The following is a 46,897-nucleotide window of genomic DNA, read 5'->3' as shown; positions in this document are numbered from 1 at the left end:
AAAAGGGTCAACAGGTTGGTGCTGTTAAGGCGGGTGAACACCTCTTCCATTTCGCACAGAGTCGTTAAGCCCCGTACTGCCGATGGTACTGCTGTCACAAGCGGGAGAGTAGGTAGGTGCCACCTGAAGAAACGAAAGCCGAGCCGGTCAGCGCAAGTTGACCGGCTCGCTGCGTTTTATAGATAATAGCATCCGCTGAAACTAGTTTTCTTGTAGATTTGAGTAATTACTGCTGACTAAAAAAGTATTGTTAGTCGAGTTGGTAACATGAAATACTCACTAGATATTGCAGATTATACTTGTGAACATCTTTATCATTAATAGTATAATTTTAAGTTAAGCAGTAATTTGTAGGTACATTGGTCGCAAATCGAGCGCCCAATAAAAATGGGTATTAAAAGAAGATTAGAATTCTAAAATAATTTAATAAAGACGAATATATTTGCTTTAAATTTAATGATAGCGGAATAATATAAGGGCAAAGTACATGAATGCATATGGTAAGCCGCTGTCCCTCAACGAAAGAAAGAATAGTAAATTGAGGAATTAACCCAACCACTTTACACCAATGAAGCAGCGTACCCGGGGTCTGCTATAAAATGCTGTATGCAAAATCGTAAGTAACGCTATGATCTAGTAAACGATACAGCAGGAAAAGAAGACAATCGGCTCTTTCAGTAAGTTCAGATGAATTTGCACAAAACCAATTATCAAATGTCTATGAAAGTAACAGTACAAAGAACCTTTTCGAGGGCTTTGCTCATGTTAGGAGCACTCCTCCTCCTGACGGTGTCGTCATTTGCAGCTGACCAGGTTATCACTGGTAAAGTGCGCGACGAAAAAGGAAATGAATTAGCTGGAGCAACCGTAACCATCAAGGGTACGAGCAAGGGTACTAACACGGATGCGGAAGGCAATTACCGGATTAACGTAACGAGTGCTGAAGACGTACTGGTGTTCTCGTACATCGGTTATGGCAAAGAGGAAATCATCGTTGGTAGTAAAACGGTCATCAACGTTAAACTAAATCCTGGTGACGCGACGCTGAACGAGGTTGTTGTAACGGCTCTCGGCGTGTCGAAAGATGCCCGTAAAGTTGGCTACGCGGTAACGACTGTGGATGCATCTCAGTTTACGAAAGCTCGTGAGAACAACATCGGTAACTCACTTGTTGGCCGCGTTGCAGGTTTGAGTGTAAAAGGAACGAGCAGTGGTCCCGGTGGTACAGCGAAACTGCTGTTGCGTGGTATGCCAAGCATGAACTCGGCTGGCTCTCCGCTGTTTGTTATCAACGGGGTACCAATGGACAATACCCAGCGGGGGAGTGCCGGTCAATGGGGTGGATCAGATGGTGGCGATGGTATCGGTAACATCAATCCGGATGATATTGAAACGATGACCGTTTTGAAGGGGCAATCGGCTTCGGCTCTATACGGTGCACGGGCATCGAACGGCGTTATCCTGATTACGACGAAGAAAGGTCGTAAGGGTGATTTTGCCGTTGACTACAACATGAACGTGAGTACGGATCAGCCACTCAATCTGACGGATTTTCAGTATGTGTACGGGCAGGGTCAGAATGGCGCAAAACCAGCTACGGTCGCGGAAGCACAGCTAACAGGCCGGATGAGTTGGGGTGCTAAACTGGATGGTACAAACGTTATTCAGTTCGACGGTAATCAATACCCCTATGTAGCCCAGCGTAACAACATCAAGAACTTCTATCGGATGGGTTCGAACTTCACGAACACGGTGTCGGTGACAAAGGGTGGTGATAATGGCTCGTTCCGGTTGTCGCTGTCTAATCTTGACAACAAGTCGATCATCCCGAACGCTGGACTATCGCGGAAAACGGCAAACCTGACCGTTGATCAGAACATTACGCCGAAGCTGAGTATCAGCGCGCTGGCTAACTACATCGATGAGCGGGTAGATAACAAGCCGCAATTGAGTGATGGTCCGCTGAACGCGACGAATGGCTATCTGCTGGCGACGAACATCGACGAACGTATTCTGGCTCCCGGTTACAATACGACAACGGGCCAGGAGGTTGTATTCAGCGACGATAACTATGTAACGAACCCGTACTTCGTCGTCAACCAGTACGTAGCAAACAATGCTCGTAAGCGGATTATTTCGATGCTGTCGACCAAGTACCAGTTTGCTGAGTGGATCTATGCACAAGCACGGGTTGGGTATGACAATGCAAACGACCGCGTGAAAACCGTTACACCCTGGGGTACGTCGTACTCGATCAGTGCAAACCCTAAAGGTCAGGGTCAGCTTAACGAATTGTCGAATGCACAGCGTACCGAATTAAACATTGACGCCTTGCTGGGCATCAACAAAACGCTGTCGCCCGATTTCTCGGTTAACGCCTTGCTGGGTGGCAACATCCGCAAAAACAACTATGAGAAGATTGGTGTAAGCGGTAGCCCATTCGTACTGCCTTATCTCTACAGCTTCAACAACGTAGTAAACTATGGACGGAGCTATGAAGTGTCCAATACACAGGTTAACTCGGCTTACTACAACGTTGACCTTGCGTACAAAACATTCCTGACGCTGAGCACCACCGGTCGTTACGATACGTACTCGACGTTGCCAAGTGCAAACCGGGCCATCTTTACACCTTCTGTAACGGGTGCATTTGTATTCTCGGATCTGGTTAACGTTCCTAAACTGAGCTTCGGTAAACTGCGGGCTGGTTATGCTGTAACGAGTGGCGAACCTACAACGGCCTATGGCACGAGCGTGTACTATAGCGTTAACAACCCGATTAATACGATCCCAACAGGTAGCTTCAGCTCAAGTCTGCCAAACCTGTTCCTGAAGCCGTTTACAAAAACGGAACTTGAATTTGGTCTGGAACTGCGCTTCTTTGGTAACCGGCTGGGCTTCGACGCTTCTTACTACACACAGACGACGAATAACGAAATCATGCCAGCCAACTACAGCTGGTCGACGGGTTACTCAAGTGGTGTCGTCGGTACGGGTTCTGTGCAGAACAAAGGTCTTGAACTGCAAATCAACGGTACGCCAATTCGTTCGTCGAAACTTACCTGGAACGCGTCGTTTAACCTGACGTCGGTACACAACAAGATTCTGCAAACCGATGCGAACAACAACCCCATTAGCCTTGGCCAGAACCGGGCTACGCTGGGTAACGCTACCACTGCTTTCGTAGTAGGTCAGGCCGGCCCGCAGATCATGGCGTATGACTACAAATACCTGAACGGTCAAATCGTCGTTGACGCATCAGGCCTGCCAGTGCGGGGTGACCTGATCAACATGGGTACTGTATTGCCTACGCTCTACGGTGGTCTGAACAACGAATTCATCGTTGGCGGTTTCAACCTCTCGTTCCTTGTCGACTACAACTACGGCAACAAAGTACTGTCGGCTACGGAAAACTACACGCTGCGTCGTGGTCTGAACCAGGCTACGCTGGAAGGACGTGAAAGCGGTATCACAACGGGCGTAACGTCGGATGGCGCAGTTAATACCAAGACAGCTACCGCACAGGCTTACTACACAGCGCTGGCCAACAACGTAACCAAGACGAGTGTTGTCGATGGTGCGTTCATCAAAATGCGTCAGGTAACGTTCGGTTATAATCTGCCTGCCCGCCTGTTCGAAAAACTGCCGCTGATTCGTGCTGCCAGCATCTCACTGGTTGGCCGGAACCTGTTCTTCTTCATGCGTAACGCGAAGAACATCGATCCTGAAGCTTCGTTTGGCTCTAACCTGGCTTATACCGGTATCGAAGGTGGCAACCTGCCATCGACCCGTAACTACGGTTTCAACCTGAACATCAAGTTTAAATAAACCGACAATGACGAAAAAACTTATCGCGACAAGTCTGCTCGTTGCAGCGCTACAGGTGTCGTGTACAGATAATTTCGACGCGCTCAATACCGACCCTACTCGTGCGTCGAGCAGTGCGTTTGATCCTAACCTTCTGTTGCCAAGTGCCGAATACAGCTACGTAAACGGTGCTGCAGGTTATAATGGTCCGATTCTGTTTCAGGCAGGCTGGGTACAGATTCTGGCGTCGACCAGCTCGGGTGGGGCCAACTACTACACCAACGCCGACAAGTACGTAATCTCGGGTAACACCGCCGATTATCAGCAGCGTTCGTGGAACATCGAGTACCAGGCGGCCAGCTACATGTACGAGATGCAGCAGCTGACAGCTGGTAACGCGGCCCGGTCGAACCTGAACAACATCGGCGCGATCATGCAGATTCAGGCGCTAGCCTACATTACCGACGTATATGGCGATATCCCGTATACGCAGGCGTTACAGGCTAAAACGAATGCTGTTACGACCCCGGCTTACGACACACAACAGAGCGTTTACACGTCGATGCTGTCGCAACTGGATAAAGCAACGGCGGCTTTGAACACGTCGGGAGACACGCCTACCAACGATGCAATGTCGTACAAAGGTGATATCACGAAGTGGAAGAAGTACGGCTACTCACTGATGCTGAAGCTGGCGATGCGTCTGGTAAAAGCGGATGCTACGACGGCTAAAACATACGCCGAAAAAGCAGCCGCAGGTGGCGTATTCACCAGCAGTGACGACGATGCGTACGTAGTAGCTGACAATGCAAACGGGTACGGAAACAGCAACGGTCAGGCATTGACTACGCTGGACGATATCTACCAGGTACGTTGGAGCAAGCCACTGATCGATTATCTGAAAAACAATAGCGATCCGCGTTTGAGTATCGTAGCCGAAGTACCCCCAGCCGGTCTGACAGCAAACCAGAGCGGAACCAGTGGCGGTAGCACGGATGCCAGTGCGCAAATGGGTCTGCCCAGTGGCTACGACCTGAATGGTGGCGCTACCGACATCTCGAAAGCGCCTAACTATCCTGGTGCAACGGGATCGGGTACGAACGTTACCCCAATCGGCAACTACTCGCGCCCCACGGTGATGTACCGGAACCGGAACGCTCCGCTGTTTATCCTTACCTACGCCGAAACGGAACTGTTGCTGGCTGAGGCCGCTACCCGTGGTTTCAACATAAGTGGTTCGGCAGCTCAGCACTACAGCAATGCGCTGGTAGCTGGTATGCAATCGCTGGCTCGCTACGGTGGTAACACGATCAGTTCGGCTACGGCTACGGCCTATGCTGCGGCTCACCCACTGGTAGCGTCGACAGCGCTTCAGCAAATCAACACGGAATACTGGGCAACTACAGGTCTGATGATGAATTTCACGGCTGCCTGGAACAACTGGAAACGGTCGGGCTACCCTGCCCTGACACCCGTAAATTACACGGGTAACTTCTCGAACGGTCAGATTCCGCGTCGTCAGCCATACCCAACATCGGAAGCTACGCTCAATAGTAACAGCTACCGTACTGCAATCGGCAATCTGTCGGGTGGCGATACCTGGAGCTCACGCGTTTGGTGGGATAAATAAGTAATAAGTTTGAAAAGGGTGAGGTGGCAACCATGTCACCTCACCCTTTCTTTTTAGTGAATTATCGGGATACCTATTTCGTTTACTGTAGATAACAACGTAAACCCTGTGTACAAGATGATTACAGCGATTCAGCCTTCCTTCAGCCGACTGCTGTCAATCGTGTTGCTGCAATGGGTGACCTTGTCTGTCAATGGGCAGTCGACGCTGTTTCAGACGCTGTCAGCCGACCAGACAGGTATTTCGTTCAGCAATGAAATCGATGAAAACGAGCAGCTGAACGTTCTTTCCTACGAATATTTTTACAATGGTGGCGGAGTAGCGGCTGCCGACTTCAACAACGACGGCCTGACAGACTTGTTCTTCACGGCCAATTTAAAAGCCAATAAGCTGTACCTGAATCGGGGTGGGCTGGCTTTCAAAGACATTACGAAAGCGGCTGGTTCTGGCCTTGGTGGCCGGAACAGTGGCTGGAAAACGGGCGTTAGCGTAGCCGACGTCAACAACGACGGGCGCCCCGACATTTACGTTTGTTACTCGGGTAAAGTGGCTGAGCCGCTTCGCCGAAATCAACTCTTCATCAATCAGGGAAATCAGCCCGACGGGACACCGCAGTTTGCCGAGAAAGCGGCTGAGTACGGTCTCGATGACCCAGGCTATAGCACGCAGGCAGCCTTCTTCGATTACGACCGCGACGGTGATCTCGACATGCTGCTGCTAAACCATAATGTCAAGAAGTACGACAATATGGAGCTGGCCCGGCTGCATAACGAAACAGACCCGCTGGCGGGCAATAAGCTGTTCGAGAACCAGAAGAACAAGTTTGTCGATGTAACGGCCAAAGCCGGTATTCACCAATATCCGCTGACGTTTGGGCTGGGTATGGCAATTGCCGATATCAATCTGGACGGTTGGCCGGACGTCTACGTGACAAACGATTACAACGAACCTGACTACATCTACATAAACCAGAAGAACGGTATCTTCCTCGACGCGACGCAGCAGCAATTGCGGCACATGGCGCAGTTCTCGATGGGCGTTGATATTGCCGATATCAACAATGATGGGCTGCCGGACATTATGTCGCTGGACATGCTGCCGGAAGACAACCGGCGGCAGAAGTTGCTTCAGTTGCAGGAGAACTACGAGTCGTTTGAGTTGATGCAGCAGCAGAAACTGCAACGGCAGTACATGCGCAACATGCTTCAGCTGAACAACGGACTAATGACCACTAGCAACGGCCTGTCACTGCCTACATTCAGCGAAATTGCGCAGGTGGCGGGTGTGTCGAACACTGACTGGAGCTGGGCACCCTTGCTGGCCGATTTTGATAACGATGGCTACAAAGACCTGTTCATCTCGAACGGCTATCTACGCGATTACACCAATAAAGACTTCCTGCGGTATTGGGGCGACTACAAGATTCGCAAGGCAATCGACCGGGAGCCAATTCAACTAATGGATCTGGTGAAGGCGATGCCCGCGACGAAACTGCCCAACTATATCTTTCGCAATAACCACGATCTGACCTTTTCGAATCAACAGCAGGCGTGGGGTATTACAAAACCGACGATCTCGAACGGGGCCGTTTACGCCGATCTGGACAATGACGGTGACCTCGAACTGGTTGTCAACAACATCAACGAGCCGGCATCGGTATATCGCAACATGGCGCGCGAACAGGGGAAAAACGCCTATGTACAACTGAAACTGGAAGCTGAAGAAGGTGCGTCGAAAGCCATCGGCGCGAAGGTGACGGTCTATGCCGCAGGCAATCGACAGTACCAGGAGCTGAACCCAATGCGGGGTTACCTGTCGACACAACCGACTACCCTGCACTTCGGACTCGGTTCTGCCACGACAATCGATTCAGTCGTGGTCGTCTGGCCCGATCAGTCGCGGCAGGTGCTGACGGGGCAGGGCGTCAATCAACTGGTAACGATCAAACAGGTGGGGGCGAAGAAAACGAAGACAAGTCCGGTTGCCATTCCTGCACCCGTATTTACGACCGTCGATCCGCTGTTACCCCACGCACACGAAGGCTACGTCGAAAACGACTTCAAGCGGCAGCCGCTCATGTTGTGGATGTATTCGCACACGGGACCGGTGATTGCCAAAGGGGATGTGAACCGGGACGGACTCGACGACCTGTTCATTAGTGGCGATCAGAAGAAACCGGGGGCTGTCTGGATACAGCAAAAGGGTAGTAAAAAGAATGAGCCCGCGTTTACCAAACTGGCTGGCCTGACCATTGGCGACGAAACCGTGTCGGCTATCTCGGCGGCTACGTTCTTCGATGCGAATGGCGATGGGTATGATGATCTGTATGTCGCAAAGGGTGGTTATTCCTTATTTGAAGCGAATACAGAGTCGTTACAGGACGAACTGTACCTAAACGATGGTCACGGTAAGCTGAGCAAAGCGACCCTGCCAGTACTGACGATGAGTAGTAAATCGTGCGTCCGGCCGGTCGACTACGATGGTGATGGCGACCTCGATCTATTCGTCGGTGGGCGGGTTGTGCCAGGTCGATACCCGGAGACACCGCGTTCGTACCTGCTCGAAAATAAAGGTAATGGGCAATTCAGTCTGATCGATGGACCGTTCTCGTCCGTCGGTATGGTCACCGACGCGCAGTGGAGTGATCTGGATGGCGATGGTCGCCCCGATCTGATCGTGTGTGGGGAGTTCATGCCGGTCAAAATATACCAGAACACCAAGGCAGGTTTTGTGGATCAAACCCAAACGTATATGCCTCAGGGTGATACGGGGTTCTGGTCGTCATTGACTGTTACGGATCTGAACGGCGACGGAAAGAAAGATATCATAGCCGGTAATCTGGGGCTGAACTCGCAGATCAAGGCATCGGTAAAAGAACCTGCTGAATTGCTCTTCGCCGATTTCGATGGAAACGGTTCGATCGACCCCTTTTTCTGCTACTACATTCAGGGAAAGACGTATCCGTTTGTCAGCCGCGACGAGTTGAACGATCAGATTTACGCCATGCGCCGGAAGTTTGCGTACTACAAAGACTACGCGAACGCGTCGGCAACAGACCTGTTCTCCGCCGAGGAACTGGCTAAAGCGCACAAACTGACGGTAACGAATACGCGCTCGATCTGTTACCTACGACAGGGTGATGCTTTCGTACCTGTCGAACTGCCCATTCAGGCACAGTTTGCGCCTGTTACCAGTACGCTGTCGGGCGATTTTGACCGAAACGGTACAGTCGACCTGCTGTTGCTGGGTAATCGCTCCGACAATCGGTTGAAACTGGGTAGTATGGATGCCAATTATGGTTGCCTGCTGTCGGGCGACGGCAAAGGTGGCTTTACCTACGTTGAGCAACCGGCGTCGGGCCTGGCGGTACAGGGCGACGTTAAATCAGCCATGCCCATAACAGTAGATGGAAAAGCCTACGTGCTGATTGGCGCGTTCAATCAGCCGTTGCAACTGTATAAACCCACGAAGCCATGAAGAAACTGCTTGGTTTATGGCTGCTGTGGCAGGTGAGCGTCGCAAAGCCTACACCTAAAGCGTCCGAGCTGACGAATCGGCTACAACCGACCATTTTCGCGACGACGATGGTTATGATTCACGATGTCGTAAATCCGCCCGCAGCCAGTCGATTCTACACGTATTGTCTGCTGGGGGCCCATGAGATCGTGGCGCAGCAGCATCCGGAACAGGTCGTTTCCGCGCAACGATTCGTACAGCAGTGGAAACCGATAACCATCAGTACGTCAGGCCAGTATAACTATCAGATTGCTGCGCTGTATTGTATTCTGGAAACGGGTCGACTGATTCTGCCGTCGGGTTATATGCTGGAAGAGGAGCAGCAGAAACTGATTGCGAGCCTGCAAAAAGCGGGGTATGGTCAGGCGCAGATCGATCTGTCGGTAGGCGTGGCGCAGCAGGTCGCGCAGCAGGTGATGCAGCGGGCCGCCAGCGATAACTACAGCAAGCTGAGCACACGGCTACGCTACCGACCGGTCAAGGACGACGCGCACTGGTACCCGACCCCGCCGGCTTATATCGAAGCCATCGAACCCAACTGGCGGACGATCAAACCCATGCTGATCGATTCGTGCAGTCAGTTCAAACCCGTGCTGCCGGTTACATTTAGTAAAGATTCGACCAGCCGGTTCTACAAGCTGGCCCGGGAGGTATACACCATTGGGAATACTCTGACGCCCGATCAACGGTTTATCGCGTCGTACTGGGACTGCAATCCGTTTGCCATCAACACATCGGGACACATGTCGATTGGCTTTAAGAAAATTAGTCCCGGCGGGCACTGGATGAACATCACGAATCTGGTTACGGATCAGCTCAAGCTATCGTTCGACCAGGCTATCGAGGTGGAGTCGCTGGTGGCGATGACGCTTATGGACGCGTTTATCAGCTGCTGGGACGAGAAATACCGCAGCAACCGTATCCGTCCCGAAACATACATCAACCGATACATCAGTCCGCGCTGGCAACCGCTGCTGCAAACGCCACCCTTCCCGGAATATACGAGCGGGCACAGCGTGATTTCGACCGCCGTGGCCGAGGTATTGACCTTTCTGCTGGGTGATAACATCGGATTTACCGACAATACCGAAGTGATTTTCGATTTACCCGAGCGCAAATTTTCGTCTTTCCGGCAGGCTGCTTCGGAAGCCGCCATCTCGCGACTGTACGGTGGTATTCACTTTCGGGATGCTATCGAAGACGGGCAGAAACAGGGTAAAGCGCTGGGTAATTTCGTGATCGACCGGATACGAAAAGCAGGCGTTCGCCCGCTACTGACGGCGGGGCGTTGATTGGTGACGTATCAATTATGCCTAAGCTAGTGACATCATTAAATAAGACCATATTAGTTGGTAAGTAGGGTTGTCAGGCCGCTGACTTACTAAGAAGGCGTGGGCAGGCATGCTTACCGCGATCAATCATCTACTCTGTTAAACACACGCCATCCCCGATTGTCGACCGGCAACGGCTAAGCCGAATTTGTTCATTACTATGCAGGATAATGTAGTTCTTTCAGTCATCGACACGAAAAAGAGTAAGCTCAAGCGACGATTAATTGCTGAATTATACCGCGCCGAATCACGGACGATTTCACAACTGGCGGGCCTGCTCCACACCAGCGTACCGTCGACGACTAATCTGATTGACGAACTGAGTAGTGAACACTGGGTACGCGGGGTAGGCACGGGTAATGCGCAGTTTGGCCGTAAGCCATCGTTGTTTGCCCTCGATCCCAGCCGATACATCAACATCGTAGCCGACATTACCGTACACGATATTCAACTGCGGGCCATGAACCTGGCCAACGAGATTGTTGAGGAACTCGACGTCAAGCTGGGACTCGACCTGTCCGACAATTTTTTGACGGTGCTGCGGGAGCCATTGGAACAACTGGCGCAGTTACTGGGAACTCGGGATGTACAAATCATTGGTGTAGGCGTATCGATGCCGGGGCTGGTCGATCCGAAGCGGAGTGTAAACCACACCTACCCGAACCTGAACGGGCCGGGTGTATCGCTGAGTCAGCTGTTTCACTCCATTTTCCGCGCGCCTGTCTATCTGATTAATGATTCGCAGGCCATGATTGTCGGCGAACACCGGTTCGGGCTGGCGCAGGGCAAGAACCACGTCATGTCCGTTAACATCGACTGGGGTGTCGGGCTGGGCGTTATTGTCGACGGAACGATTTTTCAGGGCGGTGGCGGTTTCGCTGGCGAGCTAGGACATATTCAGATGAAGTCGGAGGGGGGCGAACTATGTCACTGTGGCAAAGTCGGTTGTCTCGATACACTGGCGTCGGCGTCGGCGCTTATTCAGCGGGCGCGAACTGGTTTGCAGACCGGCGCTGTTTCCCTGTTGGCCGAGGAGAACCTTGATAACCTGACCATCGAAACGATCATTGCCAAAGCGAGTCTGGGCGACGTGTTCTCAATCGACCTGCTCAGCGATATCGGTAGCGAGTTGGGGCGCGGACTGGCCACCGCCGTTCACCTGTTCAATCCGGAGCTGATTATCGTCAATGGCGTGCTGGCCAAAGCCGAGAAAGCCATTATCCGGCCAATCGAACAGGCCATCGCCAAATACTGCCTGCCCAACTACCGCGACAACCTGACCATCGAACAGTCAAACCTCGACGGCATGGCCAAGCTGTACGGTACGCAGGCTTATGTGCTGCAAAACCTGCTGGAGCAGGAGCTGATTCCATGAATAAACCAATGCTTTTAGTACCTAATCCTCAACACATGAAGTATTTTCTTGGTGCTGCGCTAACGCTGACGATGTCGGTGGCTACGCTGGCACAAACGGTCGACAAAGTAGATGACCCGGTTGAATGGGTAAACCCACTGATGGGTACCGATTCAAAGCCGAGTTTGTCGACAGGCAACACCTATCCCTCTATCTCGCTGCCCTGGGGTATGAACTGCTGGATGCCGCAGACGGGCAAAATGGGCAACGGCTGGGCCTACGTATACACGGCCGATAAGCTGCGGGGTTTCAAGCAGACGCACCAGCCGAGTCCCTGGATCAACGACTACGGGCAGTTTGCCATCATGCCGATTACTGGTAAGCGCCGGTACAAAGAAGACGACCGGGCCAGCTGGTTTTCGCACAAGTCTGAAATTGCCAAGCCGTACTACTACAGCGTTTATCTCGCCGACCATAACGTAACGACGGAGATCAGCCCGACCGAACGGGCCGCTGCTCTGCGTTTTACCTTTCCCGAAACCGATTCGTCGTTTGTCGTGATCGATGCACTCGACAAAGGATCGTCGATTCAGATTATTCCGGGCAAAAACCGTATCGTCGGCTACACGACCAAGAACAGCGGGGGCGTTCCGGCCAATTTCAAAAACTACTTCGTCATCCAGTTCGACCGGCCGTTTGCCAACACCGCCGTCTGGAGTGGCGATACGTTATCAGCGACGCAACTGGCCAAGCAGGCGAATCACGTCGGGGCCGTCGTTGGGTTCAAAACGCGCAAGGGCGAACAGGTCTATGCGCGGGTTGCTTCATCGTTCATCAGTCCTGAGCAGGCTGAACGCAACCTACAGGAGATCGGTAACGATTCGTTCGATACGGTGAAAAACAAGGCGAAAGCGATCTGGAACACCGAGATGAAGCGGATGCTCGTTTCGGGCGGTACCGCCGATCAGACCCGGACGTTCTATTCCTGCCTGTACCGGACAATGCTGTTTCCGCGTAAGTTCTACGAGATCGACGACAAGAAGCAGATCGTGCACTACAGCCCGTACAACGGACAGGTACTGCCAGGCTATATGTTTACCGATAATGGCTTCTGGGATACGTTCCGGGCCGTGTTTCCGCTGTTCAACCTGACTCAGCCGACGCTGAATAGCCATATTATGGCGGGGCTTGAGAACGCCTATAAGGAAAGCGGCTTCCTGCCCGAGTGGGCGAGTCCCGGCCACCGCGATTGTATGGTCGGTTCCAACTCGGCGTCGATCATTGCGGATGCGTATCTCAAAGGAAACCGGCAGGGCTACGACATCAACAAGTTGTACGAAGCGATCCTGAAAAATACGCAGACCGAAGGACCCTTGTCGTCGGTTGGTCGTAAAGGGGCGGCTTACTACAACAAGCTGGGCTATGTCCCGTACGATGTCAAGATCAACGAGAATGCCGCCCGTACGCTTGAATACGCCTATGACGACTTCACCATCTGGCAACTGGCGAAGGAATTAAAGCGTCCGCAGGCCGAGATTGATCTGTTTGCCAAACGCAGCCAGAACTACCGCAACCTGTTTGACCCCAGCACCAAACTGATGCGCGGGAAAAACGAGAACGGTACGTTTCAGTCGCTGTTCAATCCGTTTAAGTGGGGTGATGCGTTCACGGAGGGTAACAGCTGGCACTACACCTGGTCGGTTTTCCACGACGTACAGGGCCTGAGCGATCTGATGGGCGGTCGGGCCGGTTTCGCCAAAATGCTCGATTCGGTGTTTGTCGTGCCGCCCGTATTCGATGACTCGTACTATGGCTCGGTCATTCACGAAATTCGGGAGATGCAGATCATGAACATGGGTAACTATGCCCACGGCAACCAGCCGATTCAGCACATGATCTACCTGTATAACTATGCCGGTCAGCCGTGGAAAGCGCAGTATTGGCTTCGCGAGGTGATGAATCGCCTGTACCAGCCAACACCCGACGGCTACTGTGGCGACGAAGACAACGGGCAAACCTCGGCCTGGTACGTGTTCTCCTCGATGGGTTTTTACCCGGTCTGTCCCGGTACCGATCAGTACGTGCTGGGGGCTCCGCTGTTCAAGAAGGTAACGCTACAACTGGAAAACGGCAAAACACTGACGGTCAACGCGGCCAACAACGGCGCGCAAAACCGCTACGTGCAGGACGTTAAGCTGAACGGAAAGACCTATAGCCCGAACTGGCTAAGCCACAGTGAACTGATGAAAGGCGCTACGCTTGACGTGCAAATGACCGATAAGCCCAATACGAAGCGTGGTACGAATCCTGCCGATGCACCGTATTCGTTCTCCGCGTCGAAGAAGTAGTCAGTAACTCACAAAAGTAGAAGGGGGTATGATGCTGAATCATATCCCCTTTTTGTTGATTATTCCAGTGATGTCATTTCTGATTCGCTAGTCCAGATTGCACGTTACAAACAACTATTTATATAAATGTCTGTATATTAGACGTTTATGAATCTTTTGTCATCCCGAGCCTGCGAGGGATCTTCGCTAGAAGACAATCATTTGCTTACTAGCGAAGCTCCCTTGCAGGCTCGGGATGACAAAAATTAGTTACTCATAAATAGCGTAACGCAACCAACACAAACTACGAATGGAAAGTCCTTTTTATCAATTAGCCGCCAAGACGACCAAAGGCGAAGACCTGCCAATGGCTGATTTTCGGGGTAACGTGGTCCTGATCGTCAATACCGCGACTAAATGCGGCTTGGCTCCTCAGTTCGATGGCCTGGAAAAACTGCATCAGCAATACCGCGACAAAGGACTGGTGGTACTGGGTTTCCCCTGCGATCAGTTTCAGGGACAGGAGCCAGAAACCAACGACACCATGGAGCAGGTCTGTAGGATCAATCATGGTGTTACGTTCACGCTGACCGCGAAAGGTGACGTCAACGGACCGAACACACAGCCCGTCTTCAAGTATCTGAAAAACGAATTAGGCGGCTTTCTGGGTAGCCGGATCAAATGGAACTTCACCAAGTTCCTGGTTGACCGAACCGGTAAGCCCTACAAGCGGTACGCGCCGACGACCAAACCCGAAACGATCGAGAGCGATATTCAAAAGCTGCTTTAGCGTCGGGATGACAGAAAGGATCAATACAATAAGGCCGCGCTTTCGTCAGAAAACGCGGCCTTATTGTATTGACTAAGTTTGCCATTAAATCTGCTCCCAGAACTGCTGAATCAACGCCAGCGCTTCATCGACGGTGTCGGCGACGAGCAGAAGTTCGCGGTTTTCCGGCTTGATGAAACCATCCTGTACCCCCCGGTCGAGCTGTTGCAGCATCAGGTCGTAATAGCCGTTGATGTTGAGCAGTACGATCGGACCGTCGTAGAGCTTGAGTTGCCGCCAGGCCAGAATCTCGAACAGTTCGTCGTAGGTACCGTAGCCACCGGGTAGCGCAATGACACCCTTCGACAACTGTACCATCTTGAACTTACGCTCGTGCATGGTTTCGACGAAGTGAATCTCGGTCAGGGTCTGGTGTGCAACTTCCAGATCCGCCAGAAAATTGGGAATGACCCCGGTTACCTGACCGTCGTTACGCAGTACGGCGTCGGCGACGGTACCCATTAGCCCAAAACCGCCACCGCCGTAGATCAGCCGGACGTTGGAACGGGCCATTTTTTCGCCTAACTCAATGGCTGCGTCTTTGTAAACCGGATTGGTGCCGGGGCTGGACGCACAATAAACGACAATACTTTGCATGGGATATGTTGACTACGTAAAGCCGACGCGCCCTACAGCAGTGCGTCGACCAGTTCGGTAAAATTTAAATCGCCGAATGAGCCGGAACTCATCAGCAGAAAAATAGTGGCTTTGTCGCGTTTGTCGAGTAAATACTGCCGCAGCGCTTCCGCATCCGTCAGCACCGTCAGATCCGGACGGCCAAAAGTAGTACGTACGGCGTCGATGTTGACCAGCGCCCGCTCGTCCGCCGAAAAGCCCGCTACGTTGATGAATACGGCTGCCTGATTGGCTTTGTCCATCGTTTGCCGGTACTCTTCCAGAAAGGCGGGTATCAGGTTTACCGCGTGAAGTTCGGCCACGGCTACGACCGAATTACCGGGAAACTGTGCCCGAACGGCTGCTGTAGTAGCCTCTACCTTGGCGGGAGCGTAAGCGAAATCGCGAAAGAGTCGCTTTCCGTTGCGTTCGATCACCTGCTCCAGCCGGTGCGGAACCGCCTTGAACGTCGGAATGGCCGCGTAAAACTGCTCTTCGGTAATACCGATCCGGTCGCAGACGGTCATGGCTGCCGCGATGTTCTTCATGTTGTGCTCACCAAATACGGGCACCGGTATCTTATCACCTCTGCGGGGCAGCAGATACGTTTGTCCGTCGATGATTTTGCTGGGGTGCGGCTGGTACGGCAGTTTCGTGATATCCGTACGCTCCTTCTGCCCGATGATGTCGAGCATGTTGTCGTCTTCGTCGAAGATCAGAATACCCGCTTTCGGCATGGCTTCGGCCAGTTCTTCGAATTGATCGACGTAGCGGTCCCAGGTAGGGTAGATGCTGACGTGATCCCAGGCGATACCGCTGATGAGCGCGATATGGGGCTGGTAGTTCAGAAACTTAGGCGTCGGATCGAGCGGTGAGGATGCGTAGGCATCGCCTTCGATAACGATCAACGGAGCCTGAGCAGACAGCCGAACCGTCGACTCGTAGCCGTCGAGCGTCGTACCGACCAGGTAGTCGAACGCACGATTGTGGAAGGTCAGTACGTGCATCAGCATGGCCGTAATCGTGGTTTTGCCGTGGCTTCCCGCGATAACGATGCGCTGCTTTTGCTGACTGTGCTGGTAGATGTAGGCCGGCAGCGAAAAGATCGGCAGCTTCAGCTCCTGCGCCCGCAGCAGCTCCGGGTTGTCGGGCCGGGCGTGCATACCCACGATAACCGCGTCCAGCCCCGCCTGAATTCTGTCGGGAAACCAGCCCAGTTCCGTTGGCAGGAGCTGATGCTGACTCAACCGCGTGTGCGACGGCTCATAGATCACATCGTCGGAGCCGGTAACGGTATGACCGGCTTGCTGAAGCGAAATCGCCAGATTGTGCATGACACTTCCGCCGATGGCAATGAAATGGATAGACTGGGGCATTAGACGGTACGTAAAACTGAACTGATCGCAAAAGTAGGGCATTCGGCCGGAACCGGGAAGCCGCACACTAACCGCAAAATCTTAACATCGTTTTTGAATCAAAAACTTTCCTGCTACTGTTCTATACAAAGCGCGCGTTCAGGCCCTTGTAAAGCCCAACTTTTACGGCCATTTTCGCGCCTGTTTTTTTTAGAACCATAACTTCTTTTTAGGTGCCAATCGTAGGGATGAAAACTTACTATGACCTGATTGACCAGACGTTCGAATTTCCCACGCGGGAGTTCAATGTCGAGAACAACGAACTGTTGTTCAACAATGTACCCCTGATGGACATTGTAAAGCAGTATGGTACGCCCCTCAAACTGACGTTTCTGCCGAAGATTACCGAGCATATTCAGCATGCCAAGCAGCTGTTTAAAAATGCAATGAAGCGGTACAACTACAAAGGCAACTACACGTACTGTTACTGCACGAAGTCATCCCACTTCAAATTTGTGCTCGATGAGGTACTGAAAAATAACGTTCATCTTGAGACGTCGTCGGCTTATGATATTCAGATTGTACGCGAACTGTACAAGATGAATAAGATCAGCAAGCAGACGTACATCATCGCCAACGGCTACAAGCGCCCCCTGTACACGCAGTACCTGAGCGAGATGATCAACGAAGGCTTCAACGTTGTGCCGGTACTCGACAACCTGAAGGAAATCGAAGCCTACGAGAACGCAGTAACGGCGGAATCGGTCAATTTTGGTATCCGGATTGCAACCGACGAAGAACCAAACTTCGCTTTCTACACCTCCCGCTTGGGTATCCGCTACAGCGACGTTAACGAACTGTACCGGACCAAGATCGCACCCAACGAGCGGTTCAAGCTCAAGATGCTGCACTTCTTCATCAATACGGGCATCAAAGACAGCGCGTACTACTGGAGCGAGCTGAGCCGGTTTATGTACAAATACTGCGAACTGGCGAAGGTGTGCCCCGAACTCGATTCGATCGACATCGGCGGTGGTATGCCGATTCAGACGTCGTTCCAGTTCACCTACGATTACCAGGCCATGATCGATCAGATCGTGGAGTCGATCCAGTGGATCTGTAACAAGAACAACGTACCGGTACCGCACATCTTCACCGAGTTTGGTTCCTATACGGTGGGGGAAAGCGGTGCCGTGATCTACAACGTGATCGATCAGAAGCTACAGAACGATAAAGAGCTGTGGTACATGATCGACGGATCGTTTATTACGCAGCTACCCGACTCATGGGGACTGGGCCAGAAATACATCATGCTGGCCGTCAACAACTGGGATAGTCCGTACCAGAAAGTCAATCTCGGCGGTCTGACCTGCGACTCCCACGATTTCTACAACACGGAAACGCACAGCGCTGACCTATACCTGCCGATCTTCAATCAGGACCAGGAAGAGCAGTACGTCGGTCTGTTCCATACCGGTGCTTATCAGGAGTCGCTGGGCGGCTACGGCGGTATTCAGCACTGCCTGATTCCGGCCCCGCAGCATGTGATTGTGGACATGGACGAGGAGGGCAACATGCGGTCGCGTTTGTTTGCGCCGGAGCAGAACAGCGAGGTAATGCTAAAAATTCTGGGTTATGGCGGTGCTGAGCCCGGCATGACCGAGCTGGAAGCGACCGAAGCGGCTGAGGAACGGGAAGAAGCGGCCGAATTGGCCAAGGTAGAGGAATAGCAGGAGGGGTGTCGTGTCGGGTTAGCACCGATTGTTAAACCGACACGATACCAGCATACGCTTCTGGCACAGAATTCGTTATCTGTCTGACACTGAACGCAACGCATTATTCATGAAAAAACTACTTGTTGTGGCAACCGCGTTGGTTGCCCTGTCAATGGGAGCCTGCTCCCGGCGCTCGAACTGCCCGGCCTACGGCAGTGTGCAAAAATCCGCTTCGGTGCATCAGGTACGCGCCTGACCGGTACGATACTACAAAAAATGGCCCCGTGATGACTGGTTCACGGGGCCATTTTTTGTGTATAGAGTTGGACTATCCCTGGCTGAGCACGTAGTGCGAGGCTTCAAGCAGATCGGTAGCGCAGCGTTCGCTTTCCTGCAAATCCGTTGCGGTTGGGTGCGCGATGCGTACCGTTCGGACGCCCGCCCGCCGGCCTGCCTGCATGTCCCGCAGCGCGTCGCCGATCATCCACGACGTGTCTGGCTGGATGTTGTACTTCGCCATCGCCTTCTCGATCATCAGCGAACCAGGCTTCCGCATCAGCGACTCGGAATCGAACTTGGGGTGATGCGGGCAGTAATAAATAGCATCGATCAGATTACCACACTGCTGCTGTAGATAATCGTAGCACTTCATGACATCGTCGCGGGTATACAGGCCACGGGCGATACCAGCCTGATTGGTGATGATAATCAGCAGATACCCCGCGTCTTTGAGCAATTGTAACGCCTGGGGAACGCCGTCGGGAATGATAAAGTCGTCGATCCGATACACGTAGTCGGGCCGATCTACATTCAAAACACCGTCGCGATCGAGAAAAATGCACTTGTTCATAACGGCAGTAATTGGTGACGTAGACGTGGTAATTCGGGTAAAAATAGAACGATTCGCACTATTTTATGACTGAAAATTAGAAAAAGGAAGAATGTCAATGCAGTGGTGCTATGATGACTGGCTGTAAAATGCTGTGGTTCGGCAACCGAAATCACCGAACCACAGTACACTTAGTCAACAAACGTAAATGCTTAGCTATTGGCTGTCAGGCTTTGCAGTCGTTCGTTCAGCGCCTGAATCTTGGCGTCGGCGTCGGCTAGTTTCTGTCGTTCGCGCTCAACCAGTTCGGGCTTGGCATTGGCGACAAACTTTTCGTTCGACAGCTTTTTTAGCGTCGACTCGCGGAAGCCGGTCAGGTAGTCAAGCTCTTTCTGCGCGTTGGCAATTTCCTGCTCTGCGTCCACTTCACCGGCCAGGTTAACGAAGAACTCGTCGGCCTTGATCAGGAACGCAGTTCCCTCGGCTTTCTCGCTCGTGTACGTAATCGCGGACACATTCGCCATTTTCTGAATCAGTGGCTCCAGCGTGCTGAACCGCTGCTTATCGGCCGTGCGAATGGCCAGGGGCAGCTCGGTTTTGGGCGAAAGCTGCTTGGTGTTTCGGATATTCCGAATGTTCGATACGATCCCGAACAGCGTATCGAAGTCGACCAGAATCTGCTGATCGACGGTGCCGGCCTTTGGGAACGGGGCTACGCAGATGCTGTCGCCTTCCTTCCGGTCGCGGATGTCCTGCCAGATTTCTTCGGTGATAAACGGCATGAACGGATGCGCCAGGCACATCAACCGCTCGAAGAAGTTAATCGTCGCGTCGAACGTTGCCTGGTCGATGGGTTGTGCCGCCCCGGCTTCGGTGTCGTAAGCCGGTTTGATCAGTTCGAGATATTGCGCACAGAAGTCGTCCCAGATCAGTTTGTAGATGGCCTGTAGTGCATCGGAAATGCGGAACTTGCTGAACAGGTCTTCGATTTCAGCCAGCGTCGCGTTTAGCTTTGCGTCGAACCACTGAACCGATAGCGCGTTGGCACCAGCATCGGCTGTTTCCGATACCGTCCAGCTTTTGACCAGCCGGAAGGCGTTCCAGATCTTGTTGCTGAAATTACGGCCCTGCTCAACCAACTTCTCGTCGAACGGCAAATCATTACCGGCGGGAGAACTGAACAGCATGCCCGTCCGAACGCCGTCGGCCCCGTACTGATCGATCAGGTCGAGCGGATCGGGTGAGTTACCCAGCGACTTCGACATTTTCCGGCCCAGCTTGTCGCGGACGATACCGGTCAGGTAGACGTTTTTAAACGGCGCTTCGCCTTTGTACTCGTAGCCGGCAATGATCATCCGGGCCACCCAGAAGAACAGAATCTCCGGTGCCGTAACAAGGTCGTTGGTCGGATAGTAATAGTTGATGTCGGGGTTGTTGGGTTCTTCGATACCGTTGAATACCGAGATCGGCCACAGCCACGATGAGAACCACGTATCGAGTACGTCGTCGTCCTGCGTCAGATCGGCTTCGGTCATGGCGAACAGCAGCTTCTCGTGCTGCACCTTCTCCAGCGCTTCGTGCTTACTGCGGGCTACGATTACGGTACCGTCCTGTAGATAGTAAGCCGGAATGCGCTGTCCCCACCACAATTGTCGGCTGATACACCAGTCGTGAACGTTCTCCATCCAGGCCCGGTACATGTTCTTGAACTTCGGCGGAACCAGCTGAATCGTATCGTCCATGACACCGTCGAGGGCGGGTTTAGCCAGTTGCTCCATCTTCAGGAACCACTGCAACGATAGCTTCGGCTCGATAACCGCGCCCGTCCGCTCCGATGTGCCGACGTTCGACTTGTTATCTTCGGTCTTGACCAGATGCCCCGCTTCATCCAGCAGTTTGATGATCGCTTTCCGGGCAGCAAACCGATCCTGCCCGACCAGAATCTGCGCTTTCTCGTTTAGCGTGCCGTCGTCGTTCAGAATGTCGAGAACCGGTAGGTTGTGCTTGATTCCTAAGCTATAGTCATTGGGGTCGTGGGCAGGCGTCACTTTCAGACCGCCCGTGCCGAAATCCATCGCAACGTACTCGTCGGTGATGATCGGTACTTCCCGGTTGATCAGCGGAATGATCGCCGTTTTACCGTGCAAATGCGTGTATCGTTCGTCGTTCGGATTGACGGCGATGGCTGCATCGGCCATAATCGTTTCCGGCCGAACGGTCGCGATCGTGATGTACTCGGGTTCGCCGGTATCGGTCGTGCTGCCTTTAATGGCGTAGCGGATGTAGACCAGCTTCTGTTGTACTTCTTTGGTGATGACCTCTTCATCCGACACCGCCGTGCGCCCCTGCGGGTCCCAGTTAACCATGCGAATGCCGCGATAGATCAGGCCTTTTTCGTACAGGTCAACGAACACGTCGATCACTGACTGATACAGGTCCGGCTCCATCGTAAAGCGGGTTCGATCCCAGTCGCAGGACGCACCGAGTTTAGCCAGCTGACTCAGGATGATGCCGCCGTATTTTTCTTTCCATTCCCAGGCGTACGCCAGAAACTCGTCGCGGGTGAGGTCCTGCTTTTTGATGCCCCGCTCCGCCAGCATCGCCACGACTTTCGCTTCAGTCGCGATACTCGCATGGTCGGTACCCGGCACCCAGCAGGCATTTTTGCCTTCCATCCGCGCCTTACGAATCAGCACGTCCTGAATGGTGTTGTTGAGCATGTGACCCATGTGCAGCACACCCGTGACGTTGGGTGGCGGAATCACGATGGTGTAGGGCTCCCGCTCGTCGGGCGTCGATTTGAACAGCTTATTGTCGAGCCAGTACTGATACCATTTGGCTTCAATGTCCTGGGGTGAATATGTCTTGGCGATCATTCGTTGTGGCGGGGCTGTGCCCGATTAGACGACAAAAATAAGCCCGTCGCGGGAAATACCGGACGGGCTGACGATTTGCGTGTAGCTGCTGGCTGTATAATGAGCTATCGGGTACCGCGAGTGGAATCATTCCTAATGTGTAACATTCGTTTGGGAGACAGTACGTAAACCTGCACCTAAAGACTGGATAGCGTGCCGTCAGCGATGGGTTTTCAAACAAACGAGCCGTATTTTTACTTGCTAGGTTACTTCATCTCAACGGCTATGGAATTTGGAAAAGCCCCTAATCTTGACACAGTTAACTTCGCGCTGCCGCCCGGAAATGCGTTTAATGCGCGCGTCTGGACGGACGTTGAACCTACCGCTCGGCCGCAGGTACACATCGGTGGGCCGATCTGGGCCAACAAAGATTACGTCGGCAAAGTCTATCCGACAAACGCAAAAGAGAAAGACTTTCTGCACCACTACACCCGGCAATTCAACACCATCGAGCTGAACCTGACGCACTACCAGATTCCGACGCCGGGGATGATCGAGAAGTGGAAAACTGAAGCGACGCCCGGCTTTACCTACTGCCCCAAATTCCCACAACTGATTAGCCACGACCGGCAACTGATTGCGACCGAATTACAAACCGAAGAGTTTGTCAACGCGGTGCTGCAACTGGAAGAATTTCTGGGTATGAGTTTCCTGCAACTGCCGCCCCATTTTGGCCCCGATAAGTGGCCGTTACTGGAAAGTTACCTGAAACACTTGCCCGACGAGCTGAACGTAGCCGTTGAATTCCGACATCCCGACTGGTTTAGTAAAGCCGCGCTTTGGTCGCAAACGCTCGAACGATTACATGCGCTACGTCGGCACGTCGTCATTACCGACGTAGCGGGCCGGCGCGACGTACTACATATGGGACTAAGCAGCCCAGTCCTGACCCTGCGCTTCATCGCCAACGAAGGCCACCCGACCGATTACAGCCGCACGGACGCCTGGATACAGCGGCTGAAAACGTGGTTTGAAAAAGGGCTACAGACGGCTTACCTGTTTATCCACGGCGGGGCCGACAACGACACTGCGCCCGAGTTGATTCTGTATTGGGTTCGTGAACTGAACAAACATTGCGGGCTTAACCTGCGTGAACCTGTTCTGCAACCGAAAGTCATACAAGGAAGCCTCTTCTGATGGATACGGGCACGTTTTGTAAAGCGACTGTGTTAGTAATTAAAATGATGTATCTACATCTAATACTTCTGGAAATATATGGAACTCGGTATTAGTAGTTTCGGAGAGGTAAATCCCGATAATAAAGCAGGGCAGGCCGTCAATGCGCATCAGCGGATGCAGGACCTGCTGGAAGAAATAAAACTGGCCGACGAGGTTGGGCTCGACGTGTTTGCGCTGGGCGAGCACCACCGCCCCGACTTTATTATCTCGGCTCCCGAAGTGATACTGGCTGCGGCTGCGGCTCAAACCAAAACCATCCGACTATCGAGCGCGGTAACGGTGCTGAGTTCCGCCGATCCGGTACGCACGTTTCAGAATTTCGCTACGCTGGATCTGATCTCGAACGGTCGGGCGGAGATTCTGGCTGGGCGAGGCTCCTTTACCGAGTCGTTTCCGCTGTTTGGCTACGACCTGAGCGACTACAATGAGTTGTTTACGGAGAAGCTAAACCTGCTATTGGCTATCAACGAAAGTGAAAAAGTTACGTGGTCTGGTAAGCTCCGGGCACCGCTGAAACAGGCTGGCATCTACCCGCGTCCCTTGCAGGAAAAACTACCGATCTGGATTGCCGTGGGTGGTACGCCCGCATCGGCGGTTCGGGCGGGTCGGCTTAATCTACCGATGACAGTAGCCATGTTAGGCGGTACACCCGAACGGTTCGTACCATTCATAAATCTGTACCGGGAATCGGCTGCGCAGGCGGGCCACGATGTGACTAAGCTACAACTGGCAGCCAACTCGCAGTTCTACATCGCCGACGATTCGCAGCAGGCATCGAACGAGTTCTGGCCACCCTATGAGCTGTTGATGAACCGGGTTGGGCGGGAGCGGGGCTGGCCCCCCATCAGCCGTGAGCAGTACGAGCAGACGCGGAAATACGGACCGCTCATGGTTGGTAGTCCGCAGCAGGTAATCGACAAGATTCTGCATTTCCACGAGCTGTTTCAGAACACGCGTTATCTGGGCCAGATGATTGGTGGTCATCTGATTTCGCATAAGCAAAACCTACGGTCTATCGAACTGTTCGGGACGAAAGTCGCCCCGGCGGTTCGCAAAGCCCTGCAGTCGACATCAGTCGAAACGGTTACTGTATAAGGTGGCTCGAACAGCGGGATGCTATTTGTTTAAACGACCCTACAAATAGCATCCCGCTTTTTGAGACAGTTCGATTACTGATTACATTGCATAGCTATGAATTATACCGATCGCATTCACGCCGATTACCGGGTTATGCTGGGTAAACCAGTTATACGAGGTACTCGCATTACGGTTGAGTTGCTGCTACGCAAACTTTCGGAAGGGGCTACTACTACCGATTTGCTGGCAATGTATCCGACGCTTACACTCGATGATCTATTAGCCGTGTTCCAATATGCGTCGAATGTGCTAGCGAGTGAAGAAGTTATTATGCTCAACGCAGCATGATTATCGCCGACGAGAATATTGATCATGCCTTGATTCGAGCGATTCGTGAACGAGGTATCGATGTTTATTCAATTAACGAATCAAATAGTGGTATACGGGATGAAGAGGTAATTTTTCTCTCGCGCGTACCAGCTCGGATTATCCTGACTGAAGATAAAGACTTCGGCGAGTGGGTCTTCGCACATAACGTTCGGGGAATCAGTGTTGTGTTTCTTCGTTACCAGTTTAAGGAAACGGAGACGATGAAGCAGCTCCTGATCAAACTACTGACGGAGCGTGTCGATGATCTGACCGGTAACTTTACAACGGTTACCCCTCAGAAGATACGAATCCGACCTATAGAACCGTAGCCAGTTTCGGGCTAGCGGTTGATTTTGCGCCCTGCGTCCGGTACTTTTGCTACATGAGTTACTACCAGACAGTTGCCTATGTTCATCACCGCCGTTAGCGACGGGCGGTACGATTGTTTCTGGATTTTTCCTCACAGCCATACCCAAGCCCGGTTTATCAGCCGGGCTTTTGCTTTATGAAAACGGTTATTATCAAATACAACGCGGGGAATGTACAGTCGGTCATGTACGCCCTCGACCGACTGGGTGCCAATTACCTGCTTACGGACGACGAAGCCGAAATCCGCTCGGCCGACAAGGTGATCTTCCCCGGCGTGGGCGAAGCCAGTACGGCCATGGCGTACCTGCGGCAACGCGGCCTCGACAAGCTAATTCCGTCGCTTAAACAGCCGGTGTTGGGTACCTGCGTGGGTATGCAGCTGATGTGCCGTCACTCGGAAGAAAACGACGCTACCTGCATGGGCATCTTCGACATCGACGTTCGTCGGCTACCGGGCGACGTTGGCCTGAAAGTGCCGCATACGGGCTGGAACAGCATCCATTCGCTGAAAAGCCCACTGACGGCTGGTCTGACGGAAAACGACTACGTTTACTTCGTCCATAGCTATGCCGCCGACGTTTGCGAACACACTACGGCTGTCTGCGAATACGGCCGGCCCTTCAGCGCGATGCTGCACCGCGACAACTTCTACGCGGCCCAGTTCCACGCCGAAATCAGCGGCAACGTCGGCCAGCGAATACTTGAGAACTTCTTACGGTTATAAATTTAACACAGAGGTCACGGAGGTTTTCACAGAGGAAGTAAGAGACTCTGTTTTCTCCGTGAAAACCTCTGTTTCTCTGTGTTTAGAAAGCCATGCATATCATCCCCGCTATTGATCTCATCGACGGTAAAGCTGTCCGGCTGACGCAGGGCGATTACAGTCAGAAAAAAGAATACAACGCCCGACCGCTGGAAGTCGCCCAGCAGTTCGAAGACGCTGGTCTGACACGGCTGCACCTGGTCGATCTCGATGGGGCCAAGGCGAAGCGCGTTATCAACTGGAAAGTGCTGGAACTGATTGCCGGAAAAACCAGCCTGCACGTCGACTTTGGCGGTGGCGTTCAGTCCGACGAAGATTTGCAGATCGCCTTCGAATGCGGAGCCAGACAAATAACCGGTGGCAGTATCGCCGTGAAACAGCCCGACGTGATGGAGCGGTGGCTGTCGCAGCACGGTTCCGACAAGATTATTCTGGGGGCCGATGCGAAAAACGAAAAAATCGCCGTCAGTGGCTGGGAAGAAGGTACCGATGTCTGGGTCTACGATTTCGTACAGAACTGGGTCGACAAAGGCATTCAGTATGTCATCAGTACCGACGTGGCAAAAGACGGATTGCTGCAAGGCCCGTCGTTTGACCTGTACCGTACCATGCAGGATCAATTGCCCAAATTAAACATCATTGCCAGTGGGGGAGTCAGCAATATGGCGGATATCGAAACGCTGGCCGATATGAACCTGTTTGGCGTCATCGTCGGTAAGGCGATTTACGAAGGCCGTGTTACGCTGAAAGAACTGAGCCGGTTTGCCACTACATAGCGATGGATAACGACTACATAATCAGCACCGACAAATCGCGGCTTGATCTGACGGTTATTCATCAGTTCCTAAGTCAGGAGTCGTACTGGGCGAAAAATATGCCGTTGGAACTGGTACAAAAAGCCATCGATAACTCGCTCTGCTTTGGTATTTACAACAATGATCGGCAGGTTGGCTTTGCCCGCGTCATTACCGACTATACCACCTTTGCGTACCTGTCAGACGTATTCGTGGCGAAAGAACAGCGCGGGCAAGGGTTGTCGAAACGGCTGGTGCAATACATCATCGACTACCCCGATTTGCAGGGACTTCGGCGCTGGACGCTGGTCACGAAAGATGCACACACCCTCTATGAGCAGTTTGGCTTCGTTTTGCCTGACGATCCAAACCTGTATATGCAACGAAAACTAATCGACAGCTACTGATGCTGACAAAACGAATCATACCCTGCCTTGATATAAAAGATGGTCGCACCGTAAAAGGGACCAACTTTGTGAATCTGCGCGATGCTGGCGACCCCGTGGCGTTGGCTGCTATGTACGCCGAACAGGGCGCTGACGAACTGGTGTTTCTGGACATCACGGCCACCGTCGACGAGCGCAAAACGTTGATCGAACTGGTTAGGAATGTCGCACATACGATCAATATTCCGTTCACCGTCGGGGGCGGTATTTCGTCGGTGGCCGATGTGTCGGCGCTGCTGAACGCGGGAGCCGATAAAATTTCGATCAATTCATCGGCAGTGCGGAATCCCGACCTGGTCAATGAACTGGCGCTGGAATTTGGCAGTCAGTGTGTGGTCGTCGCCATCGACACACGCTACGTCGACGGGGAGCATATCGTTCATACGCACGGCGGTCGTAAACCAACCGAACTACGTACGATCGCTTGGGCGAAGGAGGTTGAGGAGCGTGGGGCGGGCGAGCTGCTGCTGACGTCGATGGATGCCGACGGTACGAAAGCCGGTTTTGCCATCGAGTTGACGGCGCAAATTTCCGGTGCGGCCAACATTCCCGTCATCGCGTCAGGCGGGGCCGGTACAATGGACCATTTCGTTGATGTCTTCACAACGGGTAAAGCCGACGCGGGACTAGCTGCCAGTATCTTCCACTTCCGCGAAATCGATATTCCAGATCTGAAAGGCTATCTGAGCGGTAAAGGTGTCGAGATGCGGATCTGATGATTTAAACACAGAGAACACGGAGGTTTCACGGAGATAACAGAGAATAAATAGAAGCACCGGATTTCAACCCGACATTTCTGTTCCTCCGTGTACTCTGTGAAACCTCTAAAACCTCCGTGTTTAAAACCATCAAAACTGGAATCCTAAGTCAATCGATACCACCCGGTTCTTGGATACTAATTCCCGCCCACGGGCAACGTTCAGCAGACCGCGTTGATAGCTGATACCCAGGTTGAGCGCGTTGTTGCGGTTGAGCTTGTACTGCACACCCGTACCGAGCAGCAACTCAATATCGCCGAACCCGTATTGTCGCCGGTCGCCACCGCTTTCGGCCAGGTAAAGACCGTTCCGGGCTTTGTCCTGCGCTTTCTCGGCTAGCTTCAAACTCAGCAGCCCCCCTGTTTGTACGTAGAGTCGTACGCCCGGCGCAATGTCATTGGCAAACAGTTTCACCGTAACCGGCAATTGGAGATACTGAAGATTATAAGTCGATTCCTGCTCGGGTAAATTTGGATTGAACCGCGACTGCCCGAACGTCCCCGGCATCTGAAAACCTGATCGTTTCACCGTATACCACAAGCCGGTGCTGAAGGCGTAGCGATCCTTGAAAAAATAGTAGTCGAGCGTTGGGCCGACGCTGAACCGCATGCCCGCGCCATTGTTCCGAAAACCTAAGTACGACCCCGAGCCATCGGCCGTGTTTAGGTCGAGGTGCGGGGCGAAGCGAAGTCCCATTTCGATGAGGTGAGTCGGGCGGGCGTAGTCTGGGCCTGTTTCGTCGTTCAGGCCGGTAGTTTGCCGCCGACGGCGCCGTTTGCGGTCATCCTCGTAGTCGCGCCGGTTCTGATCCTGCCCGTCATAATTATCGCCGAGAATTTTTCGAAATCGTCGCTCAGTAACGCTGGATTCTTTCGTTTTCAACCGGTAGAGGGCCGGTGACTTAGTCTGCGCCTGACTGAGCGCACTCAGCAGAAGCAATGAAATGAGCCCGAACCCTGCAACTTTTTTCATAATTTTGTACGTTTTCAATATAGAAAACCGGTGATTTTCATGCAAATACGCGTTGCCCTGCTCGGGCTATTTTGCGGGTTATGGCTGTGTTCATGCTCAAAACCCGATGACGTGTCGGTTGTTCGGCTCGATCAGCAACTGTTTGCCGCCAAATCGGCCGACGACGTCCGCGCCTTCCTGAATCAGCATCCCGCCGTCGCTCAATTGTATTTTAACGCGAACCAGGCCGGTAATGATACGGCCCTCGTCCGGGAATTGACTGACCGGGTCAACAATCCGGCTTTGCAGGATTTCAACAAGCAACTACAGGATGAGTACGGTGACTTTAGTGAATTGCGCACCCAGCTCGCCGACGCCTTCGCCAATATCAAAAAAGACTTCCCGGACTTCAAGGCCCCCCACGTCGAAACGATTGCGACAGGCTTTATGGGGCCTGACCTGATTGTCAACGACAGCCTGGTTATTATCGGAATCGACTATTTCGCCGGTCCCAAATCGAAGTATCGTCCGGTAGGTCCAACGTTTCCTCAATACATTCTACGCCGGTATCAGCCGGAATACATAGTGCCAGCTGTTATCTTCGCTATATCGGACCGGTATAATGCGACTAACCGTACCGATCAGACGCTGCTGGCCGACATGATCTACTACGGTAAAGGCTATGTCTTCACGCGGACCATGTTGCCCAGCAAAGAAGCCGTTCCTGATAGTCTGATCATCGGCTATACAGACAAGCAACTGACCGAAACGTTTAACGCGCAGGACATTGTCTGGGGTCATTTCATTGACGAGCGGCTGCTGTATCAGACGAGCCCGGCAATCAAGCAGCGGTACATGAACGAACGGCCCTTCACGGCCGAGATCGGACGGTCTGCACCGGGGGCTATTGGTCGTTGGGTAGGCTGGCGTATCGTCAGTGCCTATTACGACAAACGAAGCGTAGGCATCCGGGAACTGATGCAGAACGCCGATGCCCGGCAAATTTTTGAGCAGTCAGGCTATAAAGGACAACTAGATTAATTAACGCATACCGGTTAGCTGCCGGTTGACGAGCAAAGCAATGGCTAAACGAAGAGGTACCGATAGCGAATCGGACGAGGCCGACAAAAAACGCGTAACAAAAGAAGGGTTCCGCAAGGCACTGAGCATCTTTCAGTTCGTGCGGCCCTATCGCTTGCAATACATCATTGGGTTTGTGTTCCTGATCCTGTCGGCGGGAACGACGATGAGCTTTGGTTTGCTTATCGGGCAGATCACCAGCGTTATTCAGGGTAAATCAGCCTACACGCTCAACCAGGTCACGCTGTTTTTTGTGGGCGTACTGGTCGCGCAGGCCATTTTTTCGTTCTTCCGCATTTACTTTTTCTCGCAGGTCAGCGAGCGGGCGATGGCCGATGTACGTCGGGCCACGTACAGCAAAATCATTACGCTGCCGATCCCCTTTTTCGAACAGCGCCGGGTTGGTGAACTCACGAGCCGGATTTCGGCCGACGTATCGCAGTTGCAGGACGTACTGACGCTGACCGTAGCTGAACTGTTCCGGCAGGTAGCAACGCTGCTGATCGGTACGGCCATCATCTTCTACGTGTCCTGGAAGCTGACGCTGTTCATGCTGGCAACGTTCCCGGTTATCATTGTTGCGGCTATCTTCTTCGGCAAATTTATCCGCAAGCTGTCGAAGCGGGCGCAGGACCACCTGGCGGAAGCAAACGTCGTTGTCGAGGAAACGCTGCAATCGGTCAATATCGTCAAAGCGTTTACCAACGAACGGCTGGAAATCAACCGGTATGGCTCAGCCTTGCAGCGGGTTGTCAGCACAGCCCTGCACGCAGCTAAATACCGGGGCATATTCGTATCGTTCATCATTTTCGCCCTGTTTGGTGGCATTATCGGCGTGGTCTGGTACGGCGGTTCGCTGGTGCTGAACAACGAAATGCCCTTTTCTGACCTGCTGACGTTTATCGTATACACCACATTTATCGGTGGTTCGGTGGCCGGTATGGGCGATCTGTACGCCCAGTTGCAGAAAACAGTTGGATCGTCGGAGCGTATTCTGGAAATTCTGGGTGAAGCATCGGAAGTAAACGCTTCGGACGAGTTGCCCTTGTTTGTACCCGTGCAGGGTAATGTACAGTTCGAGAACCTCAAATTCTCGTATCCGGCCCGGCCCGATATTCCTGTCCTGAAAGGTGTGTCGCTCGACGTTGCCGCCGGCCGTAAGATTGCGTTGGTAGGGCAGAGCGGAGCCGGTAAGTCGACGCTGGTGCAGCTGCTGATGCGCTACTACAACCTGAGCAGCGGTCGTATCACCATCGACGGTCGCGACCTGACCAGCTTTAACCTAACTGAGCTTCGCAAGAACATCGCCGTTGTGCCGCAGGAAGTGATTCTGTTCGGCGGGACGATCATGGAGAACATTCAATATGGTCGACTGGGGGCCACGGAAGCCGACGTGCGCGAAGCCGCCCGCAAAGCCAATGCACTGAACTTCATCGAGTCGTTCCCCGAGGGCTTCAAAACTATCGTGGGCGAGCGGGGCGTTAAACTATCGGGCGGTCAGCGGCAACGTATCGCTATTGCCCGCGCCATCCTGAAAGATCCGGCGATTCTGGTACTCGACGAAGCAACGAGTTCGCTCGATGCCGAGTCGGAACAACTGGTACAGTCGGCGCTGGACGAGCTGATGCAGAACCGCACGACGATTATCATCGCGCACCGGTTGGCCACTATTCGCAAGGTCGATAAAATCTACGTACTGCGCGAAGGACAAATTGCTGAAGCAGGTACGCACGATGAACTGGCGACGTTGGAAGATGGCGTCTACGCGAATCTGGTTAAACTTCAGTTTGAGCCGATCAGCTAGTCGGAAATTCCTTACCCTATACCGTCAATTTGTATGAACGCTGCCCAGACACTTAAAAGCTTTAACCTCCGCCACACGGCTGGCCGGGAGGAAGTGCTCGACCTGTTTTTGAAGGCGGGTTATGCATTGGCCCACAACGACGTCGAGAGTGGTCTCGGCCCCGACCACGACCGGGTAACGATCTACCGAACGCTGCGGACGTTTCTGGATAAAGGACTGCTTCATAAAGTGCTGGACGATGAAGGGGGAACGAAATATGCCCTTTGCCGAGATACCTGTTCGCAGGGGCACCACCATCACGACCATGTCCATTTTAAGTGCGAAAACTGCGGTCAGACCGTTTGCCTGGATAGCGTTCGTATACCGGCATTAGTGCTTCCCGAAGGCTACGAGCGCCGGGAAACAAACCTGCTTATTCAGGGCACCTGCCGCGACTGCAAGCAGTAGTATTTCTCAGTGTAGGTGTTTGATTGCTGTGGTGTCGGGTTCGCAACCCGACATTATTTTTATGTGCAAAATCTAAATTCACAGCAGCCATGCAGGAGCCTTTTTTTGAACCTTGGGTAGGAGAGAACTACCCTAGTCAAGCACCGAAGATTCTGGTACTCGGTGAGTCGCACTACGGTAAGCCCGAGTGGTATACTCCTGCATTTACGCAGTATGTCGTCAAAGATTGGGCGCTTTGTCAAAAAGGTAGTAGCCCTTTCTTTACAAAAATCGCCAAGATTTTACTCGGAAAGCCGTATGAATGGATCAGCCTGGAAGAGGAACATAAGCTGTGGAATCGAGTAGCGTTTTATAATTACGTGCAGCAGTTCGTCGGGGATGGGCCACGTATGCGGCCGACTCCTGAAATGTGGGCGGAAGCTGAGGAGGCTCTCGACTATGTCATAGCACAACTGACGCCTGATATTGTAATTGTCACGGGTAAGGAGCTTGGCTACCATGTAGGCACGTTTGAAAAGAAATACACTGGCCCCGCCAAATTTTGTTACTGGACGCACCCCTCCGCACGGGCTTTCAAAAAAGAAGACGCCGTCAAGGCGTTCGACGAAGCAAAGAATAACTATGCAAAGTGATCCAAACGCTGTGTTTCAACAGCGGCAGCAAACGTTTTTACAACAGGAGCAGAACGCCCAGCAGCGGCACAACCAACTGGCCATGATTCGGCTGGTCTGGTTTGCGGTGGCTGTCATTGCCGTGTGGTTGCTTGGTCAGGCGGGGCAGTCGTGGGCGGCTGTGGGCGTGTTGGCCGTTGGCATTGTTGGCTTTTTGATTCTGCTGCGAAAGCATCAGGCCATCCGGCGTGAGCGTGATCTGGCGCGTCAGTTGGTGTTCGTCAACGAAGACGAAGCGGCCCGGCTTCAACGGCAGTATCGCCGACCCGAAACGGGTCAACTGTTTACGTCTGCCGTGCATCCGTATGCTGGGGACCTGGACGTTTTCGGCGTTCATTCGCTGTTCCGGCTGCTCAACCGGACCCATACACGCGAAGGACAGATTCGACTGGCTACCTGGCTGCAAAATCCGTCGCCCGCTGACGCAATCCGGCTACGGCAGGAAGCGGTACAACAGCTCGTCTCGCAACTCGACTGGCGTCAGCAATTCGAAGCGCTGGCACGGGTAGAGGAAACAGTGGGTCGGTCGCCGGACGCGCTCATCAATTGGGCCGAAGCGCCAAACGAACCGTTACCCGGTTATATCAACATTGGGCGCTTTGTACTGCCTGTGGTGACGCTGGCGCTGTTCGTCGCCTGGTTGATCGGTTATGTGCCGGGTGTAGCCGTAATCGCGTCCGTAGGCATATCCTGGCTTGTATTGCGGCAAACGGCTGAGCGGATTATGCGCCTGAGCGATCAGACGGTTGAACTGTCGACAGCCTTGCAAACGGTCAATACGCTGTTTGTGCAGGCCGAACAGGTATCGGGTAAGGCGACCCGGCTGGTGGCGATCCGGGAAGCGCTGTCGAGTCAGTCGCAGAAAGCGTCGGAGGCCGTTCGCGAACTGGCTAGTCTGACAGAAGGGCTCAATTATCGGCGTAACCCGTATTTCTATTTCCTCTTCGGTATCGCCACGCTTTGGGACTGGCACTACCTCGTCCGACTCACAAACTGGCGCGTACGACACGGGCCAGCTCTTCGTCGCTGGTTCGACGCACTGGGTGAACTGGAAGCCCTAAACAGCCTGGCTGGCTTTGCCTACGCACACCCGGCCTATGCTACCCCGATAATCACCGATGGTGAACTAGCGCTTACGATGACAGCTGCATCACACCCCCTGCTGGTACCCGGCCGGAGCGTGGCTAATTCGCTGAGTATGATCGGTTCGGGGCAAACGATACTGATTACAGGCTCGAATATGTCGGGCAAGAGTACCTTTCTACGGACGGTTGGGGCTAACGTAGTGCTGGCGCTGGCGGGGGCGGTCGTCAGTGCCGAGCAGTTCAGTTGTTCGGTCGTACAGGTCTTTACCAGTATGCGAACGCAGGATTCGCTGGAAGAAAGTACATCGTCGTTCTACGCAGAATTAAAGCGCTTACAGGCGTTGATTACGCTCACGAATACGCCATCGACGCTGCCCGTGCTGTATTTTCTGGATGAAATCTTAAAAGGGACTAACTCTGTCGACCGGCACCGGGGGGCGGAAGCGTTGATCCGGCAACTGCACAAAACGACGGCATCCGGTTTCGTCTCTACGCACGACCTCGAACTTGGCCAGCTGACCAACGCGTCTGATTTCATTCGCAACTACCATTTTCAGTCGGACTTGCGCGCCGGCGAACTTGTGTTCGATTACCAGCTCCGTTCGGGGGTCTGCACGGCGTTCAACGCCAGTCAGCTTATGCAGGCCATAGGCATCCAAATCAATGAACTGACCCAGTAGACCAACAAGGAGTCGTTGGTTTATGCTTTTTCCGCTCTAATTCGTCCTAACCAAGGCTGGCTATCGCTTGTTCTCTTCGGGGAAGCCCGTATCTTTGCTCACGCAAAAATTAGTATGCTTGCATACTAATTGGGTTTATATGAGACGAAAGACTGCATTGACCGGACAGTACAAGCATAAAAAAAGCCTTCCCACAGGGAAGGCTTGCGTTGAGGTGGTGGTGATGGACGGAATCGAACCGCCGACACAAGGATTTTCAGTCCTTTGCTCTACCAACTGAGCTACATCACCTTAACGTGGGTGCAAAACTAAGAGCGTAACCGACAATACGCAATAGGTTAGGCTAAAAAAAGTAAAAATAATAGTGCCTGTTCTATAAACAGTACTGATTTTCAGTACTGTAATCGATGAAAATAAATGGAAATCGTACAGCAAATTTTGTTCACAGCGGCTCTGGTAGCGACGGCCTGGTTCATTACGGGTCGAGTCAGGCTTATTGCAAAGGCAATTCGGCTGGGCCGGGCCGAGAATCGCTTCGATCATGCCGACGAGCGGCTAAAGACAATGCTGCTGGTGGCGTTCGGGCAGAAGAAGATGTTCACGAACTTGCTGGTGGGCACGATGCACTTCGTCATCTACGCAGGTTTTATCATCATCAACATCGAGATTCTGGAGATCATTCTGGATGGTTTGTTGGGTACGCACCGGCTGTTTGCGCCCTTGATTACGGCCGTCTACCCGGTGCTGATCGATGTATTTGAAGTATTGGCGTTTGGCGTGCTGGCGGTCTGTGTTGTGTTTCTGTGTCGCCGGTTTATCGCACGGGTTAGCCGTTTGCAGGCGAGTCGGCACCGGGAATTGCAGGGCTGGCCTGTCTCCGACGCAACAATCATCCTGACTGCCGAAATCCTGCTGATGATCGCGTTCCTAACCTGGAATGCGTCAGATAGCGTGCTGCGCGATCGGGGCGTGGGACACTACGGTGAACTACAGGGCATCGTACCGGATTTTCTGGTGAGTCAGTACCTGAAGCCGCTGTTCACGGGTTTCAGCGATACCGCGCTTGTTGCCTATGAGCGGGCGGCCTGGTGGCTGCATATTCTGGGCATTCTGGCTTTCGCCGTCTATGTAACTTACTCGAAACACCTGCACATCGCGTTAGGATTTCCCAACGTGTATTTCTCCGATTTGCAGCCAAAAGGCGAAATGCAGAACATGCCGGAGATTACGAAAGAAGTTCAGCTGGCGCTGGGTCTGCCCGTCACCACAGACCCAGATGGGGGACAGGTCAACGACAATGGCGAACAACCAGCAGAAATTGGTCGCTTTGGCGCAAAGGACGTCGAAGACCTGAAATGGATCAACCTGATGAATGCGTATAGCTGCACGGAGTGCGGGCGCTGTACGGCTGCCTGTCCAGCTAACATTACCGGTAAGAAACTGTCGCCCCGGAAGATCATGATGGATACCCGCGACCGGCTGGAAGACATTCAAAAAGGCTGGAAAGCCAACGGTCCCGATTACAAAGACGATAAATCGTTGCTGGGCGACTACATCACGGCGGAAGAACTCAATGCCTGTACGACCTGTCAGGCTTGCGTCAACGCCTGCCCGATTAATATCAACCCGCTCGATATTATTCTGCAGCTACGACGGTACCGGGTAATGGAAGAGTCGCAGGCACCGGCTTCGTGGAATGCAATGTTCAGCAACATCGAGAACAACATGGCCCCCTGGAAGTTCTCGCCCAGCGACCGCTTCAACTGGGCCGATCAGGTTAACTCATAATCGTGGAGTTTTAGAGTTGGATAGTTGTAAAGTTGCCTGCGCATACTTGGTCACTATCACTGGGCGCGTCAGCTAACTTTATGACTATACAACTTTACGACTATCCAACTTTGTAATGTAAAATCATGCTTGAGAAAACATACACTGTACCGACGATGGCCGACATGGCTGCGTCGGGCGAAGAGCCGGAAATTCTGTTCTGGGTGGGCTGTGCTGGCTCGTTTGACGATCGGTATAAGCGAGTGACCATCGCTTTTGTCCGCATTCTGAATCATGTCGGAATAAAGTTTGCCGTCCTGGGGCCGGAAGAAGCCTGCACGGGCGACCCGGCGCGTCGGGCGGGGAACGAGTTTCTGTTTCAGATGCAGGCAATGGCTAACATTCAGGTACTGAATGGGTACAACGTCAAGAAAATCGTGACGGCCTGTCCGCACTGCTTCAACACGTTGAAAAATGAGTACCCCGAGTTAGGCGGGACGTACGAGGTCATCCATCACTCGCAATTTTTGCAGGGGTTGATCGACGAAGGGCGGGTTAAAGTTGAGGGTGGACAATCGTTCAAGGGACGAAAAATTACGTTTCATGACTCCTGCTACCTGGGCCGCGCTAATAAAGTGTACGAAGCACCCCGTGAGGTTCTGGCCGCTTTAGATGCTGATCTGGTCGAGATGAAACGCGTTCGGGCCAATGGACTTTGCTGTGGCGCGGGTGGCGGACAATACTTCAAAGAACCCGAACCGGGGACGAAAGACGTGAACGTCGAGCGGGTAGAAGAGGCCCTGGCGACGGGGGCAGACACGATTGCCGTTGCTTGTCCGTTTTGTATGACAATGATGTCGGACGGTGTGAAAAACAAGAACCGGGAAGACAGTGTACGGGTCTATGATGTGTCGGAACTCATTGCGCAAGGGCAAGGGTTGTAATTTCTTTAACCAACAGCTTCGACGGTATGTACGTTGATTTTGATCAATTACCTGATACGGCCCGTGTGTGGGTCTATCAGGCCAATCGGCCCCTGACGGATCAGGAAAGTGCGCAGGTCAATACAGGCATGCAACAGTCGCTGACGGACTGGGCCGCGCATGGCCAGGCCTTGCGGGCGTCGGTACAGGTTGTCAACAATCGCTTCGTGGTGCTTGGCGTCGACGAGGGGTTTCACATGCCCAGCGGTTGCTCGATCGATGCGTCGGTGCGGATGCTAGCCACGCTGGCGCAACAACTGGGTGAGCAGGGTGCGTCAATTAATTTCACAGATCGGGCGGTGGCGCTGCCTGCCGATAACGGTGTGGTCGATACCATTCTGTTGCCATCCGTGAAAGCCGCCGTCACGGCCGGTCGCCTGACACCCGATACGCTGATCTATGACACCCTGGTCCAAACAGCCGGTGCTTTTCGGACAGGCTGGCAGGTCCGGGCGGCCGATACGTGGCTGAAACGCTATTTCACGGCAGTGGCTGCGTAACCGATTTGTCTACCAATAAAGCCGACTTTGTTGCTCAGTGTGAGTGGCAAAGGCGGCTTTAACATTGGGTCTCTACGAAACGTTCACTGACAAATAGGCAGTGAAAACTTTTTTTTCGAACAAAGGATTAATTTTTGCAGTCTCAACCTGATACTGGTCAGCGTTTTACGGAGAAATTGCCGTTCTGATTGGTTTCGCAGGCCGATGGTAAACGGCAATTAACAATTACTTTTATGGCGAACATACCCGAAGTTATGTCAGATACGCCGACTCGCGACGACGACCAAACGCAACAGCCCGATAGTCAGCAACCGGCTGCTGAAACGCCTGCTCGTAGTAGCTATACCGATCAGCAGAAATACCAGGTCTTCAACAAGGAATTTATGCCGCACATAGATTCCATGTACAATTTTGCGTTTCGGCTGACGATGGATGAAGACGACGCGAATGATCTGGTGCAGGATACTTACCTCAAAGCCTTCCGGTTTATTTCGTCATTTGAGCAAGGAACTAACGCAAAAGCATGGCTGTTTCGAATTCTGAAGAACAGCTTCATAAACGATTACCGGAAGAAAAGTAAGGAGCCGGCAAAAGTCGATTATCAGGACGTTGAAACGACCTATAACTCGGAAGACGCTGAAGCCGAACACACCGTCGACCTACGGGCCGAAACGGTTTCTGATCTGATCGGAGACGAAGTCGCAACAGCGCTAAACTCGTTGCCCGTCGACTTTAGAACGGTAATTATACTTTGTGATATTGAAGGGTTTACGTACGAGGAGATGGCCAAAATTCTGGACATTCCGATCGGTACGGTTCGGTCTCGTTTGCACCGCGCCCGTAATCTGCTAAAGGAGAAATTACGCGACTATGCATCGTCGATGGGATATGACGAAGAAAGCGACGAATAAACGAACCTTTTCTATCGATAAATAGGTTGTGCTGATAACTTAACGTATTATTATTTTTGGAATAAATAAAATATTTCCAATGCAAACGTCGTTGCCATCGTCATCTTCATCGCCCGACAAGCCTGGGATGAAACATGAGTGCGGTCACCGGGCCGACTGTCTGAAGATGATTCAGTTGATAGTGGATGGTGAAGCCACCGAACAGCAGCTCGCCCGGTTGAAAGATAACCTGGAAACCTGCCGCCCCTGTATCGAGATGTATCACCTCGAGCGAGAAGTGAAAGAGCTCCTCACCAAGCGAATGGAGAAGCGATGCTGCCCGGATCAATTGATTGAGACGATCAAGTCCAAGATACTGACATTCAGCTAACGTATAGAACACATAGATTGGGGTAAACGGAGAACCAACCAAGGCTCCGTTTACCCCAATTAATTTTTTAACCCTATTCATCACTATTATTTTGGACGGTAAACTGATCATCTTCTCGGCTCCCTCCGGTTCTGGTAAAACCACCATTGTCAAACATCTGCTGAGCGAAAACAGTAACCTTGGTTTTTCGATCTCGGCCTGTACGCGTGACCGCCGGGGCCGTAGCGAAGAGAACGGTAAAGACTATTATTTCCTGACGCCCGACGATTTCAAGCACAAGATTGACGCGGGTGAATTTGTCGAATGGGAAGAAGTATATACAGGAGCGTTCTATGGCACTCTGAAAGCCGAGATACAGCGTGTATGGGATAGCGGTAAGCATGTCCTGTTCGATGTCGACGTGCAGGGCGGTCTGAAGCTCAAGCAGTACTACGGCGACAAAGCCTTAGCCGTATTCGTAAAAGTGCCTGATGAAGAAACGCTCCGGCAACGGTTGATCGGACGCGGATCGGAAACGGAGGAAAGTCTGTCGAAGCGGTTGTTTAAAGTCCACTTCGAGATGAGTTTTCAGGATCAGTTCGATGTAATTCTGGTCAATGACGAACTCGAAACTTCACTACAGAAGGCGCAAAAGCTGGTCGATAACTTCGTGCAACGAAACGAGGTACCGGAGAAGGGAATGATAATCTAGCGGTTGTAAAGTTACAGAGTCGTAGGGTTGTCAAGTTAGCTGACGCGTCCAGTATCTCCGGCGTCAGCCAACTTGACAACCCTACGACTTTATAACGCTAAAACTCCATTTATGAATATTGGTCTGTTTTTTGGCTCGTTCAACCCCATCCATGTCGGTCATCTAATTATCGCCAACACGATGGCCACGACGACCGATTTGAATCAGGTCTGGTTTGTGGTATCACCACAGAACCCGTTTAAGAAGGCCACTAGTCTGCTCCATGCCTTCGACCGCTTCGACATGGTACAACAGGCCATTGCTGATAACAGCCTGTTGCGCGCAACGGATATCGAGTTCTCGATGCCCAAACCCAGCTACACGATCGATACGCTGGTACGGCTGGGCGAGAAATTTCCGCAGCACACGTTTCGGCTGATTATGGGGGAAGACAACCTGACGCAGTTTGTCAACTGGAAAAACTACCAGCAGCTTCTCGATCAGTACGGCTTGTACGTGTATCCACGGCCCGGCGTCGCTGCCGAAGCCGGCGCCAACTTGCGGCACCACGACAACGTACAATTAGTTGACGCTCCGTTGCTGGACATTTCGGCGACGTTTATTCGCGACGCTATCCGGGCTAATCGCTCGATCCGGTACATGGTCCCGGATGTAGTGGATGAGATTATTCGACGGAAAAAATTCTACATCTAGGTTGCTGTCTGTCGATTAGATTGGTCGATTCGTAGCGTAATCTGCCTGATTAATCGTTTATTAACCGGTAGTGGGCAACAGCCGAACAGTACTTAGCGTACTGCTAATCATACGGAAACGCATGACTAGCAATACGATTATGAGAAACAGGATCACAAGCACATGGGCGCGGGCAGGTAGTCTGCTGATCGCTGGTTTAGCAATGAGCCTAACCAGTTGTAAGCATCAGGAGGCCGATACCGTAACCCCACAATCGTCGACGTCGACAACCGAGAATCAAACCGTCGATTCGTGGATTCTCGACAACATGCAGACGTACTACTACTGGAACGACAAGATTCCGGCAAACCCCGACAAAACGTTGGCTCCGTCGGATTTTTTCGATTCGCTGCTGAATACATACAACGCCACGACCAATCCGGAAGGTGATCGCTTTTCGTGGATCGAAGAAAATGCCAGCGACCTGACATCCAGCCTGAGCGGAGAGACGAAAACGACGGGAATGGAGTTTGCACTCTATCTCCGGGCCAGCGGATCGACCGACGTGATTGCGCAGGTTCTGTATGTGCTACCTAATTCACCGGCCGCCAATGCTGGTCTGAAGCGGGGCGACATTATTACCAAAGTAAACGGGCAGGGAATCACGACGACGAATTATCAATCCTTGTTATTCGACGATTCGGTGACGAACTACACGTTCGGGCTGGGTACCGTCAGCAATCAATCAATTGTCGATTCCGGGGTAACGAAGAGCGTGACGACGACTGTTTTTCAGGCCAATCCGGTTTATCTGGATTCGATTTACACGGTCGGTACGAAAAAAATTGGCTACCTCGTTTACAACCAGTTTGTGCCAGCTCCCAACGGTAGCAAAGGCAGTGAATACGACGATCAGGTCGATGCGATCTTTGCCCAGTTCAAGTCGGCGGGTATCAACGAACTGGTACTCGACCTGCGCTACAATCCGGGGGGATATACCTCGTCGTCGGCTAACCTGGCCAGTCTAATCGGTAAAGGCGTTGATGACTCGAAGCTGTACTTCCGGGAAAGCTGGAACAGTACGCTGACGCCGGTGCTGCAAAAGCAGTACGGTAGCGACTTCTTCCTACAAAAATTCAGCACGAAGGCGCAGAACATCGGTAGCAACCTGAGCCGCCTGTACGTGCTGACGACAGACCGGACGGCGTCGGCCAGTGAGCTGATTATCAACGGACTTCGGCCCTATATGACAGTAAATACGATTGGCACTACAACCTATGGGAAGAATGTGGGGTCTATTACGATAACCGACGACACGGGAAAAATAAACTGGGGTATGCAGCCCATCGTGTTTCGGTCGTACAACAGCCTGGGGCAGTCGGATTATTCGACTGGATTTACGCCGACTACTGAGGTTGAAGAACCCATTACCCTTTACCCGCTGGGTGACGTGCGGGATGCGTTGCTGAACGAAGCGTTGTACCAGATTGCCGGTACGGCGGCTTCCGGCCGACATGCGGCCACGACTGTGCGCAACCCGTTACCGGTGCTGGGCTCGTCGATTCAGCAGAAAGCGAAAGGCGGGTTGATGGTCAAAGACATGAAAATAAGTCACCTGTAAACGAGTTCCAGCGTTCCATAGCGGTAGAAATTATCAGACCCGCAATGTACGATGGTGCATTGCGGGTCTGTTATATAGATAGTTTCGTTTAATTTTGCCTTGTTTTTCCGTTACGTTTCTCATGGATTTGAATTCAATCAATTGTCAGAAGCCGTCGGCTGGTACTACTACTAATAACTCTTTTATGTCTCGTTTTCGTGGTCAGTGGGTAAATGCCCTGCTGTTCGTAGGTTGTGTGGGCTGGGCCGGTGGGCTGGCAAGTTGTAATAGTTCGAGTACGACCGGTACGCTGGGCGACTGGACACGGGGGTCTGCCCTTGATGGCGTCGCCCGGACGGGTGCATCTAGCTTTGTGATCGGAAACATCGCTTACCTTGGTACAGGTGTTGACTCGGACAACAATCGGCTGACTGATTTCTGGTCGTATGACCCATCTAGAAATGCCTGGACGCAAAAAGCAAACTACGCTGGTGTCGGCCGTATCTACGGTGTAGGTTTCGCGGCTGCCAACAAAGGATACATTGGCACGGGTACGAATGCGAACGGTGACCGGCTCAAAGATTTCTACGAGTACGATCCATCAGCCAATACCTGGAAGAAAATCGCTGATTTCGGCGGTAGTGCCCGCCGGAATGCGACGGCTTTCTCAATCAACAACATTGGGTATGTCGGTACCGGTTTCGACGGCAACTTCGTCAAAGATATGTGGTCGTACAACCCGACTACGGCCACCTGGAGTCAGTCCGCCAGCTACGGTGGTGACAAACGGACTGGTGCGTTAGCGTTCGTTATTGATGGTAAGGCGTACATGGGTACCGGCAACAATAACGGTACACTACAACGTGACTGGTGGGTGTATGACCCAACCCAGAACCTGTGGACGCAGAAACTCCAGTTCACGACCGATCAGTCAGCTATTGCCCGTAACTACGGCGTTGGCTTTGCCATCAACGGTAAAGGCTATGTCGTTGCAGGTACTGGCGCATCGTCGAGTAATACCCCCGTTTGGCAGTATGATCCTGCTACGGATACCTGGACTACGTTAGGTGTCTTCGAGGGGGCTGACCGGCAGTACGCACAAGGGTTTGCCATTGGTAACAAAGGTTATGTAACAACGGGTGGCGTATCGAGCCGTACTGACGATCTGTGGATTTTCGATCCGACAGTTACGCAGAATACCGATGCCTATTGATACTGAGCACGCCGGACAACCATCAGTTGTCCGGCGTATTCTGTTTATCGCCCTTGCTGTACTGGCGTTACTGACCGTCTATCAGGTATACAAATCCCGTTCGGGCTACCAATTACAGGTAATCAGAACGTCGACGGGTTGGGGGTATGATGTGCTCAATCAGGGGCGTTTGATACTCCACCAGCCGACCATACCCGGAGCGGCTGGTGACCGGGGATTCGCGAACGAAATCCAGGCCCGTCAGGTGGGTGAACGCGTTATTAGCAAGCTCAAAGAAGGGAAGGGGCTACCGACCATCACGCCGGATGAACTGCGGGACATGAATATTTCAATCCCCTAATCATACATCACATACGTTACAGATGCATTTTTTTCACCGAGTTGCCGGGTTGTTCATCGCTGCGCTCTGCCTGTGTGCCTGTCAATCGGGAACGCTTGACATTGGCCAGGCGATAATCAACCCGCAGGAGTTTTCCATTCAATCGCTCGATACGATTAGTGTGCGTGTATCGACCGTACTCGCGCCGGATTCGTTTGTTACATCGCCTATTCTGCTCAATGCCTCCACCGATACTTACCAGGATACGAGTATGCTGGTCGGCCGGTGGACTGATTCGCGAACCGGTACGCTGATAACCCGGGGCTACACAAACGTCGACTACGCTGGCAATCCGTTTATATCGACGACAAACATTACCGTAGATTCACTTGTCCTCGAACTAGGCTATGCCTACGCGTATGGCGATACGACAACGGCTTTTGGTATCGAGGTTCATCAACTTCAGAATCCACTTAGCCGTAGCCGCGCTTACTATAACACCAGTTCAGCCGCCTACGATTCAAAGCCGTTGTTTAGCCGGACTGTGATACCAGCACCCGGTGTGCCGCCCCGCGTACCCCGGCAAATTCGTTTTCGTATGTCGAGTGCCATGGCTCAATCGTTCTATGCTGCTTTGGCCGATGGAACGATCATCGACAATATCACGATGGACGATTTCTGGAAGGGCTTCGCTTTCGTGACACCTACGTCGGGGAATACACTAATTGGTTTTTCTACCCGGGGTTTCTCCGGTTTGCGGTTGTATTACCACACGACTGACATCGGTACGGATATCACAGTGAATGCGGCATCAATACGGTTTCCGTTTAGAGGTACGAACTTTACCCAGTTTATAAACGACCGTACGGGAACGCCCCTTGCCGCGTTGCAAAGCAAAACAGATGCGGTCAGTAGCAGTCTGACGAATCGAACTAGCTTTATTGCCATGGGCCTGCGTACCCGCATCGACTTCCCGTATATCAGTCAGTTTGAAATACCAGCCGGTTATGCGGGCCTGAACAGTGCACAACTGGTCATGCAGCCCGTGCGACAGACGCTGCGAGACAACCTGACCCCACCGAATTTGGCTATCTTCCTTGGAAACGCGCAAAACGAGTTGTTGAGCCCTGTGCCGTTTGGCGCTAGCGGTGCATTGCCACAGAGTGGTTATAACGCGGCCGGTTATGCCTACGATGCGACGCAGCCCGACTTGATCGACAACTACACCTTTGATGTGACGCAGTACGCCAGCAACCTTATTCTGGGCCGTGTTCCCAACCGGCCACTGATCCTGACGACGCTCGGTACGGATCTACGGACAATGGCGCAACGGGTCACGGTTGGTGATCAACAGCAACCCATTAGCGATCGGATTCAACTCCGGTTATTCTTGACTTCGGGTTTGTAAGCAAGCGAGCGATCCATATCCGCGTGAATAGCGCCTGCCGACTATCGGTAGGCGCTATTTTTTTAGGTACCAAGCTGCCGGTCAACAACGACGGGCCAAAACGATCAGTGAGAACTGGTAGTAGACTGGAGGGCTTAAAAACAATAAAGAGGATGAGTGCAAACTCCCATCCTCTTTAAAACTACCTTAACCTATGATAAGACTGTATGTTCTCAGACACTATCCTGTCGGATTATCGTATCGTGTCAGTAAATATACGGCTATTCGTTAAGAAAAGATTGAAACACGCGTTAATTAGTTAAAAAATTTAAAATAACGGATTGTGCATGTTTAACAGATCATGGTAGCCCGTTTTGAAACGTAATTTCGGTAGCTAAACCGATGGCACTCATGCGAATGGCTACCGATCGGCTTGTCGACTTCGCACCTGGCTTGTCACACTGCGGTCCCTTCTCCAGAAAGTAGATGTAGAACTTCTGATTCCGGTCAGCAATTTCATTGATATCCGGTCGGCCAAGCAGCTCGCCGATGACGTCGACGCGCTTGCCTTTCAGGTTCTGAATCTCCGCCCGAAAATCCGGCAGAATCGACATCCGAACGCCGTTGCAGCCGCCCCGGTCGCCCCGCCATTTCCGCAAATCGAGCCGTCCGAACTGATCGGGTGGGGGAGAGCAGCTCGCGAAACCGATCAACAGCAGCAGGCAAAAAAACTTACTGTTCATTGTAAAGGACCTGCGTTAGTGTTTGCCCGACAGCTTTCAATGTGGCTTTGTCGATGGTATCCATTGTGTCGTCAGCCGTATGCCAGGCCGGGAAGAAACCACCCATTGTGGGACTCGTATGAATGATATCGATCATCGGAATCTTGGCCATCAGATTAGGGGCCAGGTGATCGTCCGTAATGGCTCCACCCGACTGATCGATGAAGAGCGGGCTATACCCCAGGCGGTTGGCGGTTTGCCATACGTTGTCGACTACGCTGGACGCCAGTTGCTGCGAATAGCCTTCGCGGGGGAACGTAGCACCTTTCGCCCCGACCATGTCGAGTAGAATGCCGTAGTAAGCTGAGTAACCTGGCTTATGCAGATTCTTGGCCCAATACCGCGACCCCAGACAGAAGCCGACAAAGTCAATTGGTTGCCCGTTGACACTCAGGTTGTCTTTCGTGTCATTCTGGGCTTTTTCGCCGTTGCCCCAGTCTTCGGCATCGAAGAAAATGATGTCGACACCTACGTCGGGCTTTTTCTGCGCCTGCTGAATCGTGCGCGCCAGTTCGAGTAATACGCCGACACCACTGGCTCCGTCGTTAGCCGCTGGCACCGCTTTGCTCTGATCTGCTTTGTCCGGGTCCTGATCGGCGACGGGCCGCGAATCCCAGTGGGAAGCCAGCACGACGCGCTTGGTTGCCTTCGGGTTGATGCTACCGATGATGTTCAGGCAGTTCAGCTTCGTGCCGTCCCAGGCTGTTGCCGTAAATGGTTGCTCCGTTACGTCGCAGCCAAACTGCTTGAGTTTAGCGATCAGATACTGTCCCGTTTTCTGGTGGGCCGCCGAGTTGACCACGCGGGGACCAAACGCTACCTGCCGATCGATGTACTGATAAGCCGAATCGGCGTTGAAAGCCGGCGCGGCTGCCATGGCGGGCTGGGTGCTGGTCGTGTCGCTTTGCTGTTTCGGCTTTTCCTTACAACTACCTAACGTCAATACGATGGCGACGAGTAGTAAGATGGGTTTGGACATGATACTAAGTTCGAGAATTCGTGTAGG

40 protein-coding genes, 1 tRNA gene and 1 rRNA gene are annotated in these 46,897 nt (G+C 52.6%); 34 read left to right on the top strand and 8 right to left on the bottom strand.

Translation table 11 applies throughout. From position 1 onward, the window contains the following. Window positions 1-14 precede the first annotated feature (14 nt). The 8 genes from rrf to CLV58_RS03825 all read left to right on the top strand — a co-directional run bounded on the left by rrf (window position 15) and on the right by CLV58_RS03825 (window position 14,755). Window positions 15-125: ribosomal RNA gene (gene rrf, locus CLV58_RS03860) — 5S ribosomal RNA — on the top strand. Window positions 126-720: 595 nt separating this feature from the next. After that, on the top strand, window positions 721-3,828 hold the full coding sequence (locus tag CLV58_RS03855) for a SusC/RagA family TonB-linked outer membrane protein (protein ID WP_106136444.1): 3,108 nt from the start codon (window positions 721-723) through the stop codon (window positions 3,826-3,828). A gap of 7 nt (window positions 3,829-3,835) precedes the next feature. Beyond that, the gene (locus CLV58_RS03850; protein ID WP_106136443.1) at window positions 3,836-5,437 is read left to right on the top strand and encodes a SusD/RagB family nutrient-binding outer membrane lipoprotein; all 1,602 of its coding nucleotides are present in this window, start codon (window positions 3,836-3,838) and stop codon (window positions 5,435-5,437) included. 117 nt (window positions 5,438-5,554) lie between these two features. After that, window positions 5,555-8,914, top strand: a complete 3,360-nt coding sequence (locus CLV58_RS03845; protein ID WP_106136442.1) for a VCBS repeat-containing protein — start codon at window positions 5,555-5,557, stop codon at window positions 8,912-8,914. Continuing rightward, window positions 8,911-10,245 (top strand): vanadium-dependent haloperoxidase, encoded by a 1,335-nt coding sequence (locus CLV58_RS03840; RefSeq protein WP_106136441.1) that lies wholly within the window; start codon window positions 8,911-8,913, stop codon window positions 10,243-10,245. Before CLV58_RS03845 ends, CLV58_RS03840 begins: the two co-directional genes overlap by 4 nt. A gap of 199 nt (window positions 10,246-10,444) precedes the next feature. Further along, the gene (locus CLV58_RS03835) at window positions 10,445-11,659 is read left to right on the top strand and encodes an ROK family protein (RefSeq protein ID WP_106136440.1); all 1,215 of its coding nucleotides are present in this window, start codon (window positions 10,445-10,447) and stop codon (window positions 11,657-11,659) included. A gap of 35 nt (window positions 11,660-11,694) precedes the next feature. Then, window positions 11,695-13,986, top strand: a complete 2,292-nt coding sequence (locus CLV58_RS03830) for a GH92 family glycosyl hydrolase (protein WP_106136439.1) — start codon at window positions 11,695-11,697, stop codon at window positions 13,984-13,986. 289 nt (window positions 13,987-14,275) lie between these two features. Further along, window positions 14,276-14,755, top strand: a complete 480-nt coding sequence (locus CLV58_RS03825; protein WP_106136438.1) for a glutathione peroxidase — start codon at window positions 14,276-14,278, stop codon at window positions 14,753-14,755. A gap of 84 nt (window positions 14,756-14,839) precedes the next feature. On the opposite strand, the gene CLV58_RS03820 is transcribed toward CLV58_RS03825, so the two are convergent. Next, window positions 14,840-15,391 (bottom strand): LOG family protein, encoded by a 552-nt coding sequence (locus CLV58_RS03820; protein WP_106136437.1) that lies wholly within the window; start codon window positions 15,389-15,391, stop codon window positions 14,840-14,842. Between the two features lie 32 nt (window positions 15,392-15,423). Continuing rightward, window positions 15,424-16,785 (bottom strand): UDP-N-acetylmuramate--L-alanine ligase, encoded by a 1,362-nt coding sequence (locus CLV58_RS03815; protein ID WP_106136468.1) that lies wholly within the window; start codon window positions 16,783-16,785, stop codon window positions 15,424-15,426. Between the two features lie 227 nt (window positions 16,786-17,012). Here CLV58_RS03815 and CLV58_RS03810 point away from each other — a divergent pair, with 227 nt between their 5' ends. Both CLV58_RS03810 and CLV58_RS28945 read left to right on the top strand, forming a co-directional pair. Continuing rightward, the gene (locus CLV58_RS03810; RefSeq protein ID WP_106136436.1) at window positions 17,013-18,494 is read left to right on the top strand and encodes a type III PLP-dependent enzyme domain-containing protein; all 1,482 of its coding nucleotides are present in this window, start codon (window positions 17,013-17,015) and stop codon (window positions 18,492-18,494) included. Window positions 18,495-18,606: 112 nt separating this feature from the next. Then, window positions 18,607-18,735 (top strand): hypothetical protein, encoded by a 129-nt coding sequence (locus tag CLV58_RS28945; RefSeq protein ID WP_281257884.1) that lies wholly within the window; start codon window positions 18,607-18,609, stop codon window positions 18,733-18,735. A gap of 72 nt (window positions 18,736-18,807) precedes the next feature. Here CLV58_RS28945 and CLV58_RS03805 read toward each other — a convergent pair whose 3' ends face one another. After that, the gene (locus tag CLV58_RS03805; protein WP_106136435.1) at window positions 18,808-19,329 is read right to left on the bottom strand and encodes a D-glycero-alpha-D-manno-heptose-1,7-bisphosphate 7-phosphatase; all 522 of its coding nucleotides are present in this window, start codon (window positions 19,327-19,329) and stop codon (window positions 18,808-18,810) included. A gap of 191 nt (window positions 19,330-19,520) precedes the next feature. Continuing rightward, window positions 19,521-22,184 carry a valine--tRNA ligase gene (locus CLV58_RS03800; protein ID WP_106136434.1) on the bottom strand — a complete coding sequence of 888 codons (2,664 nt, stop codon included), beginning with the start codon at window positions 22,182-22,184 and terminating at the stop codon, window positions 19,521-19,523. Between the two features lie 264 nt (window positions 22,185-22,448). Here CLV58_RS03800 and CLV58_RS03795 point away from each other — a divergent pair, with 264 nt between their 5' ends. The 8 genes from CLV58_RS03795 (at window position 22,449) to hisF (ending at window position 27,936) form a co-directional block, all read left to right on the top strand. Then, window positions 22,449-23,360, top strand: a complete 912-nt coding sequence (locus CLV58_RS03795; protein ID WP_106136467.1) for a DUF72 domain-containing protein — start codon at window positions 22,449-22,451, stop codon at window positions 23,358-23,360. A gap of 78 nt (window positions 23,361-23,438) precedes the next feature. Then, on the top strand, window positions 23,439-24,497 hold the full coding sequence (locus CLV58_RS03790; protein ID WP_106136433.1) for an LLM class flavin-dependent oxidoreductase: 1,059 nt from the start codon (window positions 23,439-23,441) through the stop codon (window positions 24,495-24,497). 96 nt (window positions 24,498-24,593) lie between these two features. After that, a complete protein-coding gene (locus CLV58_RS03785) occupies window positions 24,594-24,827 on the top strand; it encodes a DUF433 domain-containing protein (RefSeq protein WP_106136432.1) in 234 nt (77 codons plus the stop codon). Continuing rightward, complete coding sequence (locus CLV58_RS03780) at window positions 24,824-25,177, top strand: DUF5615 family PIN-like protein (protein ID WP_106136431.1); 354 nt, start codon at window positions 24,824-24,826, stop codon at window positions 25,175-25,177. The genes CLV58_RS03785 and CLV58_RS03780 overlap by 4 nt, the downstream gene beginning before the upstream one ends. Window positions 25,178-25,353: 176 nt before the next feature. Continuing rightward, on the top strand, window positions 25,354-25,941 hold the full coding sequence (gene hisH, locus CLV58_RS03775; protein ID WP_106136430.1) for an imidazole glycerol phosphate synthase subunit HisH: 588 nt from the start codon (window positions 25,354-25,356) through the stop codon (window positions 25,939-25,941). A gap of 92 nt (window positions 25,942-26,033) precedes the next feature. Further along, window positions 26,034-26,756, top strand: a complete 723-nt coding sequence (gene hisA, locus CLV58_RS03770; protein ID WP_106136429.1) for a 1-(5-phosphoribosyl)-5-[(5-phosphoribosylamino)methylideneamino]imidazole-4-carboxamide isomerase — start codon at window positions 26,034-26,036, stop codon at window positions 26,754-26,756. Window positions 26,757-26,758: 2 nt separating this feature from the next. Next, window positions 26,759-27,181 (top strand): GNAT family N-acetyltransferase, encoded by a 423-nt coding sequence (locus CLV58_RS03765; RefSeq protein WP_106136428.1) that lies wholly within the window; start codon window positions 26,759-26,761, stop codon window positions 27,179-27,181. Further along, window positions 27,181-27,936, top strand: coding sequence for an imidazole glycerol phosphate synthase subunit HisF (hisF, locus tag CLV58_RS03760; protein WP_106136427.1), 756 nt, complete (start codon window positions 27,181-27,183; stop codon window positions 27,934-27,936). The genes CLV58_RS03765 and hisF overlap by 1 nt, the downstream gene beginning before the upstream one ends. Window positions 27,937-28,068: 132 nt before the next feature. Here hisF and CLV58_RS03755 read toward each other — a convergent pair whose 3' ends face one another. Beyond that, window positions 28,069-28,950 (bottom strand): porin family protein, encoded by an 882-nt coding sequence (locus tag CLV58_RS03755; RefSeq protein ID WP_106136466.1) that lies wholly within the window; start codon window positions 28,948-28,950, stop codon window positions 28,069-28,071. A gap of 39 nt (window positions 28,951-28,989) precedes the next feature. Here CLV58_RS03755 and CLV58_RS03750 point away from each other — a divergent pair, with 39 nt between their 5' ends. From CLV58_RS03750 to CLV58_RS03730, 5 genes are all read left to right on the top strand, one after another. Beyond that, complete coding sequence (locus tag CLV58_RS03750) at window positions 28,990-29,970, top strand: gliding motility protein GldB-related protein (RefSeq protein WP_106136426.1); 981 nt, start codon at window positions 28,990-28,992, stop codon at window positions 29,968-29,970. Between the two features lie 40 nt (window positions 29,971-30,010). Then, window positions 30,011-31,813 carry an ABC transporter ATP-binding protein gene (locus CLV58_RS03745; protein WP_106136425.1) on the top strand — a complete coding sequence of 601 codons (1,803 nt, stop codon included), beginning with the start codon at window positions 30,011-30,013 and terminating at the stop codon, window positions 31,811-31,813. A 33-nt stretch (window positions 31,814-31,846) separates the two neighbouring features. Further along, window positions 31,847-32,260 carry a Fur family transcriptional regulator gene (locus CLV58_RS03740; RefSeq protein WP_106136424.1) on the top strand — a complete coding sequence of 138 codons (414 nt, stop codon included), beginning with the start codon at window positions 31,847-31,849 and terminating at the stop codon, window positions 32,258-32,260. An 89-nt stretch (window positions 32,261-32,349) separates the two neighbouring features. After that, window positions 32,350-32,892, top strand: a complete 543-nt coding sequence (locus CLV58_RS03735; protein WP_106136423.1) for a hypothetical protein — start codon at window positions 32,350-32,352, stop codon at window positions 32,890-32,892. After that, entirely contained in the window at window positions 32,882-34,696 is a 1,815-nt protein-coding gene (locus CLV58_RS03730) for a MutS-related protein (protein WP_106136422.1), read from the top strand. Before CLV58_RS03735 ends, CLV58_RS03730 begins: the two co-directional genes overlap by 11 nt. 215 nt (window positions 34,697-34,911) lie before the next feature. Here CLV58_RS03730 and CLV58_RS03725 read toward each other — a convergent pair. Further along, window positions 34,912-34,987: transfer RNA gene (locus CLV58_RS03725), tRNA-Phe, on the bottom strand. 126 nt (window positions 34,988-35,113) lie between these two features. Here CLV58_RS03725 and CLV58_RS03720 point away from each other — a divergent pair. The 11 genes from CLV58_RS03720 to CLV58_RS03670 all read left to right on the top strand — a co-directional run bounded on the left by CLV58_RS03720 (window position 35,114) and on the right by CLV58_RS03670 (window position 45,130). Continuing rightward, window positions 35,114-36,484: a 4Fe-4S dicluster domain-containing protein gene (locus tag CLV58_RS03720; RefSeq protein WP_106136421.1), complete on the top strand. Its 1,371-nt coding sequence runs from the start codon at window positions 35,114-35,116 to the stop codon at window positions 36,482-36,484. Window positions 36,485-36,609: 125 nt separating this feature from the next. After that, window positions 36,610-37,407, top strand: coding sequence for a (Fe-S)-binding protein (locus CLV58_RS03715; protein WP_245882192.1), 798 nt, complete (start codon window positions 36,610-36,612; stop codon window positions 37,405-37,407). Between the two features lie 26 nt (window positions 37,408-37,433). Continuing rightward, complete coding sequence (locus CLV58_RS03710; protein ID WP_106136420.1) at window positions 37,434-37,946, top strand: hypothetical protein; 513 nt, start codon at window positions 37,434-37,436, stop codon at window positions 37,944-37,946. Window positions 37,947-38,179: 233 nt separating this feature from the next. Beyond that, the gene (locus CLV58_RS03705) at window positions 38,180-38,857 is read left to right on the top strand and encodes a sigma-70 family RNA polymerase sigma factor (protein ID WP_211300813.1); all 678 of its coding nucleotides are present in this window, start codon (window positions 38,180-38,182) and stop codon (window positions 38,855-38,857) included. A 127-nt stretch (window positions 38,858-38,984) separates the two neighbouring features. Beyond that, window positions 38,985-39,227: a hypothetical protein gene (locus tag CLV58_RS03700; protein ID WP_106136419.1), complete on the top strand. Its 243-nt coding sequence runs from the start codon at window positions 38,985-38,987 to the stop codon at window positions 39,225-39,227. Window positions 39,228-39,318: 91 nt separating this feature from the next. Further along, a complete protein-coding gene (gene gmk / locus CLV58_RS03695; protein WP_106136418.1) occupies window positions 39,319-39,918 on the top strand; it encodes a guanylate kinase in 600 nt (199 codons plus the stop codon). 111 nt (window positions 39,919-40,029) lie between these two features. Beyond that, on the top strand, window positions 40,030-40,611 hold the full coding sequence (nadD, locus tag CLV58_RS03690; protein WP_106136417.1) for a nicotinate (nicotinamide) nucleotide adenylyltransferase: 582 nt from the start codon (window positions 40,030-40,032) through the stop codon (window positions 40,609-40,611). A gap of 139 nt (window positions 40,612-40,750) precedes the next feature. Beyond that, complete coding sequence (locus CLV58_RS03685) at window positions 40,751-42,211, top strand: S41 family peptidase (protein ID WP_106136416.1); 1,461 nt, start codon at window positions 40,751-40,753, stop codon at window positions 42,209-42,211. A 184-nt stretch (window positions 42,212-42,395) separates the two neighbouring features. Beyond that, window positions 42,396-43,403 (top strand): Kelch repeat-containing protein, encoded by a 1,008-nt coding sequence (locus CLV58_RS03680; RefSeq protein ID WP_106136415.1) that lies wholly within the window; start codon window positions 42,396-42,398, stop codon window positions 43,401-43,403. Then, window positions 43,393-43,743 (top strand): DUF4907 domain-containing protein, encoded by a 351-nt coding sequence (locus CLV58_RS03675; RefSeq protein WP_106136414.1) that lies wholly within the window; start codon window positions 43,393-43,395, stop codon window positions 43,741-43,743. The genes CLV58_RS03680 and CLV58_RS03675 overlap by 11 nt, the downstream gene beginning before the upstream one ends. A gap of 22 nt (window positions 43,744-43,765) precedes the next feature. Continuing rightward, window positions 43,766-45,130 carry a DUF4270 family protein gene (locus CLV58_RS03670; protein WP_106136413.1) on the top strand — a complete coding sequence of 455 codons (1,365 nt, stop codon included), beginning with the start codon at window positions 43,766-43,768 and terminating at the stop codon, window positions 45,128-45,130. A 338-nt stretch (window positions 45,131-45,468) separates the two neighbouring features. On the opposite strand, the gene CLV58_RS03665 is transcribed toward CLV58_RS03670, so the two are convergent. Both CLV58_RS03665 and CLV58_RS03660 read right to left on the bottom strand, forming a co-directional pair. Continuing rightward, window positions 45,469-45,852: a hypothetical protein gene (locus tag CLV58_RS03665; protein WP_106136412.1), complete on the bottom strand. Its 384-nt coding sequence runs from the start codon at window positions 45,850-45,852 to the stop codon at window positions 45,469-45,471. Next, on the bottom strand, window positions 45,842-46,870 hold the full coding sequence (locus tag CLV58_RS03660; protein WP_106136411.1) for a M28 family peptidase: 1,029 nt from the start codon (window positions 46,868-46,870) through the stop codon (window positions 45,842-45,844). Before CLV58_RS03660 ends, CLV58_RS03665 begins: the two co-directional genes overlap by 11 nt. Between the last annotated feature and the right edge of the window lie 27 nt (window positions 46,871-46,897).

It is taken from the genome of Spirosoma oryzae (assembly GCF_003002825.1).
GTDB lineage: Bacteria > Bacteroidota > Bacteroidia > Cytophagales > Spirosomataceae > Spirosoma > Spirosoma oryzae.
The sequence above is the reverse complement of the archived record's forward strand: the minus strand, read 5'-3'. Positions and strand labels throughout refer to the sequence as shown.

Excerpts from the sequence above, each read along its gene's own strand:
- CLV58_RS03755 (WP_106136466.1), bottom strand. The coding sequence starts at position 28,950 with ATGAAAAAAGTTGCAGGGTTCGGGCTCATTTCATTGCTTCTGCTGAGT.
- CLV58_RS03795 (WP_106136467.1), top strand. The coding sequence starts at position 22,449 with ATGGAATTTGGAAAAGCCCCTAATCTTGACACAGTTAACTTCGCGCTG.
- CLV58_RS03785 (WP_106136432.1), top strand. The coding sequence starts at position 24,594 with ATGAATTATACCGATCGCATTCACGCCGATTACCGGGTTATGCTGGGT.
- CLV58_RS03700 (WP_106136419.1), top strand. The coding sequence starts at position 38,985 with ATGAAACATGAGTGCGGTCACCGGGCCGACTGTCTGAAGATGATTCAG.
- CLV58_RS03815 (WP_106136468.1), bottom strand. The coding sequence starts at position 16,785 with ATGCCCCAGTCTATCCATTTCATTGCCATCGGCGGAAGTGTCATGCAC.
- CLV58_RS03740 (WP_106136424.1), top strand. The coding sequence starts at position 31,847 with ATGAACGCTGCCCAGACACTTAAAAGCTTTAACCTCCGCCACACGGCT.
- CLV58_RS03780 (WP_106136431.1), top strand. The coding sequence starts at position 24,824 with ATGATTATCGCCGACGAGAATATTGATCATGCCTTGATTCGAGCGATT.
- CLV58_RS03705 (WP_211300813.1), top strand. The coding sequence starts at position 38,180 with ATGGCGAACATACCCGAAGTTATGTCAGATACGCCGACTCGCGACGAC.
- CLV58_RS03855 (WP_106136444.1), top strand. The coding sequence starts at position 721 with ATGAAAGTAACAGTACAAAGAACCTTTTCGAGGGCTTTGCTCATGTTA.
- CLV58_RS03830 (WP_106136439.1), top strand. The coding sequence starts at position 11,695 with ATGAAGTATTTTCTTGGTGCTGCGCTAACGCTGACGATGTCGGTGGCT.
- CLV58_RS03750 (WP_106136426.1), top strand. The coding sequence starts at position 28,990 with ATGCAAATACGCGTTGCCCTGCTCGGGCTATTTTGCGGGTTATGGCTG.
- CLV58_RS03800 (WP_106136434.1), bottom strand. The coding sequence starts at position 22,184 with ATGATCGCCAAGACATATTCACCCCAGGACATTGAAGCCAAATGGTAT.
- CLV58_RS03680 (WP_106136415.1), top strand. The coding sequence starts at position 42,396 with ATGTCTCGTTTTCGTGGTCAGTGGGTAAATGCCCTGCTGTTCGTAGGT.
- hisH (WP_106136430.1), top strand. The coding sequence starts at position 25,354 with ATGAAAACGGTTATTATCAAATACAACGCGGGGAATGTACAGTCGGTC.
- CLV58_RS03715 (WP_245882192.1), top strand. The coding sequence starts at position 36,610 with ATGCTTGAGAAAACATACACTGTACCGACGATGGCCGACATGGCTGCG.
- CLV58_RS03840 (WP_106136441.1), top strand. The coding sequence starts at position 8,911 with ATGAAGAAACTGCTTGGTTTATGGCTGCTGTGGCAGGTGAGCGTCGCA.
- CLV58_RS03720 (WP_106136421.1), top strand. The coding sequence starts at position 35,114 with ATGGAAATCGTACAGCAAATTTTGTTCACAGCGGCTCTGGTAGCGACG.
- CLV58_RS03660 (WP_106136411.1), bottom strand. The coding sequence starts at position 46,870 with ATGTCCAAACCCATCTTACTACTCGTCGCCATCGTATTGACGTTAGGT.
- CLV58_RS03835 (WP_106136440.1), top strand. The coding sequence starts at position 10,445 with ATGCAGGATAATGTAGTTCTTTCAGTCATCGACACGAAAAAGAGTAAG.
- CLV58_RS03675 (WP_106136414.1), top strand. The coding sequence starts at position 43,393 with ATGCCTATTGATACTGAGCACGCCGGACAACCATCAGTTGTCCGGCGT.
- CLV58_RS03765 (WP_106136428.1), top strand. The coding sequence starts at position 26,759 with ATGGATAACGACTACATAATCAGCACCGACAAATCGCGGCTTGATCTG.
- hisA (WP_106136429.1), top strand. The coding sequence starts at position 26,034 with ATGCATATCATCCCCGCTATTGATCTCATCGACGGTAAAGCTGTCCGG.
- CLV58_RS03825 (WP_106136438.1), top strand. The coding sequence starts at position 14,276 with ATGGAAAGTCCTTTTTATCAATTAGCCGCCAAGACGACCAAAGGCGAA.
- CLV58_RS03710 (WP_106136420.1), top strand. The coding sequence starts at position 37,434 with ATGTACGTTGATTTTGATCAATTACCTGATACGGCCCGTGTGTGGGTC.
- CLV58_RS03745 (WP_106136425.1), top strand. The coding sequence starts at position 30,011 with ATGGCTAAACGAAGAGGTACCGATAGCGAATCGGACGAGGCCGACAAA.
- CLV58_RS03665 (WP_106136412.1), bottom strand. The coding sequence starts at position 45,852 with ATGAACAGTAAGTTTTTTTGCCTGCTGCTGTTGATCGGTTTCGCGAGC.
- CLV58_RS03850 (WP_106136443.1), top strand. The coding sequence starts at position 3,836 with ATGACGAAAAAACTTATCGCGACAAGTCTGCTCGTTGCAGCGCTACAG.
- CLV58_RS03735 (WP_106136423.1), top strand. The coding sequence starts at position 32,350 with ATGCAGGAGCCTTTTTTTGAACCTTGGGTAGGAGAGAACTACCCTAGT.
- CLV58_RS03805 (WP_106136435.1), bottom strand. The coding sequence starts at position 19,329 with ATGAACAAGTGCATTTTTCTCGATCGCGACGGTGTTTTGAATGTAGAT.
- CLV58_RS03730 (WP_106136422.1), top strand. The coding sequence starts at position 32,882 with ATGCAAAGTGATCCAAACGCTGTGTTTCAACAGCGGCAGCAAACGTTT.
- nadD (WP_106136417.1), top strand. The coding sequence starts at position 40,030 with ATGAATATTGGTCTGTTTTTTGGCTCGTTCAACCCCATCCATGTCGGT.
- CLV58_RS03845 (WP_106136442.1), top strand. The coding sequence starts at position 5,555 with ATGATTACAGCGATTCAGCCTTCCTTCAGCCGACTGCTGTCAATCGTG.
- CLV58_RS03670 (WP_106136413.1), top strand. The coding sequence starts at position 43,766 with ATGCATTTTTTTCACCGAGTTGCCGGGTTGTTCATCGCTGCGCTCTGC.
- CLV58_RS28945 (WP_281257884.1), top strand. The coding sequence starts at position 18,607 with ATGAAAAAACTACTTGTTGTGGCAACCGCGTTGGTTGCCCTGTCAATG.
- CLV58_RS03810 (WP_106136436.1), top strand. The coding sequence starts at position 17,013 with ATGAAAACTTACTATGACCTGATTGACCAGACGTTCGAATTTCCCACG.
- CLV58_RS03790 (WP_106136433.1), top strand. The coding sequence starts at position 23,439 with ATGGAACTCGGTATTAGTAGTTTCGGAGAGGTAAATCCCGATAATAAA.
- CLV58_RS03820 (WP_106136437.1), bottom strand. The coding sequence starts at position 15,391 with ATGCAAAGTATTGTCGTTTATTGTGCGTCCAGCCCCGGCACCAATCCG.
- CLV58_RS03685 (WP_106136416.1), top strand. The coding sequence starts at position 40,751 with ATGAGAAACAGGATCACAAGCACATGGGCGCGGGCAGGTAGTCTGCTG.
- hisF (WP_106136427.1), top strand. The coding sequence starts at position 27,181 with ATGCTGACAAAACGAATCATACCCTGCCTTGATATAAAAGATGGTCGC.